The organism is Ensifer sp., from assembly GCF_035999185.1.
In the GTDB taxonomy this organism is placed as follows: Bacteria; Pseudomonadota; Alphaproteobacteria; order Rhizobiales; family Rhizobiaceae; genus Ensifer.
This window is the reverse complement of record NZ_DASYHB010000197.1, coordinates 1-56,054: the sequence shown is the minus strand read 5'-3', so window position 1 is coordinate 56,054 and position 56,054 is coordinate 1. Positions and strand designations below refer to the sequence as shown.

At 62.5% G+C, this 56,054-nt stretch carries 56 protein-coding genes and 1 pseudogene (1 of these 57 running past the window's edge); 15 read left to right on the top strand and 42 right to left on the bottom strand.

Features of this window, described 5'->3' with window-relative positions:
• The 9 genes from apnL to VGO04_RS26675 all read right to left on the bottom strand — a co-directional run.
• Positions 1-174: the 5' end (the start) of a D-apionate lactonase gene (apnL, locus tag VGO04_RS26715; RefSeq protein WP_327498986.1), read on the bottom strand. 1,698 nt of this gene lie to the left of the window's left edge; the window shows 174 of its 1,872 coding nt (coding positions 1-174); it begins with the start codon at positions 172-174; the stop codon falls past the left edge of the window.
• Positions 171-1,205: a Gfo/Idh/MocA family oxidoreductase gene (locus VGO04_RS26710; RefSeq protein WP_327498985.1), complete on the bottom strand. Its 1,035-nt coding sequence runs from the start codon at positions 1,203-1,205 to the stop codon at positions 171-173. Before VGO04_RS26710 ends, apnL begins: the two co-directional genes overlap by 4 nt.
• A gap of 2 nt (positions 1,206-1,207) precedes the next feature.
• Positions 1,208-2,272 carry an ABC transporter permease gene (locus tag VGO04_RS26705; protein WP_327498984.1) on the bottom strand — a complete coding sequence of 355 codons (1,065 nt, stop codon included), beginning with the start codon at positions 2,270-2,272 and terminating at the stop codon, positions 1,208-1,210.
• On the bottom strand, positions 2,272-3,816 hold the full coding sequence (locus VGO04_RS26700; RefSeq protein WP_327498983.1) for a sugar ABC transporter ATP-binding protein: 1,545 nt from the start codon (positions 3,814-3,816) through the stop codon (positions 2,272-2,274). Before VGO04_RS26700 ends, VGO04_RS26705 begins: the two co-directional genes overlap by 1 nt.
• A 2-nt stretch (positions 3,817-3,818) precedes the next feature.
• Positions 3,819-4,457, bottom strand: a complete 639-nt coding sequence (locus VGO04_RS26695; RefSeq protein WP_327498982.1) for a DUF2291 family protein — start codon at positions 4,455-4,457, stop codon at positions 3,819-3,821.
• 66 nt (positions 4,458-4,523) lie between these two features.
• Positions 4,524-5,465, bottom strand: coding sequence for a D-ribose ABC transporter substrate-binding protein (locus VGO04_RS26690; RefSeq protein WP_327498980.1), 942 nt, complete (start codon positions 5,463-5,465; stop codon positions 4,524-4,526).
• A 123-nt stretch (positions 5,466-5,588) separates the two neighbouring features.
• Positions 5,589-6,416 (bottom strand): phosphogluconate dehydrogenase C-terminal domain-containing protein, encoded by an 828-nt coding sequence (locus tag VGO04_RS26685; protein ID WP_327498979.1) that lies wholly within the window; start codon positions 6,414-6,416, stop codon positions 5,589-5,591.
• Positions 6,417-6,723: 307 nt separating this feature from the next.
• Positions 6,724-7,554, bottom strand: coding sequence for a DUF1365 domain-containing protein (locus VGO04_RS26680; RefSeq protein WP_327498978.1), 831 nt, complete (start codon positions 7,552-7,554; stop codon positions 6,724-6,726).
• Positions 7,555-7,574: 20 nt separating this feature from the next.
• Positions 7,575-7,955: a DUF2147 domain-containing protein gene (locus VGO04_RS26675; RefSeq protein ID WP_327498977.1), complete on the bottom strand. Its 381-nt coding sequence runs from the start codon at positions 7,953-7,955 to the stop codon at positions 7,575-7,577.
• A 121-nt stretch (positions 7,956-8,076) separates the two neighbouring features.
• Here VGO04_RS26675 and VGO04_RS26670 point away from each other — a divergent pair, with 121 nt between their 5' ends.
• Positions 8,077-8,478 carry a DUF2177 family protein gene (locus VGO04_RS26670; protein ID WP_327498976.1) on the top strand — a complete coding sequence of 134 codons (402 nt, stop codon included), beginning with the start codon at positions 8,077-8,079 and terminating at the stop codon, positions 8,476-8,478.
• On the opposite strand, the gene VGO04_RS26665 is transcribed toward VGO04_RS26670, so the two are convergent.
• Genes VGO04_RS26665 through VGO04_RS26645 form a run of 5 tightly spaced genes read right to left on the bottom strand, consistent with a single transcriptional unit; the run spans position 8,443 to position 12,153 of the window.
• A complete protein-coding gene (locus VGO04_RS26665) occupies positions 8,443-9,009 on the bottom strand; it encodes a hypothetical protein (protein ID WP_327498975.1) in 567 nt (188 codons plus the stop codon). The two genes, VGO04_RS26670 and VGO04_RS26665, sit on opposite strands and share 36 nt — an antisense overlap.
• A 29-nt stretch (positions 9,010-9,038) precedes the next feature.
• Positions 9,039-10,073, bottom strand: coding sequence for a cyclopropane-fatty-acyl-phospholipid synthase family protein (locus VGO04_RS26660; RefSeq protein WP_327498974.1), 1,035 nt, complete (start codon positions 10,071-10,073; stop codon positions 9,039-9,041).
• Complete coding sequence (locus VGO04_RS26655) at positions 10,070-10,900, bottom strand: DUF1295 domain-containing protein (RefSeq protein WP_327498973.1); 831 nt, start codon at positions 10,898-10,900, stop codon at positions 10,070-10,072. The genes VGO04_RS26660 and VGO04_RS26655 overlap by 4 nt, the downstream gene beginning before the upstream one ends.
• Positions 10,901-10,903: 3 nt before the next feature.
• Positions 10,904-11,557, bottom strand: a complete 654-nt coding sequence (locus VGO04_RS26650) for a ChrR family anti-sigma-E factor (RefSeq protein WP_327498972.1) — start codon at positions 11,555-11,557, stop codon at positions 10,904-10,906.
• A complete protein-coding gene (locus tag VGO04_RS26645; RefSeq protein WP_327498971.1) occupies positions 11,554-12,153 on the bottom strand; it encodes a sigma-70 family RNA polymerase sigma factor in 600 nt (199 codons plus the stop codon). Before VGO04_RS26645 ends, VGO04_RS26650 begins: the two co-directional genes overlap by 4 nt.
• A gap of 170 nt (positions 12,154-12,323) precedes the next feature.
• Between VGO04_RS26645 and VGO04_RS26640 the strand changes: the two genes are divergently transcribed.
• The gene (locus VGO04_RS26640) at positions 12,324-13,655 is read left to right on the top strand and encodes an NAD(P)/FAD-dependent oxidoreductase (RefSeq protein WP_327498970.1); all 1,332 of its coding nucleotides are present in this window, start codon (positions 12,324-12,326) and stop codon (positions 13,653-13,655) included.
• A 126-nt stretch (positions 13,656-13,781) separates the two neighbouring features.
• Here the strand turns inward: VGO04_RS26640 and VGO04_RS26635 are convergent, their stop codons facing one another.
• Positions 13,782-14,756: a LysR family transcriptional regulator gene (locus tag VGO04_RS26635; protein WP_327498969.1), complete on the bottom strand. Its 975-nt coding sequence runs from the start codon at positions 14,754-14,756 to the stop codon at positions 13,782-13,784.
• Positions 14,757-14,841: 85 nt separating this feature from the next.
• Here VGO04_RS26635 and VGO04_RS26630 point away from each other — a divergent pair, with 85 nt between their 5' ends.
• Positions 14,842-15,966: an alkene reductase gene (locus VGO04_RS26630; protein ID WP_327498968.1), complete on the top strand. Its 1,125-nt coding sequence runs from the start codon at positions 14,842-14,844 to the stop codon at positions 15,964-15,966.
• Positions 15,967-16,104: 138 nt separating this feature from the next.
• On the opposite strand, the gene VGO04_RS26625 is transcribed toward VGO04_RS26630, so the two are convergent.
• Entirely contained in the window at positions 16,105-16,860 is a 756-nt protein-coding gene (locus tag VGO04_RS26625) for a hypothetical protein (protein WP_327498967.1), read from the bottom strand.
• 467 nt (positions 16,861-17,327) lie between these two features.
• Between VGO04_RS26625 and VGO04_RS26620 the strand changes: the two genes are divergently transcribed.
• Both VGO04_RS26620 and VGO04_RS26615 read left to right on the top strand, forming a co-directional pair.
• The gene (locus tag VGO04_RS26620; protein ID WP_327498966.1) at positions 17,328-19,082 is read left to right on the top strand and encodes a lysozyme; all 1,755 of its coding nucleotides are present in this window, start codon (positions 17,328-17,330) and stop codon (positions 19,080-19,082) included.
• Between the two features lie 64 nt (positions 19,083-19,146).
• Positions 19,147-20,328 carry a DUF2235 domain-containing protein gene (locus tag VGO04_RS26615; protein WP_327498965.1) on the top strand — a complete coding sequence of 394 codons (1,182 nt, stop codon included), beginning with the start codon at positions 19,147-19,149 and terminating at the stop codon, positions 20,326-20,328.
• A 464-nt stretch (positions 20,329-20,792) separates the two neighbouring features.
• On the opposite strand, the gene VGO04_RS26610 is transcribed toward VGO04_RS26615, so the two are convergent.
• The 6 genes from VGO04_RS26610 to VGO04_RS26585 all read right to left on the bottom strand — a co-directional run bounded on the left by VGO04_RS26610 (position 20,793) and on the right by VGO04_RS26585 (position 28,360).
• Positions 20,793-21,911 (bottom strand): transporter substrate-binding domain-containing protein, encoded by a 1,119-nt coding sequence (locus tag VGO04_RS26610; protein ID WP_327498964.1) that lies wholly within the window; start codon positions 21,909-21,911, stop codon positions 20,793-20,795.
• A 111-nt stretch (positions 21,912-22,022) separates the two neighbouring features.
• Positions 22,023-23,963 (bottom strand): hypothetical protein, encoded by a 1,941-nt coding sequence (locus VGO04_RS26605; RefSeq protein WP_327498963.1) that lies wholly within the window; start codon positions 23,961-23,963, stop codon positions 22,023-22,025.
• A gap of 471 nt (positions 23,964-24,434) precedes the next feature.
• Positions 24,435-25,217: a FadR/GntR family transcriptional regulator gene (locus tag VGO04_RS26600; RefSeq protein ID WP_327498962.1), complete on the bottom strand. Its 783-nt coding sequence runs from the start codon at positions 25,215-25,217 to the stop codon at positions 24,435-24,437.
• A gap of 45 nt (positions 25,218-25,262) precedes the next feature.
• On the bottom strand, positions 25,263-26,156 hold the full coding sequence (locus VGO04_RS26595; RefSeq protein WP_327498961.1) for an NAD(P)-dependent oxidoreductase: 894 nt from the start codon (positions 26,154-26,156) through the stop codon (positions 25,263-25,265).
• 182 nt (positions 26,157-26,338) lie between these two features.
• On the bottom strand, positions 26,339-27,331 hold the full coding sequence (locus VGO04_RS26590; protein ID WP_327498960.1) for a sugar-binding protein: 993 nt from the start codon (positions 27,329-27,331) through the stop codon (positions 26,339-26,341).
• Positions 27,332-27,379: 48 nt separating this feature from the next.
• Entirely contained in the window at positions 27,380-28,360 is a 981-nt protein-coding gene (locus tag VGO04_RS26585; protein ID WP_327498959.1) for an NAD(P)-dependent oxidoreductase, read from the bottom strand.
• A gap of 157 nt (positions 28,361-28,517) precedes the next feature.
• On the opposite strand from VGO04_RS26585, the gene VGO04_RS26580 reads away from it, so the two are divergent.
• Both VGO04_RS26580 and VGO04_RS26575 read left to right on the top strand, forming a co-directional pair.
• Positions 28,518-29,300, top strand: coding sequence for an ATP-binding cassette domain-containing protein (locus tag VGO04_RS26580; RefSeq protein ID WP_327498958.1), 783 nt, complete (start codon positions 28,518-28,520; stop codon positions 29,298-29,300).
• 45 nt (positions 29,301-29,345) lie between these two features.
• Positions 29,346-30,341: an ABC transporter permease gene (locus VGO04_RS26575; protein ID WP_327498957.1), complete on the top strand. Its 996-nt coding sequence runs from the start codon at positions 29,346-29,348 to the stop codon at positions 30,339-30,341.
• A gap of 36 nt (positions 30,342-30,377) precedes the next feature.
• On the opposite strand, the gene VGO04_RS26570 is transcribed toward VGO04_RS26575, so the two are convergent.
• Positions 30,378-30,641, bottom strand: coding sequence for a hypothetical protein (locus VGO04_RS26570; protein WP_327498956.1), 264 nt, complete (start codon positions 30,639-30,641; stop codon positions 30,378-30,380).
• Between the two features lie 64 nt (positions 30,642-30,705).
• A complete protein-coding gene (locus VGO04_RS26565; RefSeq protein WP_327498994.1) occupies positions 30,706-30,891 on the bottom strand; it encodes a hypothetical protein in 186 nt (61 codons plus the stop codon).
• Between the two features lie 326 nt (positions 30,892-31,217).
• Between VGO04_RS26565 and minC the strand changes: the two genes are divergently transcribed.
• The 3 genes from minC (at position 31,218) to minE (ending at position 33,152) form a co-directional block, all read left to right on the top strand.
• Positions 31,218-31,964, top strand: a complete 747-nt coding sequence (gene minC / locus VGO04_RS26560; protein WP_327498955.1) for a septum site-determining protein MinC — start codon at positions 31,218-31,220, stop codon at positions 31,962-31,964.
• A gap of 115 nt (positions 31,965-32,079) precedes the next feature.
• Entirely contained in the window at positions 32,080-32,895 is an 816-nt protein-coding gene (gene minD / locus VGO04_RS26555; protein ID WP_065778264.1) for a septum site-determining protein MinD, read from the top strand.
• A complete protein-coding gene (minE, locus tag VGO04_RS26550; protein ID WP_327498954.1) occupies positions 32,892-33,152 on the top strand; it encodes a cell division topological specificity factor MinE in 261 nt (86 codons plus the stop codon). The genes minD and minE overlap by 4 nt, the downstream gene beginning before the upstream one ends.
• Before the next feature lie 90 nt (positions 33,153-33,242).
• Here minE and VGO04_RS26545 read toward each other — a convergent pair whose 3' ends face one another.
• Genes VGO04_RS26545 through VGO04_RS26500 form a run of 10 tightly spaced genes read right to left on the bottom strand, consistent with a single transcriptional unit; the run spans position 33,243 to position 42,618 of the window.
• Positions 33,243-34,094 carry a cupin domain-containing protein gene (locus VGO04_RS26545; RefSeq protein WP_327498953.1) on the bottom strand — a complete coding sequence of 284 codons (852 nt, stop codon included), beginning with the start codon at positions 34,092-34,094 and terminating at the stop codon, positions 33,243-33,245.
• 57 nt (positions 34,095-34,151) lie between these two features.
• Positions 34,152-34,718 carry a TetR/AcrR family transcriptional regulator gene (locus tag VGO04_RS26540; protein WP_327498952.1) on the bottom strand — a complete coding sequence of 189 codons (567 nt, stop codon included), beginning with the start codon at positions 34,716-34,718 and terminating at the stop codon, positions 34,152-34,154.
• A 34-nt stretch (positions 34,719-34,752) separates the two neighbouring features.
• Positions 34,753-35,838 carry a Gfo/Idh/MocA family oxidoreductase gene (locus tag VGO04_RS26535; RefSeq protein WP_327498951.1) on the bottom strand — a complete coding sequence of 362 codons (1,086 nt, stop codon included), beginning with the start codon at positions 35,836-35,838 and terminating at the stop codon, positions 34,753-34,755.
• A 34-nt stretch (positions 35,839-35,872) separates the two neighbouring features.
• On the bottom strand, positions 35,873-36,712 hold the full coding sequence (locus VGO04_RS26530; protein WP_327498950.1) for a carbohydrate ABC transporter permease: 840 nt from the start codon (positions 36,710-36,712) through the stop codon (positions 35,873-35,875).
• Between the two features lies 1 nt (position 36,713).
• A complete protein-coding gene (locus tag VGO04_RS26525) occupies positions 36,714-37,619 on the bottom strand; it encodes a sugar ABC transporter permease (RefSeq protein ID WP_327498949.1) in 906 nt (301 codons plus the stop codon).
• 7 nt (positions 37,620-37,626) lie between these two features.
• Complete coding sequence (locus VGO04_RS26520; RefSeq protein WP_327498948.1) at positions 37,627-38,700, bottom strand: sn-glycerol-3-phosphate ABC transporter ATP-binding protein UgpC; 1,074 nt, start codon at positions 38,698-38,700, stop codon at positions 37,627-37,629.
• Entirely contained in the window at positions 38,697-39,623 is a 927-nt protein-coding gene (locus VGO04_RS26515; RefSeq protein ID WP_327498947.1) for an ROK family protein, read from the bottom strand. Before VGO04_RS26515 ends, VGO04_RS26520 begins: the two co-directional genes overlap by 4 nt.
• Positions 39,623-40,420, bottom strand: a complete 798-nt coding sequence (locus VGO04_RS26510) for a hypothetical protein (RefSeq protein ID WP_327498946.1) — start codon at positions 40,418-40,420, stop codon at positions 39,623-39,625. The genes VGO04_RS26515 and VGO04_RS26510 overlap by 1 nt, the downstream gene beginning before the upstream one ends.
• The gene (locus tag VGO04_RS26505) at positions 40,417-41,289 is read right to left on the bottom strand and encodes a sugar phosphate isomerase/epimerase (protein ID WP_327498945.1); all 873 of its coding nucleotides are present in this window, start codon (positions 41,287-41,289) and stop codon (positions 40,417-40,419) included. Before VGO04_RS26505 ends, VGO04_RS26510 begins: the two co-directional genes overlap by 4 nt.
• A gap of 60 nt (positions 41,290-41,349) precedes the next feature.
• Positions 41,350-42,618 carry an ABC transporter substrate-binding protein gene (locus tag VGO04_RS26500; RefSeq protein ID WP_327498944.1) on the bottom strand — a complete coding sequence of 423 codons (1,269 nt, stop codon included), beginning with the start codon at positions 42,616-42,618 and terminating at the stop codon, positions 41,350-41,352.
• A gap of 356 nt (positions 42,619-42,974) precedes the next feature.
• Between VGO04_RS26500 and VGO04_RS26495 the strand changes: the two genes are divergently transcribed.
• On the top strand, positions 42,975-43,136 hold the full coding sequence (locus VGO04_RS26495) for a hypothetical protein (protein WP_327498993.1): 162 nt from the start codon (positions 42,975-42,977) through the stop codon (positions 43,134-43,136).
• 21 nt (positions 43,137-43,157) lie between these two features.
• On the opposite strand, the gene VGO04_RS26490 is transcribed toward VGO04_RS26495, so the two are convergent.
• Positions 43,158-44,249, bottom strand: a complete 1,092-nt coding sequence (locus VGO04_RS26490; protein WP_327498992.1) for a citrate synthase/methylcitrate synthase — start codon at positions 44,247-44,249, stop codon at positions 43,158-43,160.
• A 75-nt stretch (positions 44,250-44,324) separates the two neighbouring features.
• On the opposite strand from VGO04_RS26490, the gene VGO04_RS26485 reads away from it, so the two are divergent.
• The 3 genes and pseudogenes from VGO04_RS26485 to VGO04_RS26475 all read left to right on the top strand — a co-directional run.
• Positions 44,325-45,455 (top strand): citrate synthase, encoded by a 1,131-nt coding sequence (locus VGO04_RS26485; RefSeq protein WP_327498943.1) that lies wholly within the window; start codon positions 44,325-44,327, stop codon positions 45,453-45,455.
• 269 nt (positions 45,456-45,724) lie between these two features.
• Complete coding sequence (locus VGO04_RS26480; protein WP_327498942.1) at positions 45,725-46,165, top strand: hypothetical protein; 441 nt, start codon at positions 45,725-45,727, stop codon at positions 46,163-46,165.
• A 162-nt stretch (positions 46,166-46,327) separates the two neighbouring features.
• A pseudogene (locus tag VGO04_RS26475) lies at positions 46,328-47,509 on the top strand (Do family serine endopeptidase); the annotation flags it as partial.
• A gap of 88 nt (positions 47,510-47,597) precedes the next feature.
• Here VGO04_RS26475 and VGO04_RS26470 read toward each other — a convergent pair.
• On the bottom strand, positions 47,598-48,629 hold the full coding sequence (locus VGO04_RS26470; RefSeq protein WP_327498941.1) for an AraC family transcriptional regulator: 1,032 nt from the start codon (positions 48,627-48,629) through the stop codon (positions 47,598-47,600).
• Positions 48,630-48,790: 161 nt separating this feature from the next.
• On the opposite strand from VGO04_RS26470, the gene VGO04_RS26465 reads away from it, so the two are divergent.
• Positions 48,791-49,852, top strand: a complete 1,062-nt coding sequence (locus tag VGO04_RS26465; protein WP_327498940.1) for an alpha/beta hydrolase family protein — start codon at positions 48,791-48,793, stop codon at positions 49,850-49,852.
• 94 nt (positions 49,853-49,946) lie between these two features.
• On the opposite strand, the gene pcaD is transcribed toward VGO04_RS26465, so the two are convergent.
• The 6 genes from pcaD to VGO04_RS26435 form a co-directional block, all read right to left on the bottom strand.
• The gene (gene pcaD / locus VGO04_RS26460; protein ID WP_327498939.1) at positions 49,947-50,732 is read right to left on the bottom strand and encodes a 3-oxoadipate enol-lactonase; all 786 of its coding nucleotides are present in this window, start codon (positions 50,730-50,732) and stop codon (positions 49,947-49,949) included.
• Between the two features lie 163 nt (positions 50,733-50,895).
• On the bottom strand, positions 50,896-52,230 hold the full coding sequence (locus VGO04_RS26455) for an MFS transporter (protein WP_327498938.1): 1,335 nt from the start codon (positions 52,228-52,230) through the stop codon (positions 50,896-50,898).
• Positions 52,231-52,268: 38 nt separating this feature from the next.
• A complete protein-coding gene (gene benD / locus VGO04_RS26450; protein WP_327498937.1) occupies positions 52,269-53,057 on the bottom strand; it encodes a benzoate diol dehydrogenase BenD in 789 nt (262 codons plus the stop codon).
• On the bottom strand, positions 53,054-54,076 hold the full coding sequence (gene benC / locus VGO04_RS26445; protein WP_327498936.1) for a benzoate 1,2-dioxygenase electron transfer component BenC: 1,023 nt from the start codon (positions 54,074-54,076) through the stop codon (positions 53,054-53,056). The genes benD and benC overlap by 4 nt, the downstream gene beginning before the upstream one ends.
• A gap of 52 nt (positions 54,077-54,128) precedes the next feature.
• A complete protein-coding gene (benB, locus tag VGO04_RS26440; protein WP_327498935.1) occupies positions 54,129-54,617 on the bottom strand; it encodes a benzoate 1,2-dioxygenase small subunit in 489 nt (162 codons plus the stop codon).
• Entirely contained in the window at positions 54,614-55,972 is a 1,359-nt protein-coding gene (locus VGO04_RS26435) for a Rieske 2Fe-2S domain-containing protein (RefSeq protein WP_327498934.1), read from the bottom strand. The genes benB and VGO04_RS26435 overlap by 4 nt, the downstream gene beginning before the upstream one ends.
• Positions 55,973-56,054: the final 82 nt, after the last annotated feature.

The window sequence follows — 56,054 nt, the reverse complement described above, 5'->3', positions numbered from 1 at the left end:
CCAGTCCTTGTCACGGACGAGGAAAGCGATCCCACGCAGCACCTCATGACCCCGAAAACGCACGGCGCGCAGGTTGCCGTTCTGTAACTCCACGCTCACATCGCCGGCAGCGAGCGGGCGAATTTCCGGCTCTCGCTCCGCCGTTCCGTATAGCTGGAACGTCGCTTCGCTCATGCCAGAAGCTCTCCGACGGCAACAGTCTCGCCGCGCTCCGCACTGAGATAGGCGGCCTCGACCAGCGCAAAGGTCTTCAGGTTGTCCCGCCCCGAGGTATCCGGTTCCTTGCCTGACGCCATCCGCTCGATCCAATGCTGCTGAATGAGCGCAACGCTTTCCTGGATGTTGTGCCAGGGGCGCGATGCCCAGGGCAGCAGGTTGGGCGCAACGACGCTTTCCTTCGTACCCTCCTCGCTGTGGACGGTAAGCCTGTAATCCTTGCCGAGGCGCAGCGTGCCCTTGCTGCCGTCGATTTCGACGAAGGTTTCGGGAAACGGCTCCTCCGGCAATTTGGTGGCATAGCTGACGTCGACGATCGACGTGATGCCGCTGTCGTGGTCGAGCAGCATGGTCGCAACGTCCTCGCCGACAAGGGCCGGGTTGATGCGCGCCGTGCGGGCGGTCATGCGGCTCACATCGCCGAACAGAAAGCGGGCGATATCGAGCGAATGGATGCCGAGATCCTCGATGATGAAGCGCTTGCCCTTGGCGAGATACGGCTGACCGGAAAAGACGTCGAAGCCCGAGCGAAACGAAATGCGCCCCCAGAACGGCACGCCGATCGCGCCGCTCTCAAGTGCCGCCTTCACCGCAAGGATCGGCGTCTGCCAGCGGAAATTCTCATGGATCATCAGAGGGATGCCAGCCTCTTCGGCCGCCCCGACCATGGCTTTGGCGTCTTCAAGCGTCGGCGCGAACGGTTTCTGGCAGATCGCCGGGATCTTGTGGGAGGCCGCAAGCTCGACCAGCGACCGGTGACTGCCGACGGTGGTGGCGATGTCGACGAAGTCGAAACCGCCGTCGGCAAACATCGCTTCCGCCGATGCGTAGCGCCGCGTCACCGCAAACTGGTCCCCGACGATCGTGAGCCGCTCCGGATCGCGATCGCAGATCGCGACGATCTCGACATCGGCCAGGTCCTGCCAGCCGTGCATCTGGTTGACGGCAAAGAAGCCGCAGCCGATCAGCGCACCCTTGATCTTCGCCATGCTCAACCCGCCTTTGCCATCTGCATGAGGGTGACGCGTTGCTGAAGGCGCCGTTGGGCTTGGTCCACCACCACGGCGACGATGATCACCAGTCCCTTGATCACCATCTGCCAGAACGAACTGACACCCATCATCACCAACCCGTCCGAGAGAATACCGATCACGAAGGCGCCGATGATCGTTCCACCGATCGTGCCGCGCCCACCCGACATGGATGTACCACCAAGGACGGCTGCCGCAATGGCGTTGAGTTCGAGATTGGTGCCGGTCGCTGGGTGCGAGGCCATGAGTTCCGACGAGATGACCAGCCCGACGATGGCCGCACAGAAGCCGGAGAACATGTAGACGAACATTTTGACGCGGTTGACGCGAATACCCGACATGCGCGACGCACGCTCGTTGCCGCCGACCGCAAAGATATGCCGGCCGAGCGGCACGAAGCGCGCAAAGTAGCCCGCCGCAAGCGCGACGACGACGAGGATCCATACGGAGACGGGCAGGCCGAGGATCGTGCCGGAACCGAGATAGCTGAAACCCTGGTTGCCAAGATCCTCACGGCCCGTGAGATTGGGCAATGTCTGGCCGTCCGAATAGAGCAGCGCCATACCGCGCGCGACATAAAGCGTGCCCAGTGTCGCGATAAAGGGAGCGACGTTCAGCCGGGTGATCAGGAGGCCGTTGATCGCGCCGATCAGGATGCCGACGACGGCCACGATAAGCGCCACCTCGATGACGTTGAAGTACATGGTGTAGCCGAGCGGCAGGACCACGCCATACATGATCAGCCCGCCGGCGATCATCCCGCAGAGGCCGACGATCGAGCCGACCGACAGATCGATGCCGCCGGTGATGATGACGAAGGTCATCCCGATTGCAAGGAACGCGTTCTGCGTCGCATGCTTCGTCATCAGGATCATGTTCGCGGTCGAAAGGAAGTTCGGCGCCGCGATCGAGAAGAAGATGATCACCGCGAAGAGCGCGATAAATGTCCTCAGCTTCATGAGCGTGAGCAGTGCCGACCCGCTGGAAAAGCTGTCGGCAGCGGCAGTTTGCGTTGCTGTCGTCATCACGCATGCATCCTTTTGGTTTTATGTCCCTCCGCGGAGGCCGAAACGATCAACTCGTCCGTCGCGTGCCTGCGGTCGACGACAGTGACGAGCCGACCGTTGCTCATGACCGCGATGCGGTCGGAAAGGGCCATGACCTCCTCGAGGTCGGAGGTGGAGAAGAGAATGGCGAGGCCCTCGCCCGCCAGCCGTCGCATGGTCAGAAAGACGTCGGCCTTTGCGCCAACATCGATGCCGCGGCTCGGCTCGTCCATCAACAGCACCTTCGGACCGGTCATCAGCGCCTTGCCGATCACCACCTTTTGCTGATTGCCGCCCGACATCGACGTCACGTCGAATTCCGGGTTCTTCGCCTTGATCGAAAGATTGCGGATCGCGTCCTTGATCGCCCTTGCTTCGCGCGCGACGTCGATGTGGAAGCCTGCTTTCAAGAACTGGCCAAGGCTCGCCATCGTCAGATTGTCGGCGATCGACATGGTTTGCACCAGGCCTTCGCGCTGGCGGTCCTCAGGGATGAGCGCCAACCCCTGACGAATGCGGCGCGTCGGATCGCGGCCCTTGAGTTCCTGATCCTCGATAAAGATCTTGCCGGTGGAGTGTTCGTGGCATCCCATGATGCATTCGAAAAGCTCCGAGCGACCGGCGCCCATCAAACCGTAGATGCCGAGGATTTCGCCTCTGCGCACGCCGATCGAAACATGGTCGACGGCAAACCCGCCTTGCGCCCGCGGCAGGCAGATGTTTTCGGCGCGAAAGACCTCTTCGCCCGGCTCGTGGTCGACCTCCTTGGCGAAATCCTTGGCGTCGGAGCCGATCATCGAGCGCACGATCCAGCGCGTGTCGATGTCCTTGACCATGGCATGGCCGGTGATCTGGCCATCCTTCAGCACGGTGATGTAGTCACCGATGCGCATCAATTCCTCCAGGCGATGCGAGATATAGACGATCGCGACACCGCGGGCCTTCAGATCGGAGATCACCCGGAAGAGGACATCGACCTCGGCAGCGCTTAGCGCCGACGTCGGTTCGTCCATGATCAGGATGCGGGTGTCGAGCGATACGGCGCGCGCGATCTCGACGAGCTGCTGCTGCCCGATCGGCAGGTCCTCGGCAAGCGTGTCGGCCGAGATCCCCGCCTCCAGGCGGTTGAGGAATTCGTTGGCCTTCTCGACCTGCGCACGGTGATCGATGCCGCGCACGCCGCGGGTAATCTCGCGTGTCGCAAAGATGTTTTCGGCAACAGAGAGATTGCCGAACAGGTTCAGTTCCTGAAAGACGATGCCGATACCGTGACGCACGGCATCAGCGGGGCTTTCGAGATGGATGCGCTCGCCGTCAAGCCGGATTTCCCCGAGCGTCGGCCGCTCGACACCGGCGATGATGCGCATCATCGTCGACTTGCCGGCACCGTTTTCGCCGACAAGTACGTTGACGGCCCCGCGCCGGAGCTTGAGGTCTGCCTTCTTCAGCGCCACGATGCCGGAATAGGCCTTGGTGATGTCCTTAAGTTCAAGGATGACGTCCCCGTCTTCAATGCCGCTCATGGTCAGCCTCCAACGGTGATGGTGGCCGGCACCAGCTGCGGCAGTTGGCCCTTGGCCGGCAGCGGATAGGCGCCGGTTGCCTTGATCGTCTTGCCGGTCAGGCCCTCACGCGGCAGCTTTTCCAGCAGGGCGCCGTTCACATGGGTGTTGAACGACTTGCCGTATTGGGCCCATTCGATCTGGTTCTTGAATTCGTTGAAGTTGACGAAGGCGAGGCTGTCGCGCAGCGCCGTGCCGCGGATGGCCGGACCTATCGAGACGCGCACATCCGCCTTGCCGTCACCGTCGACATCCACGTCGACATAGGCCGCGCGCGACTTCGTTTCTTCCGCCACGATGACGCCGTCGATCTTGGCGGCAAAGGTCCAGGGCGCATTGCCCTGCTTTTCCTTATGTCCGTATTTTTCCGCAGCGGCATCGAGGTTGCTCGCGGTCAACGCCGCGACGTCCTGGATCGCGCCGGCGCGACCATCGAGATAGGGCACGACCTTGGCATCCCAGATGTCGGCGACCAGCTTGTCAGGATTGAACGCACCTGCAGCCGCCTGCCTTTGCTCGTCTTCCGTTTTGACGAGCTTGCAGCCCCCAAGCGCAAGCGCGCCGGCAAGCATGAGTGTGCATGCAGCCTGAACCTTAAGCATTCCCGTTCTCCGTCATGACTATAGAACGCAAGGCGGGCTCAGCCGCCTTGCGCTATCGCGGGAAAGTTATTCGGAGAGCGCGAACGTCTCGAGCTTGTCGGCGTTGGCTGCCGTAATCAGCACGCAGTCCATCAGCTGCTTTTCTTCGGCTGGCGCCTTGCCGGTCGTGATGTACTCATGCGCCTGGGTGACGGCGAGCTGGGCCTGCGCGTAAGCGGGCTGCATGACCGTCGCCTTGATGCCACCTGAATTGATCGAGTCGCGCACGTCGTTGGAGCCGTCGAAGCCGACGACGATGACGTCCTTGCGACCGGCCGCCTGAAGTGCGGCGATCGCGCCCATGGCCATTGTGTCATTGCCGGCAATCACGCCCTGGATATCCGGGTTGGCCTGAAGGATCGTCTCCATCTTGGAGTAGCCCTCTGTCTGGCTCCAGTTGGCCGACTGCTGGGCGACCATCTTCATCTCGGGATATTCGTCCATGACATCGTGGTAGCCCTTCGAGCGGATGCCCGCATTGAGGTCCGCTTCACGGCCGAGCAGTTCGACGTAGTTACCCTTCTCGCCCATCAGCCTCACGAACTCTTCGGCGCCAAGCTGCGCGCCCTGATAATTGTTCGAAACGATCTGCGAGACCGCAATGCCGGTCGCGTTGATTTCGCGGTCGATCAGGAACGAGGGAACGCCTGCGTCCTTGGCTTTCTTGACGGCGGCAATCGAGGCTTCGGAGCCGGCGTTGTCGAGGATGATGGCCTTGGCGCCACGGCCGATCGCCGTGTCGATCAGCTGCGACTGCTTGTTGGCGTCGTCATCGTGTACAAGCACCAGCGTTTCGTAGCCGAGTTCTTTCGCCTTGGCCTCGGCGCCGACCGCTTCGGCCTTGAAGAAGGGGTTGTCGTGGCTCGGTGTAATGATGGCGATAAGGTCCGCGGCGAAGGCCGGCATCGCGGCGCTTGCGGCCATGACGGCGACGAAACCGACGGTGATCAATCTACGGGTAACGTTCATATTTTCCTCCCAGTTAGGCACAGGACTTCCTCGACCACCCCTCCATTGAAAGTGGCCCCCGGTGCGATCGCTTCATTTGGGCGCCGTAAGCGCGCCAAGGTGGCGGGCTGCGCCCGCCGCATGTCAGGTGATGCGTTGAATGCTGGCCGCGATTTCCGCCGGCTCGAACACCCGCCTCCAGTCGTCTCTCATCAGCACCGGCTTGCCGAATTCGATCGCCTTGTTGCAGGCATCCGAGAACACGCCCGGTGTCTCATCGAAAATCACGGCTCCAAGCACATTCATGTGGCCGAGCAGGAAATCGCGTGCCGCTTCCTTCGGAACGCCGCGGCGGACGCACTCGTCCATCGCCTCGCGCATGACGACGAGCAAGGACGCGCAGACCGTTTCTGAAAGGCCCGGTTCCAGCAGCGCCATCTGCTCCACCGTCACGCGATGGGAGCGCATGACCGGCGCCCAGATCACCCGGGCGATTTCCTCGCCAAGGGCATAGGCACTCTCGGGCCCCTGCATCAGCGCAGAAACGATGTGCTGCTTGGCGGCGATGCCACCGAAAAAATCACGCTTCGCGGCCGGATCCGTTTCGTCATTGAAAATTGGCGGGTGGCAGGGATGGGTGACGAAGTAGGTAAGGTCTGCGCGCTGCGGCAGATGGCCGGCAAAAGGGGCAGCAGCGTCGAGGGCAACGACCATCGTGCCCGGCTCCAGGCGATCGACGATACCGGATGCGACCTTGCCGATCGCCGTATCGGGAACGGCGAGAATGACGACATCCGCACCTTTGAGCGCCACCTCGGCCGGGACACAGGCAAGGCCGAGGTCCTTTTCCAGACGCGCCTTGCCGACATCACTCACTTCAACGTGCCGCACGTCGAAGCGCGAACCCTTGAGGTTCGAAGCGAGCCGATAGCCCATTTTGCCACCAGCACCGAAAAGCGCGATCGACGTCATCGAAATCTCCTTCATCGCCGAACCCTGACCATGACGGAGGGTTTCGATCTCAGCGCCTATCCTTCGGCGCCAGAGGAATATTTCCCAACTGGTATGACATGTCAATAACTACCCTTGATAATATGTTGATGCAGCCCTCACGGTCGCCGCGCCGAAGCGCTGGTACTGGGCGCGCAGGGTTATCGGCGCGTCGTTATCGGCGCTCTGTGAGGGGCTGGTCAGTCATTCCGGGAAGAGATGGCGTACGGCGCGGCGTCGCCTTGAGGTCGCTACCGCGAACCGCGGCTCCTCTCCAGGCCTGGGGACGTCAATGGACGTTGGCGTCGCCGAAACTGGCCGTCGGTGGCGGTGGTGGGCTTCGGCGAAACCGAGCGCCCTTCGCCCAGAGCTTCAGCGCTTCCCAATGAATGCCGGCGATAACCTTCACTGTCATCAACGGAAAACGCACCAGGCATCTTGCAAGCGTCCCACTGGTGACTGTCGCCGCATGTCCGGTGAACGTTGCGGCCAGAAGGGCGGCATCGCCCGACGTTTCGTGAATGCGCAACCGCACGGTCTTGCCGGGCGGCAGGACGCGGAAGTGGTACCGCAGGTCCATGTCCATGAAGGGCGAGACGTGAAGGATTTTCGCGCGGCTCTGGCGGATGCCGGCGGGACTTGTTTCTTCCGGCAACACGGGCGCGACATAGCTGTGTCGTTCGCCGAAAGTGTTGCGCACGGCATAGATGATGGCGATCAGGCTGCCGCTGGCATCATAGGCAAAATAGGTGGAAATCGGATTGAAGGCGTAGCCGAACATCCGGGGATAGGCGAGGAGCAGAACCCGGGACGCCGGCTCTGCCAGTCCTGCACGCGCCAGAAGCCTGTCGGCGAACTGGCGCAGCGTTTCGCTCTCGTCCTCGCTGTGATCCCGTTCCCAGAACGACAGAGGTCCGGGCCGGTTGACCGAAAGCAGCCAGGACAGGCGATCAAGTACCGCCAGTTGGTCAACGTCGACCAGCAGCGAGAACACGGAATAGCTGAAGCGGTGACCGAACGGGCTCAAACGCTGGTGCATGACCTTGCCCGGATAGAGCGTTGCGGCGGCTGCAGGCGGCGGGCCGTTTTCAGCCATGCTCGTGATGCGGTCGTCCTTCATCGCATGTCCCGTTCAACCATTCAGCGGGCCGGTTTCCAGTGAACGTCCCGGCACAGAACGCCACCAAGTATGCAGCCGCGCGTGACGAGGGCGTGATCGGACACCTTGACAGTGATCGAGTAGGTTCTGTCGCGCTTCTCGTCGTAGGCGGTTCCCGACAGTGTATCGGCGGCGTCGGCCTTTAGCGACATCACCAGCCGGTCGCCCGCCGCTTCGCCCTTGCTCGTATCGCCGATCCAGAGATTGGTGGCGCAGATTTTGTCACCGCAAGGCGCGATCTCGACGCGCGCGTTGCCGTCATCACGCAGCCAGACGCCGCTTGGATCAGCGGACTGCTGCGCCAGCGCAACCGAGGAAAGAAGCGGCAGAATGGCCGCTGCGGCCAGCACAGTCGTCTTCATCGCATCCTCCTCGGCGATCCGGCGATCTTCTCTGATACGGGCCGGTGGGCCGATCGGTTCACTTTGGTGATCCATCCGGTCGCGGCAGGCGTAAAACGATGGTCCAACGGGAGACGCCGGGATGAAGACAGTCGTCATCGCCTACCTTGCGGCTGGCATCGCATTCCTGATCGTCGATGCGATCTGGCTGACGGCGATGGCCGACACGCTCTATCGCCCGCTTCTCGGCGACAAGCTCGAAACGCCGTTCAATCTGGCGCCGGCCATCTGCTTTTATCTCATCTACATCGCCGGGATCGTCTATTTTGCGGTGCTGCCGGCCATTGAGGATGGTCGGCTCGCAAAGGCGGCGCTCAATGGCGCCGTGCTCGGCATCGTCGCCTATGCCACCTATGATCTGACAAATCAGGCGACGCTGAGGGACTGGCCTTTGGCTGTGACGCTTGCCGACATTCCGTGGGGCGCCTTCGTCACGGCCGTTGGCGCGTCAGCCGGATTTCTTGTCGCCAACCGTTTTGCTTGAGCCCTCGGCCTCGGCCAGCGCATTGGAAAAGACGAGAGCGACAAAGCCGGTGAGCATGCTGGCGCTGAGCGCGTTGAGGCGGGCAAGTGCGGCATATTCGTCAGCACTGTAAGCGACCATGGGCGTTCCATATCTGCCATTGAAGAGAAAGTAGGCGCCGAAAGCCATGCCGGCCAGAACGAGGCCGAAAAGACGCTCGTGCGGGCGGAACACCAGAAGCGCGATCACCGCGCAGGGTATGTAGAAGACTTCGACCGCCGACTGCGAGCCGAACAGCCAGGCGCAAAGAACCGTGTTGCCGATCCCCGCAAGCGGCAGAAGCGCGCGACCCGCAACCGTCTGTCTCCTCGCCAGTGCCGGCACGGCAAGAAAAAACGGCGTCGAGAAAAAGGTGAAGAGCGCAGGCGTCACCTCGTCGCTGACAAGCCAATAGAGGTAGAGCGGGTAGAACGGCTGGTTGGACGCAACTACGAGGGAAATGACGTTCGCCGCCTGCACACGCGGGTCCGGGTGGCTTGCATAACGCCGCAACGCACCGACAATCCTGCCGAAGGGCAACATCACCCTTGAACGCCGACGGGACGAAGGAGGTAGTGGCTGACACCCCATTCGTCGCCGTCCGCATGCCCGAAAAGCCCTGCTGTCGCCAGGAAGAACAGACGCCAACGCCGCATCCAGAGGGCCGTATCGCGGCCGTAGACTGGCGCGAGGATCGCACGGATCTCCGTTCGGTTGGCGTCGAAATTCTTCAGCCAGTCGCGCGCTGTGCGCTGATAGTGGGTTCCGTCCCAGCGCCAGTCCTTCTCCGTGACGAAACTCTCGCCGAACTCTCTGACCAGGCCATGGCTCGGCATCACGCCGCCGGTGAAGAAATGCCGGGCAATCCAGTCGGCCTTGTCGGTATGGTCGAAACGATAGGCGCTGCGCCGATGCGAGAAGACGTGAAGAAACACCCGCCCGTCGGGCCTGATCCATCCGCGCATCCGGTCAAACAGGGCGCGCCAATTGGACATGTGTTCGAACATCTCGACAGAGACGATGCGATCGAAGGCACCGATGGGAGCAAAGCCGTTCATATCGGCGGTGACGACAGTCAGATTGCCGAGCCCGCGCCGCTCGATTTCCGCCTCGATGAAGCGTCGCTGTGACGCCGAATTCGAAACGGCGACGATGCGCGACCCCGGATAGCGCTCCGCCATGAAAAGAGACAGCGAACCCCAGCCGCAGCCGAGTTCGAGAATATCTTGCCCGTCCGCAAGCGCCGCGTGCGCGCAGGTCTCCTCGAGTGCCGCGATTTCGGCCTCGGCAAGAGTGGTTTCTGGAGTGCGGTAGAGGCAGCAGGAATACTTGCGCTGGGGCCCAAGTGCCAGCGCGAAGAACTCTGCAGGTACCTCGTAGTGCTGGGCATTGGCATTTGTGGTGTGGGTGGCGATCGGCCAGTCGTTCATGGTCTCGGCAAAGGTGGCATCCGCCGCGCCGCCGCCGGCGAGGACCCGGCGCGTGCGGCCCACAAGCCGGTCTATGCCGAACCGCAGCGCGACATCGGGAAGCGGCAGACGCTCGGCAGCCGCAATGGCCGTAACGGCAAATCTCATGTCTGCCTCTCCTTCTGTGGCAGGTCGGTGCGTGGCAGACCTGGCCAGAACGCGTTGACGCGCCTGGCGTAGGCGGCGAATGCAATGCCGCGGGACCGCTTCATATGGGCTTCGAGCGGCGGAATGCCCGAGACATGCACGAGGAGCCAGTACATGAAAGCCGGACCGACAAGGGCCGCCCATCCCCATGACCATGCACCGGCAGGGCCGATCGCGATGACGGCATATCCAGCCCATCCGAGCCATTGGAAAAAATAGTTCGGATGGCGGGAGAGGCTCCACAGCCCGATATCGCAGACCTTGTCCTTGTTGGCGCTGTCGTCACGGAAACGCGACAGTTCAGCGTCCGCCAGCCCTTCTCCACAGACGGCGAAAAAGAGGACGGCGACACCGGCGAGATCGCTCCATTGAAGCCCCTGCCCGGGGTTGCGGGCAGCAAGGAACACCGTGCTTGAAAGCAGCAGCGCGGCGGCCGCCTGGATCTGGAGAAAGAACCAGAGGCAGTATTTCCAAGCGTCGCCCCATTCCTGCCGGAGATTCGCATAGCGTGGATCCTCGCCGCCTCTTCGCGTGCGTATCAGGATGTGGAGACCGAGACGGAAGGACCAGAGCCCGGCGATCACGGCAACGATGAGGCGCCTCTGAGGATTGCCTTCAAATCCGGATATCGGGACGAGGGCTGCGGCGATGCCGGCCAGGCCGACCATGAAGGACCAAGTCGCGTCCACCCAGCCAGACTTTTCGCCGCGCACGACGAAAAGCCAGGCCAATGTCATGGCAAGGGAGAGGACTGCGGCAAGGGTAGCGAACAGTTCCGCCGCAGCCATGGCTCAGATCCCGAAAATCGGCTGCAGCATCCGGGCGATGGCGCTCTTGAAGCGCATCTTGCCCTCCATCGCTGCAAGGCAGATGCAATCGCCGTCACTGTCGACGATCGGTTGATGTTCGACATCCTCGTCCATTTCGGCCAGATCCCCTGGCTTGAAGGTGCCGAAGGTGTCGGAAAACGATCCGGAGACGATGTACGTAAACTCCGCGCCGACATGCCCGTGATCGGGCAGCGCCCTGCCGCGACCGACCTTCAGCAGGATGAGATTGGCATCGGGATCGTGCGGGACGCCGACGCGGCTCATCCGCATGCCGGGGCCGATCCAGCGCCAGCGTCCGATAGCACAACCGCGCAGCGCATCGGGCAGCCGCACGCCCTCAATTTCGGGCGGCGTCGTCGCCATGGCCACCGGAGCGGCGGCAGGTCCTTCGGCGTCGATCAGCGCAAGCACGTCGTCCAGCGCCGTTGCCGGCAAGGGCGACGGATCAAGCGCGTCGAGCAGCGCGCCACCCAGCGCCTCATACTGACCGACACGGGCGCGGCAGGCCGCACAGCCTGCAAGGTGTGCGGCGACGACGATGGCGGGACCCGCGGCGAGCGTGCCGGCGGCAAAACGCATCAACGTCTCGTCCTTGGCGTGGTGTGTGGTATTCATCTTTCGTCTTCCAGCAGCGCTCGCAGACGGTTGATCGCGAGGCGTATTCTAGATTTCACGGTGCCGAGCGGGATCTGGAGTTCGTCGGCGATTTCGGTCTGCGATTTCTCGCTGAAGTAGGACAGGCGGATGATCGTCTGCTGGTCCGTCGACAGGGCGACCAGCGCGTCGCGCACCCGCGCATCCCGCTCCGCTCCCACCAGCAGATCCTCGACCGAGGCCGGGGGCTCTTCGGGGTCGACCGGAAGTGCCGATGGATCGCGCTGGCGGCGCAGATAGTCGATGCGCACGTTCCTGGCGATCGTGAAAATCCAGGTCGCCACGCCGGCGCGCTCAGGATCGAAATAGGATGCCCTGCGCCAGACGTTCAGCATCGCCTCCTGCACGAGGTCGTCCGCAACGCCGGATGAGACCGTCCAGCGCATGAAGTACGACTTCAGGCGCGGGCCGAAGTGCCGGAACAGCGCGGCGAAAGCGTGCCGGTCCCGGTCGTTGGCAACGGCCGCCAGGAGGCCGACCTGTTCATCGGCCGTCGGTGCCTGCGGTTCCTCGGTCGCACTCACCACGGCAAGCCGCCGGGCCGGTGGCGAGCCCAAGTGAGGATCCATCTCGATGGGGCACGAAGCTTCATGCATACATCCTTTTACGCGATAGGATGAAAGGTGGATCACCGGCGCGCAAATTCGAGGCCGGGTGATCCGTAGCGGGGCTTTCTTCGTACACATAAAAAAGTCTCGCCGAGAGCGCCAGCCGCAGAAGGACCTCGATGCGCCACGTTCCCCAGTCCGAGCGATCCCTGAAGATTGCCGTCGTCGGCACAGGTATTGCCGGCCTCTCGGCTGCCTGGCTGTTGTCGGCGCGTCACGAGGTAACCGTTTTCGAAGCGGATACCCGCATCGGCGGCCACTGTCACACGGTGGCCGCGGGCAACGGTGCGGTTGATACCGGTTTCATCGTCTACAACGAAATGACATATCCCAACCTGACGGCGCTTTTTGGCCATCTCGACGTCGCGACGAAGGCGTCGGATATGTCCTTTGCCGTTTCCATGGATGATGGCCTTCTCGAATATGCTGGCACAAGCCTTGCGGGCCTGTTTGCTCAGCGCCGCAACCTTGCAAGTCCGCGCTTCTGGTCGATGCTGCGCGATCTCGTGCGCTTTTATCGGGAGGCGCCGAATGGGGTGCGTCATCTCGATCCGTCGGCAAGCCTCGACGAGTATCTCAATGGCGCCGGCTTCGGCACGGCGTTCCGCGAGGATCATCTGTATCCGATGGCTGCCGCGATCTGGTCGACGCCCGCGCTCGAGATCGGCAACTATCCGGCGGTTTCGTTCGTCCGCTTCTGCGAGAACCACGGCCTTCTCAAATTCCTCGGCAGGCCGATCTGGCGCACCGTCGACGGCGGCAGCCGCCGCTATGTGGAAAAGCTCATAGAACCCTTTCGCGATCGCATCCGTACCAATGCGCCTGTCACCTCGATCCGTCGGGTCAACGGGGCAGTGGAAATCCGAACGCCCGGGGCCGAGCCAGAATGGTTCGACCACGTGGTGATCGGCGCCCATGCCGATCAGGCGCTCTCGCTGCTTGCTGATCCCTCAGAGCGAGAAGCGGAACTTCTCGGCGCCTTCTCCTATGGCGTGAACGAAACCGTCCTGCACAGCGACGAAAGCCTGATGCCACGCCGCCGCCGGGTCTGGGCGAGCTGGAACTATCTTGCCCGGTCAAGCCGTGGCGGCGTCGAGCGGCGCAAACCTTGCGTCACCTACTGGATGAACCGCCTGCAAGGCATCAGGCAGACCCAGCCGTTGTTTGTAACCTTGAGCCCGCTGCACCAGCCCGCGCAGGACAAGGTGATCTGGAGCGGGTATTACCAGCATCCTCTTTTCAATGCGGCAACGCTTGCCGCACAGGAGCAGCTCTGGTCCCTGCAGGGGACCTCGAACACCTGGTTCTGTGGGTCCTATTTCGGATCGGGCTTTCACGAGGATGCCATCCAGGCGGGACTCGCGGTCGGTGAAAGCTTGGGCGGCGCGAAGAGGCCCTGGGCGGTAGCCGGCGAATCTGACCGAATTTTCCGACGCCTGCCGCAGGCATGACGGTTCCCAAAGACCGCGTCGGTCTAGCGCGTTTTTTCCAAGCGCGGAGTCCATTGACTTGATGTGGGCCTTGGCTGGTCGCCGGGCCGGATGGACCTTTCCGCGCTCCGGCCGGCAAACAGGCGTCTATTCGGCCGCGACCAGAAGGTCCGATGCGGTTTTCGCCTCGACAACACTCGCGCGAACCGGTTCAAGTGCGGTGAGGATCTGTTGGCGCAGCCAGGTATGGCCGGTGTTACGGTCGGACGAGCTGTGCCACGCAAGCGAGATGTCATAGGGCGGGACGTCCACCGGACCCGGGCTGATGGCCAGACCGAAGACCGGCGCCCAGGCCCGGGCGAAACTTGCCGGCACGGGCGCGATCATGTTCGCGTCCCGAACGAGGATCGGCAACGTGAAAAGGTGCGGCGTGGTGACGGTCGCAAGTCTTTTCAGTCCGCTTTCGGCCAGTATCTCGTCGACGAGGCGGCAGCGGCCGTCCTTGCTGACGAGTACCGCCTGTGGGGTGGACAGGAAGGTGTCGAGGTCAATCACGCCGGATGGTCCGATCTTCTCCGGAAGAGCGAGCACGACGTAACGCTCGGACCAGAGCTTGCGGCGCTTGTGCAGTTCGTTGCCGGTTTCCACCTTGCCGATCGCAATGTCGATCTCGCCAGTGTCCAGCAGGTCGGCTGGATAGTCCTGGTCGATGGGCCGGACGACGAAATTGACGCGCGGAGCCTTGTCGCGAACGGTTGCGAGAAGCGACGGCATCAACAGGCTCTCAAGATAATCCGTCAACCCGAGCGTGAAGGTTCTCTCGTCCGTCGCCGGGTCGAATTGTTCCGGCTCGATCAGCCGCGACTGGATCGTGCAGAGGAGGTTGCTCACTGTTTCGGCCAGTTCCTGCGCCCGCGGCGTCGGCTCGATGCCGCGGGCCGAGCGGACGAACAACTCATCGGACAGAAGTGTGCGCAGGCGCCCCAGATTGTGGCTGAGCGCGGATTGCGAAATGCCGATCCGTTGCGCCGCGCGTGTCACGTTGCGCTCGCTCATCAATGCATCGAAAGCCACCAGCAGGTTGAGGTCGAACTTCAATATATGAGCGTGATCGATCGTCATCATGAACTCCATGAATTGGATTTATGGATCCCCGACAGATATCTATCTCATCGATGATAATCAACCACCTTGAGGAATAACAGTCATGAAGTCACTGTTTGAAACCTATGACATGAACGGTCAAAAGCTGAGAAACCGGATCGTCATGGCACCGATGACCCGGGCAAGAGCGAACGACGGTGTCGCCGACGCCGGCACAGCCCTCTACTACAGCCAGCGCGCCACCGCCGGTCTCATCGTCTCCGAGGGTACGCCGATTTCTCAGGAGGGAACCGGCTTTGCCTTCATCCCCGGCATCTGGTCAGAGGATCAGGTCCACGGTTGGCAGGGCGTGACCGAGGCAGTCCACGCGCAAGGCGGGACGATCTTTGCGCAGATCTGGCACGTCGGCCGCATGTCGCATACGTCGCTGCAGCCGGCCGGCGGGCACCCCGTCAGCGCCAGCGCTATCCCGGCCCGTGACGCCCAGAGCAAGGCCTTTGCCTTCGACGAGAGCGGCATGGCAGGCTTTGTCGACGCCAGCGCGCCACGGGCGCTTGAGACCGAGGAGATTGCACGGGTCGTCGAGGACTTTGCGCGGGCAGCAGTCAATGCCGTTGCTGCCGGGTTTGACGGCGTCGAGATCCATGGCGCCAATGGCTACCTGATCGAGCAGTTCCTCAATCCGCGTGTCAACGACCGTAGCGACCGTTATGGCGCCGGCAATGTCGAGGACAGGACCCGCTTCGTTCTCGAGGTCGTGGACGCGGTGGTTGCACGCATCGGCGCCGACAAGGTCGGCATCCGCCTCTCGCCCTTCGGCAAGCTCTTCGACATGCCGCATCACGCCTTGATCGAGGAAACCTATCTGCACCTGGCACGATCGCTCGCGGCGCGTTCGCTGGCCTATGTGCACCTGAAGGATCAGGGGCCGGCAAGTGCTCCGGCGCTTTCGGAAGACTTCCTGCGCGCCTTCCGTAAGGCCTATCCCGGCACGCTCATCCTCGCGGGTTCGCTCGACAAGGGCCGCGCCGAACGGTTCCTGCAGGACGGCCTGATCGATCTTGCCGCCTTCGGTCAGCCTTTCATTGCGAATCCTGACCTGGTGGAGCGGCTGCGGCGCGACCTTCCCTTGGCAAAGCCCAATCGCGAGACCTACTACGGCGGGGACGCGCGAGGCTACACCGACTACCCGGCCTACGAGGAAAGCATCGAGCCCAAGGCCGCCTGAGGGGCTGCTTTCCGGCCGTCGCTTCATCCGCGCCGGTTCGTCTCTGCGGTCCCCGGAAAATGTCCGGGACCGCAGATATCACGTCGGATCCGACGACGCGGAAGACCCGCCCGCGATTGCAGTGGCGTCGCTGCGTCCTCAGGGCGCCTTGGCAGTGTCGGAGGTCAATTGAACCAAGAGATAGGTGACGATCGCATCGCGCTTGGCCAGCCCCTTCGGACGACCTTCGGCATCCAGGGCAACCAGGGTTCTGCGCGCCAGCTGGTCCATTTTTGTCAACGCTTCGGCGTTCGTGGCGTTCGCAGCGATGGCCTCGCTGGTAAAGCCCGGCAGTTGCAGAAGCCGGCTCGCATCGGGCGCATCGAGGGCTTCTCGGAACCGCGACTGCGCTTCGAAATCGTTCTGGCCCGTCAGAAAACTCATCACGGCGCGCCCGTCGGCGGCGGCCGCGAACTTTCCGCCTGCGTCTGTGACCACCAGCGTCAGTTCCGGATCAAAGCTCGACAGGGCCTGTAGATAGAGGACGACTGCGGAAGGGACGTAGTATCCCGGCCGGCCAAGATGGAGGACAAGGGCTACCGGCCGCCCCGGCGTCAGCGTGCTCGTCAACCCCTCGATCGCCGACACGCCGCCCTTTTCTATCGATTGGAAATCCTGGACGACATCCGTAAGAGGCAGCAATTTGACTTCGGATTTGGCTGCCTCGCGAAATTTCAGCGCGACACCGCCTGCGGAAAACTCGCTGACCGTGCCTGATGCTATGCCCCAGACCCCGAGCGGAAGCAGGAGCAGAGCGATGAAGGTCGTGCTCTCGCCAATGCTCAGGCGCTTGAGGACCAGGGCGAGCAACACGGCGATGGGAATGCTTGCGATGGCATAAGCTACGGCGGTCATGGATGCCCCCGGCTCGTTGGTCGAGCTACGCATGCTCCCTCATCATAGCGAGCACACCCGACATCAGATGTTACATTTGGAACAGTTTCGTTGCTGATTTTGACGTAATATGCTGATCGCTAACTGCATACGTGCAGTTAAATATTGATAACCCATAATATATGGCAAGGATTTTCGCCCGAAAATCCGGCGGATATCTTTGTCTCGACGTTGCGTTGAGCATCGCTCGTTCGATTTCGACGAGCTGAGTCTTTTTCCTTGGCGTTGCATTCAGGACCCGACCACCCTCTGCGGCTCTCACTCGATACGAGGAAGCGCCCGGCAGCGATTGGATTTGCCCCGGCCTCGGACCGGGCGGTTGGCAGGTTGCGCTGGCGCGCACGTGCCAGTTTGTGGGCACAGCAGATCGACCATCGGCTGCGGGAGGGATAGCGGGCGGCAGCGTGCAAAAATGATGGGAGGCTGACGTGAAGACAAGTCTACGCGGCATATGCGCGATGCTCGCCGAGGAGGCGATTGTCCTATCGGCTTACAATGACGGCACGGGAACCATGACGGTCGGCGCCGGACATACCGCGGCGGCCGGTCCACCCGTTCCCCGCTCCGGCCTGACGATCACCCTGACGGAGGCGATCAACATCTTCCGCACCGACCTTGCCAAGTTCGAGGCGCAGGTTCAGGCAGCCGTCAGGATCCCGCTGGTGCAGCATCAGTTCGATGCCCTTGTGTCGTGGCACTTCAATACGGGCGCGATTTTGAAGGCAGGCTTGACACAGAAGCTCAATGCCGGAGACGCCAATGGCGCGGCCGCCGAATTCGCGCGCTGGAACAAGAGCAACGGCAAGGTGCTCGACGGCTTGGTCGCGCGTCGCGAACGTGAAGCAGCCATGTTTTCAAAGGGAGAGTATGGCAGCCCGAAGATCCGTGTCCTGGAGAGCAGGGGCGGCCCGGAAGAAATCTTCACCGCCGACCAGATCGAGACGCTGCTTGGGGGTGCCCCGAACTCGGAAGAAGAACAGACCACCGAAGAACTGCTGGCCAATCCGATCTCGCAGCTTCTCCCGCTCAACCGGCCCAAGCAATCCGCCGCGCTCACGAACACCGTGCTTCAGCAGTTTAGCAACCTCATCCCGGAAGAGGCGCGTGATGACGCCGTGACGTTGGTCGCCGTGCGCGGCTACTACCTCAACTCGATGGGCAAGGAGAGCGCAAACGACCGCGGCGTCTACGACGACGCGATCTTCATCGTCGAGCCGAGCGGCGTCCACAACTTCAACGCCAATACGGATCCCAGCCGTTTCGGTCGCGGTATTGCTCGGCTGAAGTCACGCCAGGCGATCCGGTACAGACCCGGTCTACACGGCTTTCGGCACAAGAACGGACCTTATCCCGCCTTCCGGCAGGATAGCGACTGCACGGTCATCCGTGATGAAACCGGTGAGGATACGGATTCGCCGGCAAACCGCTTCTGCATCAATCTCCACCGCGGCGGTCTCACGTCCACCTCCAGCCTCGGCTGCCAGACGGTTCCGCCGCACCAGTGGAACGAATTCAAGACCCTCGTAGACGGCCTGCTGAAGAAGCATGGACAGGAGACTTTCTACTACTTGCTCGTCGATCAGGACGATGTCCCACAGGAGGAAACGACCATGCCCGTTATCACGCAGCCGGCACCGGCTCCGGCGACGACCGAGGCGAACCCCGCACAATTGCTGCAACAGATCCTCGCTTTCGCTGCGATGTCGCGCGGACACCAGCCCGCGAGCCAGGGCGACATGACCTGGCTGATGGACGTCTTGCGGGCCCTTGTCACCCAACCGACGATCAATGGCGTCGTTCTGAATGGCGCGAAGCCGGACCCACTTGCATCCGCCAGCGACCCTTCGCTGACACCGGTCAACGGCGCGCTCGGCAAGACGCTCGGGAATGCGCTCGACGGTCGTAAGACCGCGATCGGTGTCGTCGGCATGCTGGCCACAACACTTCTGCCGATCTTCTTCCCACAGCTCGCACCCGTCGCGGCGGTCGCGGCACCCTTGATCGAGGGCGCGGCGAACGCGGGCGCCACAGCCGCAGCGACTCACGCTGGTGGAGGGCTCGGCAGCGAGTTGGTAACGGCCGCCTTCCCCGTCTTTGCCGCGGTCAGCGGATGGGGCGTGATGGGCAAGGTTGAAAAATGGGTCCGCGCCCTCCGGGGCGGACTTGAAGCGCCAGCCGCGTGAGAACCGGGGCTGCTGACGCCAAGACACAGGGAAACGCACATCAAGGCCATAAAGGAAAAAAGAGATGAAACGCTTGGTTGTTTGTTTCGACGGAACCTGGAACGACGCCGATAGCGCCCGTTCCGAAACGAATGTCGCGCGGATCGCGCGGGCCATTCGCGCCTGCCAGGAGACGGATAGCATTCCGCAGTCGGTCCTGTACCTCCGTGGCGTGGGGTCGTCCGGTCTGCAAATTCAGCGCATTTTGGACGGCGCGATCGGCACCGGCGTGGATGAGAACATCCGCTCTGGATACATGTTCCTGGCCCAGAACTACGTTCCCGGCGACGAGATTTATCTGTTCGGCTTCTCGCGCGGGGCCTTCTCTGCACGAAGCCTTGCAGGGCTGATCGCCTCATGCGGACTTCTCAGACGACAGCGGCTCGGGGATCTGCGCAACGCCTGGCACTATTACAGAGAATATGAAAATCGGTCGCCGGAAGATTTCGTCGACAGGTTCAAGACTGAGGCACATCTCAATGTCGAAGTCATGATGCTCGGGGTCTGGGACACGGTCGGCGCGCTCGGCGTGCCCAGCAACATTTTCAATGGTTTCAACAATCGGGAATATGGATTCCACAACACCACGGCATCGAAGATAACGCGCCACGCCTATCACGCGATGGCGATCGATGAGACGAGAGACGAATTCGTGCCGACGCTGTGGACGGGCAAGGCCCCGGACAATTGCACGATCGAACAGGTCTGGTTCGCGGGCAGCCATAGTGACGTTGGCGGAGGGTATGTCGACCGTTCTCTGGCCGATATCCCGCTGGTCTGGATGGCAGAGAAAGCGCAGGCCTGCGGGCTTGTCATCGACTGGACGGTGCTTCCGAACGAGCTCGACGTCAGCGCTCCCCATCACGACTCGCGCGCTGGCTGGTCGCTGAAGGACCGGTTGACGCCGACGTTCCGGCAAGTCTGCGAGAAGCCGTTCAGAGTGAATTACTACGAAACGCTCTACCGGCCGCGCGACGGACAAGGCATTGCCCAGCGCACGATCAACGAATCCCTTCATGCAAGCGTGATCGAACGTTATGGGCGGACAGTTTCCTTTTCTCCGGACGACGATCCCTCGGCGCGCGCGCAGCAAGTCTATAAGCCCAGAAATCTGGCTCCGCTTTTCAATGTCCCGATCCGGGGACAGCGCCCATTGGCGCCCAACATGATCGCGACCGCTCAGGCTGCCCAGGTCGCGGCCGTTTGAAACCATCCGTCCTCTTCGGTTCATGGGGCTGGACGGGAAAATGCACGGCAAGACGAGGAGGTCTTGCCGTGCATTTTCGTCTGGCCGCTCCTGACGTCAAAGCTGGAATAGTTTGCTTGCGCCCGAGCCCGACTGGAAGCCGACACCGCATTGCATCTTTATCGGTGTTGTGGAGCCGGACGTCCGTGCCGCAGCGGTTTGTGCCGCGCAGCTTTCAGGCGGGCCTCGTCTGATGGCCCACCCACGAATACGCCGCAACAAGGAGATCGCCAGGGAGTGCCCGTGAAGGGCTGCCATGGCCTAAACCGCTTCACGCGTCCAAACGGGCCAGCATCGTCAGTAATCGTGCTCGCTGGCGGTCACACTCCTGAGGGGAAATAGAGTATCGACGGTCAATCCCAGTGACCATGGCGCCGGTCGCCTCGCGCGCGGCCCACACGTGGCGTCGCCCGCGCTGGCGCGGGCTAGCGGTCCGTCTTGGGAATGCTTTGGGAAACCTCGGGCAAATGCACCGGCTCTTGCTGCGCACCGGCAGCAGACCCAGGCTTCTCAGTCATGTCGATACCCGCCGGAATGCTGTTGATGCGGAACAGGGTGCCGAGATGTTGGGACTTTTGCGTCCCGGGAAAATGCCCCGAGAACAGCCGCTCGACGGTTCCGTCCTCGAACATTCCGTAAAGCGCAAGCGTGATGCGCTCGGGGAAATCGGGGAAACGGCGAGATGAGACCACGAGGGCGTAGGGCTCGTAGGTGCCTTCCGTGGTCGGCGTGGTGTCGGCAGCACAACGGGTGCCGCTACGTTCGCCATAGTCGGCAAGTGCGGCCTTGATGATATCGACATCTCCGAAATAGCGGGCCAGGCGACCGTTACAAAATTCCTCCGCCGCCTCGGAATGCGAGTCGATTTCTCGCGGGCAGATCATCCAGTTGTCCTGCGTCAGGTGCGCGGCATTGGTTTTCAGCGTGTCGCCGATCGTCGATCCCTTGACGTAACCCCAGATCTCGAAGGTTCTCTTCTTTTCGTTGTTTTCCTTTGAGGGCTGCTGGAGCGTGAAATCGAACTTCTGTTCCAGCCAGCCGAGAAGACCGTTTCCGGTGGTTGCTGCGGGCTGGGTCGTTTTGGTCGGGGTGGTTTGGTTCGCGGGCACCGACGACCATCTTCTCGTCTTCGGATCTTCGCCCTTTGCCTGTTTCAGCCAGTTGAACACGTCCGAGCAGGTTGGTTTTGGCGGTGCGTCTTTGGGAAGGTCTCCGGCTGCCTCCGACGAACGTGGATCGAGATGCGCCTTGACGTATGAGCCGTTCGCCACGAAGACGATGGGCGAGAATGCAAGATAGGGTGCCTGCCCGTTGTAGGCGAAGTTCTGCATCCGCTTGAGCGTGATTGTCGTCGGATCGCAAAGCAGGTCGTAGTCGCCTTCGCCTGTTTTCAGGAACGCGGCTCGCTTCTTTGCGTCCACGCCCTCTTCGCTAAAATGATATCCTGCACGCTGGACGGCCTCGGTGCAGATATCCCAGAAGAAGCCGAGATATCCTTTTGTGTCCGGGTCCCGCCAGATGAAGGGTCGCGCATCTTCGCGCACCCCGATCCTAATCTCGCCGCTGTCAAGCGTCTCGGCACGCGCGGCGTAAGTGAAGACATGCGCTGGGACGAGTGCGGCGACAACGAACTTGGCGAGCAGTGGGCGCATCGGCTACTCCGCGGGTGTTGGTCTTGGCGCAACACGTGCAGGCGTCTTTCCTGAACGGATGCGCTCGCTGCCGCGCTGGTTGAGAAGAGCAGACGTCACGCAAAACACGACGGCGAAGCCGATGAACGCCGAGAACATCGCCGAGTAGACGACGAGACCTCTGTCGATTGCGTCGAGGCTCAGAGTGGTTGCGGGCTTTGTTGCCCATGATGTCAGGTAACGGGTCGCCCCTCCGCAGAAGGCCATGACAACGGCTGCGCCGGCAGCCCAGATCAGGCTCGAGAGATAAGACGGCTGCAGGGAGAGTGACAGCGCCCGGGCCAGCCATGCATCGAGCAGGAACGCCACGATCAGGGCGAGCACGGCGCCACGAACGGCCGTCGGCGCATTGTATTCGAATGAAAGCTGCAGGAACAGCGAGAGGCCTTGATCGCCGGCGGCCCAACCTGTGTCGAGGCCGGTTTTCCAGAGCTGTAGCCCCATGACGAATACGGCGGCAACGGCCCAGGACACGAACAGGACAAGCACGGCCTGCGGCAACCATGAGGTCCAATGCGCCTCGCGCATGTTCCGCCAACGACGCGACTGCATGCCTGCGTCGCGAAGCGCGAGCGTCACGATCATCGGGATGCAGTAGTTGTTGAACGCGTAGAAGATGTAGGTGAGCGTGCGTGAATAGACATTGACGGGGCTACCCCATACGAGCTCGGTTTCAAACCGACCGGGTAGCAAACTCCACAAGAGGCTGACGAAGAGCACGGTGCCGAGGGCCCAGAGCGCAGTCAGCGTCGCGTAGGATCTGCGATAGCCAGCGCTTAAATGGGGGTGCAACAGGGCGCCGAGGAACTGCTCGAGCTTTTTCCGGGCAACGACTTGCTGATGGGCCGCCGCCTCGTCTGCCGACGCCGGCGAGACGACGATGATCTCGTGCTCGACATAGAGCGCGAGCAGGATGCAAAGATCGTCGGCAAGGTCGTCGGCATCCGACGCCAGTCGCTCCCAGGTCGCGCGTTTCCGCTCGCCGAGGCTTGCATCGGCGGCGCCGTTGCCCACAGGCGCTTCCTTCGCCCCGCCTGACCCGTAGCCCGACCTCTCGTCCAGCTCCACGACCAACTGATCCCGTCGTTTGCTGAGCTCCTCCTCAAGTTTTTGAAAACGCTCCCGCACCGGGGCGTTGGCGAGCTTCAGCTTGCGGTCGAGGATCCAGGCAGAAACGGAGAAGATCAGTTCCAGATCGAAACGAAAGTCCTCGGGTTCGCTCAGCTGCTCCTTCGCAGCCGCCTGATAATGATCAATACGTTCCCAATTGCTCCGCGGAATGAGGAGGGTGTTCTTTTCGAGGGATGACCCACCGTCGGCCGAGATCGCGAGGTCCTTCCGGCGCAGATCTTCACTGGCGCCGATGACGCGGGTGGGAATACCCGCCAGGCGGTGGGCAGCACTTCGCATCCAGTCCTCGAAGCTTCCCAGAAGCGGGAAACTGGGTGCCAGACCGACCATGATCAGCGCTATGGCAAGCGAGACCGATGCGTCGATGCCGATGTCGAAGTCCCGCACAACCGACGGAACGACGATGCTGGACAGAGGCTGCATCCAGGTGATTGCAGCACTGCTGCTGCCCGGGGTGAAGCCTGTGGTGATCGCTACCGGGGCATCGACGGAAGGAACGGGAAGCTTGCTCGCACCGATCGAGAGATCCGGGCCACCGAGCATTGGCAGGAGTTCGGCGTAGGCGCACAGGAAGAAGTAGATGAACAGAAGTATGAGCGCGTAGCATGCGTAGGCATGCATGACGATGCGCCGCGCCCGAAGCTTGTCGGGCGACAACAGGTTGACAAGCCGCTCCATCTGCCGCCCGCCCTCGTAGGTGACACGGTTGAAGCGCCCGTAAGAGTAAAACAGGACGATCGCCGCTCCGAAGAGCAGCGCGACAAGGTTCGGCATGGTGATGGTTCACAGTCTGGGGCAGTGCCTCAGCGGCACTGCTGTACCGCCGGGTTGCATTGTGCGACTGCAGTCGCAGGTACAAAAGACGTCAGGGCAATGAGTACCAGCAACAGCTTCATCATGGCATCCTCCATTGCGAATTTTGCTTTTCGATAAAAGAAGCAATCAGTCGACAGTGTTTCCTGTCGAAACGCATAGGTGCGAAGAAACCGAATATTCGAAAACTGCTTTCCCAGTTTCACACTTTATCAAACGGATCACTAAATGAGTGTTCCGTTAGTAACACCTCGGTTGCTTGGGATCGGGTAGTCTAAGCTGGTCTTTGTGTGCGTCCGACGAAGGAAACAGCGGCCACCGCATTCCCCCGATCTACCCGACAACCGGTTCGGCCGAGGCTGCCTACTGACGTCCCCGCATGGCGCGCGCGACGAATTGTGCACGCTCTCGCAGGACCTGAGGCGGCGACCATCAATCGCTGCGCTCCGACTGCGCTATCAGTTCATCGGTGTTGGCCAGAAGGCGACGCACGGCATTGCGCGCGGCGTTTGCACGGCGCAGGCGAATGCCCTTCTCGATGTCCTGGTGGAGCGTCAGCGCGTGGACGGAACTGCTGTCGTCACGGGTCACCAGCACGAAAAGATGGTTGAGCGCCGACTCGATCATCGCGCCCAGCGGCACCATCAGATCGTTGCCGGACGCGCGCAGGATCGCCAGATGAAAGCGCGTGTCGGCCTCGGTGCGCAGCTCGAGCGTCGTCGCCCTCTCCATGCCCCGCAACGCCGCGCTGATTTCGGCCATCTGCTCGTCGCTTCGGCGGGTGGCCGCAAGCGCCGTTGCCTCCGGCTCTATGATGTGGCGAAATTCCTGCACGGTCTTGAGGAACTGCAGCCGATCCGGCGACACGGCGTACCAGCTCAGGACGTCGCGATCGAGCAGGTTCCAGCGTTCCTTCGGCTCAACCCAGCTCCCGATTTTCGGACGCGAGGCGAGCAGACCCTTTGCCATCAATATCTTGATTGCCTCTCGAACCGCCGTGCGGCTGACGTCGAAGATCTCTGTCCATTGCGCCTCGTTTGGCAGGATCGATCCGGGTGGATAGTCGCCGCGCACGATCCGCAGCCCGATGTCGTCGGCGAGCGACATGTGGACACTGGGCGCCGATATGCGCGGCGCATCAAGGCGCCTTGTCGCGCGTGTTGCCTCTGCCGCAACCGTTCCGGCGGAGGCTCTTCCTGGTCGTCTGTCAGCCATGTCGTCTGTTTTCTCTATTTTTGGTTCACCCGTCGGCAGCCGTCATCAGACGCCAACATAGTTCCGCCAGCTGTGTTGCGGATGAAAGCCGAGCATCGCGCGCGCCTTGCGGTTTGACAGCAGCGTCTCGTATTCCCCGAGCTGCCCTTTGATCGGGACGCCGGGATAGAACCGGTCGATCAGCTCCCGTGTCGGAATGTCTGAGGAGGTCTCGTCGTTCGCTGCATTGAAGACCTGGTAGCCGAGGCCGTCCGTTTCGATGGCTCTCAGCGTGATCTGGCCAAGGTCACGTGCGTCGATGTAGCTCCAGGCAATCCGCTTGCGAAAACCTGGATCGGCAAACCAGCCCGGAAAGAGGCGATACTCGCTGGGTTCGATGACATTGCCGATGCGCAGCGCGTAAATATCGGTGCCGCTCCTGAGCGCAAAGGCCCGCGCCGTCTTCTCGTTGACGACTTTGGACAGCGCATAGCTGTCCATCGGATCGACGTCATAGTCCTCGTCGAGCGGGAAATACTGCGGATTTCGCGGCTCGTTTGCAAAGACGAGGCCGTAGGTCGTCTCGCTCGAGGCGATGACGATCTTGCGGATGCCGAGTTTCACTGCGGCTTCTATGACATTGTAGGTGCCCATCGCATTGACGCGGAAAAGTTCGTTGTCGGGGGCGATCAGGATGCGTGGGATCGCCGCGAAATGAACGACGGCATCGATCGGCTGGGCTGCCAGCGACGGGTCGAACTCGTGCAGGCCGGTGTAGCTAGACAGCGCGTTGAACACCTGGCCGCTGTCGGTGATGTCGGTGATCAGCGTGCGCACCTTCGGGTTGTCGAGGGACTTGGTGTCGAGGTTGAGCACCTGGTGGCCGTGTTCGACCAGGTATTGCACGACATGGCGACCGGCCTTGCCGCTGCCGCCGGTAAAGATGATCCGTTTGGTCATTGTGGTCTCCAGGTCATGCAAGAGGGTTGGATGATCCCCCTGACGATCGGTGATCGGAGAGATCTTCCAAGCGGCATCGCCGCAGCTTGCCGCGGCCAACCGGCAAGTTGCACGGTGACCGCGGCTATCGCGGATATGACAAAGATTGCGGCACGCGTCAAAGGGGTGCCGTATCCGTCAGCTTACTTCTGGATGCAGGTGTCCGCCGTGTCCTTCGTGCATTCGTCAAGGCCCGTGAAAACTGGATCCTCCACCGGTTTGCCGGCGATCAAGTCCAGCATGACCGACGGAGCCTTGTAACCCATTTCGAACGGGCGCTGGCCGACGAGCGCGGTGACGAGACCTTCCTTGGCGATCGCCACTTCGTCGCCGATCGTGTCGGCGGCGCCGATGACGAATTCGTTCTTTGCGATCTTGTCAGCCATCGGTTTGAACAGGTCGCGATAGGGTTGCGGGGCCCCGAAGAGCGGCCAGCCGCCCATGATGCCGAAGGCGTCGAGATCAGGATTAGCGGCCAGGATATCCGTCATCGCCTGCACGCCCTTGGCGCCGTCGTCATTGGTAAAGACCGGGCAGCCTGCGACCTCCGTCCAGCCGCCTTCGCCCTTAAGCTCGGCCAGCCCCTCCTTGCCGGTCAGCACATCACGCATGCCCTGGGCACGCCTGAGGATGTTGTCGGCGCCGGGGTTGCCCTCGATCGTGCAGATCTTGCCGCCGTTCGGCTTGGCCTTCTTGATGTAGTCGGCGATCCGCGCGCCCATCGTGTAGTTGTCGGTGCCGAGATAGGTCTTGCGCAGGCCGGCATCTTCCTTGGCAAGGTCGGCGTCGAGCGTCATGACCGGGACGGACGGGTTGGCCGTCTTCAGCGTCTGGGCAATCAGTTTGGCGTTCGATGGCGAAATGGCGATCGCAGCCGTGCTGGGCTTGCCAAGCATGTCCTGGACGATCTGCGCCTCGCCGGCTTCGTCCGAGGTCGACGCCGGGCCGGTGTAGAAGCACTCATACTCCGAGCTTGTGTTTTCCTTGTTCCACTTCTGGCATCCCTGGTTGATCGCCTCGAAGAACGGATTGTCGAGGCCTTTGACGACGATGACGAGCTGCTTCTTCGTCTGGGCGTCGGCCGAACCGGCGGCCAGCGCGAGCGCTGCGACTGCAAGCACCAATGCTTTCCTCATTCTATCCTCCCGTTGAAACAAGCGGACACCCTCTGTCCGCGGCACAAATCAACCCGGATACCAGACGATGCGAGGGTCGTTCGATGGACGCTCGTATTGCCAGGCCTGGTCGATAAGCTTTTCGAGATCGTATTCCGGCTGCCAGTCCAGCAGGTACTTGGCCTTGCTGTTGTCCAGCCAGTTCGAGTGGAAATCACTCGCAACGTCGACGTATGGCAGCCCGCGCGTGCGCTTCAGGTAGCTTGCGACCTCGCCGTAGTCGACCGGGCGATCCATGGCGATGTTGAAGCGCTGGTGTTCTGCGCGCGGGTTATCTATAGCGCTCAGAACCGCCGACACGAGGTCGCTGACGTGGACGAAGTTGCGCTTGAGCGGCTTACCGTCGGCAGCGCGCAGTAACGGTACCGTTCCGGCTTCCGCGTAGCGCCTGGCTTCGTCAGGCGAAAAGAACGTTTTCCAATCAGGCCCGCCAAATACGTCATCGCCAAAGGAGAGCGAGTGCTTGAAGTCGTCCTTTTCCATGATCCAGGGCGCCCTGAGGCAACAGACGTTCATCCCGTATTGGATGGCGTATTGCTCGACCATCACCTCTTCGAGCACTTTCGAGAGCGCGTAGCAGCCGGGATAGGCGCGGTGCGGTGTCGCCTCGGTAATAGGGCCGTCATGAGAATAGAAGAAGTGGCCGACGGCAGCGTCGCCGCCGATCAGGATGAACTGCCGGGCTGTCGGGCTCGCCCTGAACGCCTCGAGCAGCCAGAAGAGCCCCTTGACGGTCACATCCATGACGTCGGCGGGTGTCTCCTTGCAGGTCGCCAGATGCACGACGTGGGTAACGCCGGCGATCGCATCTTCTGCGATCGCTCGATCGGCGATCGAGCCTCTGATAACGTCCAGCCGGTCGGTCGCGTCGAGCACACGGTTGTGGCAGAGCGCGTGAATGCGCGCTTTCGAAAAACGTGGTTGGTCAAGCAGCGCTGATATGAGGTGCCGCCCGACCTTGCCCGTTGCCCCGGTGACAAGGATAAGCATGCTCATCTCCCAGCAATAGCTAATATATAATTGACCTCGTTCGTCAATCTAATTGTCATACAAAACAGGTTTATCCGGTGAGGGATCATTGACGCGTTCGCGGCGATTTGCGTAAATAAGCAGTCGCTAACGCGCGAGGCGGCAGGCACTCGGCGACGTGCCTCGCACAATCGGCGCGGGTCGGAGAGTCTGGAAGGCTGTCGTGCTGCTTGAACTCAGCAATATCTCCAAGCACTTCGGGGCCATCCAGGCCGTGAACGACATTTCCTTGTCGTTGGAAGCTGGGCAGGTCGTCGGCCTGATGGGTGACAACGGCGCCGGCAAGTCGACGCTGGTCAAGATGATTGCCGGCAACTACCGCCCGAGCCACGGCACCATGCGGCTCAACGGCAGCGATATCGTCCTGCATCGGCCCGTCGAGGCGCGACAGTTCGGCATCGAGATCGTGCACCAGGATCTGGCCCTTTGCGACAATCTCTCGGCGGCCGCGAACGTCTTCCTTGGCCGCGAACTGAGGCGCGGCATCGGCCCCTTGCGCGTGCTCGACTACAAGGCCATGTACCTGCGCGCGGGGGAAATCTTCAGGGAGCTGCGCTCGGAGACCCGGGCACGCGACCTCGTCAAACAGATGTCGGGCGGGCAGCGACAAGCCGTGGCGATTGCCCGCACCATGATCTCCGAGGCGAAGATCGTGCTGATGGACGAACCGACGGCGGCGATTTCCGTGCGCCAGGTGGCCGAAGTGCTGCATCTGATCCGGCAATTGCGCGATCGCGGTATCCTGGTTGTGCTCATCAGTCACCGCATGCCCGATGTCTTCGATGTCGCCGATCGCGTCGTCGTCATGCGCCGGGGCCGCAAGGTGGCGGACAAGCCGATTTCAGACACCACGCCGGAGGAGGTGACGGGGCTGATAACCGGCGCGATCGAGGGTGGATAACGGCACGCGAGTTCAATCTTCTGCATCGGAGGAATGCGAGAAACCATGGCAACGACGCTGGATCAGACGATCGCCCGCAGGCAGCGCACGCTCGGAGGAGCGGTCCTGGCCAGCCAGACCTTCTGGGTGCTGATCGCCGTCATTCTCGCCTGCATTTTCCTGTCGTTTGCCACTGACAGCTTCGCCACGGCAAAAAATCTCTACAACATCACCCGCAACGTCACCTTCGTCGCCATCATCGCGCTCGGCATGACGCTCGTCATCATCACCGGCGGGATCGATCTCTCGGTGGGCTCGGTGCTCTGCCTGTGCAGCATGGTGCTCGCCGTTACGATGCATGCCGGATATGGCATCGAGACGGGCATTGCGGTTTCGGTCGCGACGGCGTTGGTGATCGGCGCGTTCAACGGCATCCTTATTGCCTACCTCGGATTTCCGCCCTTCGTCGTGACGCTCGGCATGCTCTCTGTCGCCCGCAGCCTGGCGATGGTCGCATCCAACAACACCGTGGTCTTCGAGTTCGGCCCCGATCACGACAAGCTGCTGGCGCTCGGCGGTGGTTCGATGTTCGGCATCGCCAACCCGGTGATCTACATGATCGTGCTGGCGCTGCTGACCGGTTTCGTGCTGCGCTGGACGCGCATCGGCCGTTACATTTATGCAATCGGCGGCAATGAGAAGGCGGCCATTGCAACGGGTCTGCCGGTGCGCCCCATCAAGGTCTGCGTCTACATGATCTCGGCGCTCTCGGCCGGCGTCGCCGGCATCATCCAGACCGGTTGGCTCGGCGCGGTGACCACCAATATCGGCGCGGGCATGGAGTTGCAGGTCATCGCCGCAGCCGTGATCGGCGGCGGTAATCTCGCCGGCGGCGCCGGCACGGCCTTCGGCGCGATCGTCGGCGCCGCCCTGATAGAGGTGATCCGCAACAGCCTCGGGCTCCTCGGTATCAACGCCTTCTGGCAGGGCACCTTCATCGGCAGCGCGACGATCCTCGCGGTCCTCTTCGATCGCATCCGCAACTTCCGCCAAAGCGAATAGCGTCTGGTCTTTCGAACCTTTGCAGCCCAGCCAGCGTTAGTCCCGTGGCAGCCGGCCGAGAAGCAGCTTGTTGCCGTCCCTGTTTTGGCAGCGCGAGCATTTCAGTATCCGCGGAACGCGTGCCAGCGGCACGTCGGTTCCATAGGTCCGGGCGATCAGTCTGCGGTCTACCTGCGCCTGATGTCGGCACTTTCCGCAATGTGCCACAAGCACGTACCATTCCGGCAGCCGGTCCAGGGTCGAGCCGTAGTCACCGGCGTCTTCGCGCGGCATCAGATCGATGCTTCGACGATGCCTCATGATCCGTCCTCTTGAAGCCTCGTCTCCGCGGCCGGTTCGCAGCAACTGGCCCCCGAGGCGACGTTCAGCGTGCCGAACCGTCTAGCCTGAGCGAAAGCTGCACGCCGCCGCGTTTCAGGCGCGGCAGAGGCGGCTTCACGTCGATGCGCCCGAAGGTGCGCTTGCGCCATTCCGCCTCACGTTCACGCTTCAGGCGCGCGGCTGCGACAGCAGCCATGGCACGTTCAATCACCTCTTCCGTATGGGTCATGGTTTCTGTCCTGTGCATGGGAAACCTCCATTTGTTCACGTTATGTTCTTATTTTAGCGCACCAATGTCAACACCCCACTCGACCGGCGAATCGCCATCCCCTGATCGGCGCCGCAAACCTCCGCCAACAGCCCATAAGCAGCCGTTTCGGCTGTTGCCGCAGCGCCACAGACCGGAAGATCGGTATTGGCCACCAACGGATTTTCCCTTGTTTTCCAGCGCCGGCAGCGCGGCCGGACAGGTCGCCTCATTAACCTTCGCATTGCCGAATTAACCATTTGTTAACCATTTCCTCGATACACCGAAGCAACGGAAAATTTACCAAGATGAACGATGTGTTAACCGAATCCCGGCCGATCCGCCTCAAGGGGCGTTCCTTCCTTGCGCTCGCACTGACGCCAGAATTGCCCTTCGAGGACTGGCTTCAGCGACTGGACGATCTTGCCTCACGTTCCGCCGGCTTCTTCCTGCGGCGCCCGGTCGTGCTCGACGTCAACGATCTCGACATCGATCGCCAGCAGTTGCGCGATCTCGTCAGTCAGCTCACCACGCGCAATGTCCGCATCATGGGCATCGAAGGCGCTCGCCAGTCGCTGCTCGGCGCCGACCTGCCGCCGGCGATGAACGACGGGCGCCCGGCGGCCGACTTCGAAGCCAAGATGGCAGAACAGGCCGAAAAGGCCGACAGCCCGGAAGCAGACGTCGAAGCGGTCATCGCGACCGATCCGGTTGCGGCCAAGGTGACACCCTCGATCGTCGTCACCCAGCCGGTGCGCTCCGGGCAGTCGCTGTTCTTCCCCGAGGGCGACGTGACGGTCATCGGTTCGGTTGCCTCGGGCGCCGAAGTCGTTGCCGGCGGATCGATCCACATCTACGGGGCGCTTCGCGGCCGGGCGATGGCGGGCACGACGGGCAATGCCTCTGCGCGGATTTTCTGCCGCAAGCTCGAGGCGGAACTGATTGCGATCGACGGCTTTTACAAGACCGCCGACGACATGGAGCAGAACTTGCGCGGCAAGTCCGTGCAGATCTGGCTCGACGGCGAAGCGCTCAAGGCGGGCACGCTCGGCTAGGGCGACACAAGGAAGAGAGCGGATGGTTGTCGTCCGCATCAGGTGATTCGGGCCGATCCGGCCGGGGTCATAAGGACGTAGGCGAAGGCGAATTCCTAGATACTTGGAGAGACGTATGGGCAAGGTAGTGGTAGTTACATCGGGCAAGGGCGGCGTCGGCAAGACGACGTCCAGCGCCGCATTGGGTGCAGCACTTGCGCAAAATGGCGACAAGGTTGTCGTCGTGGATTTTGACGTCGGTCTGCGCAATCTCGACCTCGTCATGGGCGCGGAACGTCGCGTCGTCTATGATCTGGTCAACGTGATCCAGGGCGAAGCGAAGCTGTCGCAGGCGCTGATCCGCGACAAGCGCGTGGAGACGCTTTACCTGCTGCCGGCCTCGCAGACCCGCGACAAGGACAACCTGACGCCGGAAGGCGTCGAGAAGGTCATCGCCGCCCTGCAGAGCGCCTTCGACTGGGTCATCTGCGACAGCCCTGCGGGCATCGAACGCGGCGCGACGCTCGCCATGCGCCACGCGGATATCGCCATCGTCGTGACCAACCCGGAAGTCTCTTCCGTGCGCGATTCCGATCGCATCATCGGCCTGCTCGATTCCAAGACGCTGAAGGCCGAGAACGGCGAGCGCATGGAAAAGCACCTGCTGCTCACCCGCTACGACCCGGTGCGTGCCGAACGCGGCGACATGCTGAAGGTCGACGACGTCTTGGAAATCCTGTCGATCCCGTTGATGGGCATCATTCCGGAAAGCGCCGACGTGCTGCGGGCTTCCAACGTCGGTTCACCGGTCACACTGGCGGACGGCCGCTGCGCCCCGGCGCTCGCCTATTTCGACGCGGCGCGCCGGCTGAAAGGCGAAACCCTGCCGATCACCGTTCCCGGTGAAAAGCGCAGTTTCCTCGGCAAGATTTTCGGAAGGAAGGCGGCATGAACCCGTTCCGTTTCTTTTCCCGCTCCCAGTCAGCGCCAGCCGCCCGCGAGCGGCTGCAGGTGTTGCTGGCCCATGAGCGCGCATCCGCAGGCGATTCCGATCTCGTCACCAAGCTGCGCGACGAAATTCTGAAGGCGATCTCCAAGCACATGCAGATCGACGACGACAAGGTCCGCGTCACGATGGAGCGCGGCCCCCAGGTCTCTACGCTCGCTGTCGATATCGAGATCCCCTTCGACGCAAAGAAGGCGGCCTGAGAGCCGCCAGCAACGTCATAGCCGACGTTCTTCAACCTGCTCAGCCGGACGATATCTTTGCGGATCTCGTCCGGCTTTTTCGTTGGAACATCAAAACTCCGGCGCGACGCCGAAGACCAATTCCACCTTTTCACCCGTCATGTTGAAATACTGATGGTCGAAGCCCGCCGGGATGTAGAAGCCATCACGCGGATTGAGCTCGAACCAGACCTGGCCCTCGGCATCGGGTACGTGAATGTTGAGCGTGCCGGAGACGACGTAGAGGCATTCGTCGCCCTTGTGGCGCTCGATGCCGCTGCGTTTGCCCGCAATCAGCGTCGTCTTGCCGACGGTCAGCTGGTCGGTCGCGCAGTAGAGGCCGGTATAGGCGCCCTGTGTCTGCTGATCGAGGCTAAAGAGCAGATCGGCATCGCGCATCGGATGGATCGTTCTCGCCTTGCGCTGCTCCTCCGCCGCCATCGGCCAGCGGCCGATGAACTCGCTCTGGCCATACCGCGACTGCTCGATCTCGAGATAGGGCTTGGTGCGCGCATAGGGACCGGACGTGCCCTTGGCCGGCGGCGGCGCGAAGAACTCCAGCACCCGAACCTGATCGTTGCCAAGGTTGAAGCCGTGGTGCCAGGTGTCCTTGCGGAAGAACAGCACCTCGCCTTCGCGCGCGACGCAGAATTCGCCGGTCTGAGGATTGGCAAGGCCGAGCGTGCCGCTCAGCACATAGAGAACCTCATCCGCACCGAAGATCGTACGGAAGGCTTCTGTGTGTTTGAAGCAGCCGCCGGGCTGCATGCCGAAGACGATCTGGTGGATGCTTTCCGTCGAGGCATAGATCCAGTCGTCGACGAGGCCGGCATTCTCCTCGCCCCAGAGGTGCCGCGTGACGCTGCCATAGGGGATGTGCGTGGGACGATCGAAGACGGGACGGGGAGACGGTTTGTAGCCCATCGGAAAACTCCTTGGTTTTGCGCGTCAGGCGCGCTTAGGGGATGTGCGCGAAGCGCACTATTTCGGGGATGGCGGCGCGTGCGTGCGCTCCAGCAGGCGTGCGGTGACGGCGCGCTTCATCTCGGGGTCGAGGTGCATGACGTTGAAGACCTCCGCCAGCCACATGCCCTCGACCGCCAGTCGCGTGATCGTCGCCTCGACCGGGTCGAGGCCGTCGTTCTCGACGGCCGCCTGGCAGCGGATGTTCTGCTGTCGCACGATTTCCAGAAGGTCGGGAAAATTCGAAAGCGCGGCGGTGATGCTGGCGCCCAGGCGGTCATACTGATCGCCGGTGCTTGTGGCCTCGCCGAGCGTCGCACGCACATAGGCGCGGGTGTAGCGGCCATGCGGGTCTTCGTCCTCGGTTTCGAGCCCGGAGAGACCGGTCTCGAACCGAAAGACGAAACGCTCGACCATCGCCCTTACCAGCGCATCCTTGCTGGCGAAGTGGTAGAGGATGCCGCCCTTGCTGAGGCCAGTTTGCTCCGCCACTTCGTCGAAGGTCAGGGAGGATACGCCCTTGCCGACGACGATCGCCTCGGCGGCGGTCAGGATGCGGTCACGTGCGGTTTCGCGTTTTGTCATGTCAGTACAACCCGGTGTTGAAGATGTCGCCCTGCTATAGCCGTGAACTTTCCTTGAGGCGACCGACGATCTCAGCCATCAGGGCAAGGTCTTCGCGCGAGTCGGCAAGCGTCGTCTTCGGTCTCGTGCCGTTGGTAAGGTGGTCATGGAACGCGCGCAGCTCGACTGCGAAGGGATCGGTGTAATCGGGGCCGAAGGTGCGCGTTTCGGTTTCGGTATCGGTGCTGTCGATCACTTCGAGTGACGTCGGCAGGTTGCGGATATAGGGCGTGTCGTAGCTGACGCGCAGTTGGCGGCGATCCGACAGCACCTCGATGCGCGCGTCGAAACGGGCGACGTTGTCGATCATCGCTTCGTAGATCGCGGTAAAGTGGCCGTAGTCGAAAAGCGCGACGATGGATTCGCCGTTGCATTTGTGATGGGCGGCAATCACCCGCTTCGGCAGGCCGATCAGTTCGCGCATCGCCGAAAGGCTGTGCGACGATAGCCCGGTCAGCACCTGATAGGCCCGCATCAGATCGGCAGGCGCATCCTCACCGACCACCTGTTTCAGGAGTGCCGTCGTCTCAGCCCGGGATTTGGCAAGGAACGCCTGATCGAGATCCGAGGGATAGAAGATGTTGCGCGTCTGGCGAATGAAGAACGGGCCTTCGCAGATGATGTCGCGGACGCGGACGTAACGCACGTCGCCCTGCGCCGGCATCATCGCCTTGGCCCGCAGGAAGCTTGGTGAGTAGCGCCGCATATAGGCGACGAAGAGCAGCCGGTCGGCCTCCTCGGCCAGCGGCGCGACGGCATCGATCTCGCCGAGCGTGAGGCAGGCGGGCTTTTCCAGGAAGACGTGTTTTTTCGCCTTCAGCGCCATCTGCAGATAGAAGCTGTGGGTCTGATCGGGCGTCAGGATAAAGACCGCGTCGATATCCGGCGAAGAGACGAGCGCCTCCGCGGTTTCGAACTTCTTCGCAACCGGATAGCGCTCCGAGCAATAGGCCGTCAGGCTCGGCGAGACGTCATAGACGCCGGCGATTTCGAACAGATGGCGATGATCGGCGAGAATCGGCAGATGCATGAGCTGGCTGACCTCGCCAAGCCCGATCAAACCAACACGAACGACACCCATGGAAGTACCCTTTCCGCCTCGTAGAGAGGCCATTTCAACCCTTCACCGCGCCCGCCGTCAGGCCGGAGACGATGTGTTTCTGGAAAATCAGCGCAAGAACGATGAGCGGCACCGTGACGATGGTCGAAGCGGCCATGATCGCCCCATAGGGGAATTCGTAGCGGCTCGATCCGGAGATGAGCGCGATCGCCACCGGCACCGTGCGGTTCTCGTCGGTCAGAATGAAGGTCAGCGCGAACATGAACTCGTTCCACGACGCGATGAAGGCGAGCAGCCCGGTCGAGATCAGCGCCGGCCTCATCATCGGCAGGAAGATGCAGCGCACGATGCGCAGCGGCGAGCAACCGTCCATGATCGCCGCCTCCTCGATCTGCTTCGGCAGGTCGCGCATGAAGGTCGTCAGCACCCAGATGTTGAAGGGCAGCGTGAAGATCATATAGGCGAAGATCAAGGACCCGATCGTGTTGTAGAGCCCGAGCCAGCGGATCATTTCGAAGAGGCCGGAGAGCAGTGCGATCTGCGGGAACATCGAGACGCCGAGCACCAGAAGCATGATCGGCGAGCGGCCGCGGAAATCGATGCGGCCGAGCGCGTAGGCCGCCCCGACCGCGAGCAGCAGCGACAGCGCCACGACCGAAAAGGCAACGATCAGCGAATTCAACAGCGAGCGCAGGAAGACACCGTCCGAAAGGATCGCAGCGTAATTGTTGAACTTCAGGTCCGGAAAGAAGGTCACGTCGAAGATCGCCTGGCCCGATTTCAGCGACGACGCGATCATCCAGTAGAAGGGAAACAGCGTGTAGAGCGCCACGATACAAAAGAGGGAGTAGATCGCGATCCTGTGCAGCTGCTTGCCGGTGTTGCTCCTGACCATGTCACACTCCCATGAGGCGGCGATTGAGACGAAACACCGTGACGTAGATGGCGGTCACCAGCGCAATCATCAGGAAGACGGCGGTGCTTGCGGCCGAGCCGACGCCCATGTCCTGGAAATTGACCAGCACCTCACGGGCATAGATCGAGACGGTCTTGGTGTCGTCGCTGTTGGAGGACAGTACGAAGCTGAGGTCGAACATGCGCAGGGCATCGAGCAGGCGGAAGAGCACGGCGACCGCGATGCTCGGCGCCAACAGCGGCAGGGTGAGCGAGGTGAACTGCTTCCATGCCGGCACGCCATCGATCGAGGCTGCCTCGTAGATGCCGCGGGGAAGCATCGACAGACCCGCCAGGATCAGGAGCACCATGAAGGGCGTCGTTATCCAGACGTCGACCGCGATGATCACAGGCATGACCAGCGCCGAGTTGGCGGTCCAGGCAACGCCGGTGTCGATCAAACCCGCCATCTTCAGCACATGGTTCACGATGCCGAACTGGTCATGCAACATCCATTGCCACATGCGGGCGCTGACGACGACCGGGATCGACCAGGGGATGAGGATGATCGCCCGCATCATGCCGCGCCCGGCAATGTGCGAATTGAGAAGCAGCGCGATCGTCAGGCCGAGCACCGTCTCGATCGAGACCGAGATGACGGTGAAGTAGAGCGTGTTGCGGACCGACTGCCACCACAGCGGATCCTCAAACAGCGCCCGGTAATTGTCGAAACCGACATAGCCGTAGAAGTCCGGCTCGGTCAAAAGCGCATCGGTGAAGGAAAACAGGAACGTGCGGCCGAGCGGCCAGAGCGCCACGCCGGTCAGGACCAGAAGGCTTGGGGCGAGAAAGAGCCAGGCGGTGCGAACGCGCGCCTGTCGCAATCCTGTCGATCTTGTACCAGCCATCATCGCCTCACACCCCAGCAGCCGTGAGTGCCGCGTCGTCGGCGCCGAAGATGTGTGCCTTCGACGTCAGCCAGCCGACGGAGATGTCGGCATTCGGCGCGAGATCGGGCCTGCCCTGCACCTTAAGCACAAGCGACTGCCCATTGCCGAGACGCGCATGCACGAGTGCCTCGCCGCCCAGCGGCTCGACAAGCTGCACTGTTGCCGGCAAGCGAATATCGCCACCGTCCAGCATCAAGTCTTCCGGCCGGATGCCGACGCTCACCTTTCCTTCGTAGGCGTAGCGTCCGAGGCCATGTGCGACATTAAGCACGTCGAGGCGGCTCGTTCCCCCGCCATTGACCAGGGCGCCCGGCAAGAAGTTCATGCGCGGGGCACCGATGAAGCCGGCGACGAACTTGTTGGCCGGCCGCTCATAAAGTTCCATCGGCGTGCCGACCTGCGAGATATGGCCGTCTTTCAAGACGACGATCCGATCGGCAAGCGTCATCGCTTCCAACTGGTCGTGTGTCACATAGACGGTGGTGGCTTTGAGCTCGCGATGGATGCGGGCGATCTCAACGCGCATCTCCATACGCAGATCGGCATCGAGGTTTGAGAGTGGCTCGTCGAACAGGAAAAGCTTCTGCGAGCGCACCAGCGCCCTGCCGATGGCGACGCGCTGCTGCTGGCCGCCGGAAAGCTGCGCCGGACGCCGCTCCAGCAGGTGCTCGATCTTCAGGAACCGGGCGACCTTTGCCACCCGCTCCTTGATCTCGCCGGCGGCAAGCCGTGCTGTCTCCAGCGCGAAGCCGAGATTGCGCTCGACGTTCATGTGCGGATAGAGCGCGTAGGACTGGAACACCATGGCAATGCCGCGGCGCGCCGGTGGCGTCTCGTTCATGCGTTCCCCGCCGATCTGCAGCTCGCCGTCGGAGATCTCCTCGAGCCCCGCGATCATCCGCAGCAGCGTCGACTTTCCGCAGCCGGACGGGCCGACGAAAACGACGAACTCGCCCTCTCCGACCGTAAGGTTGACCTTGTCGATTACGGTCAGCGCGCCGAAGCGTTTGACGACATTGGTAAGAGCAATTCCACTCATGGGCGCACCGTTCGGTTGGCAGATCTTTTTGCTAGTGCTGCGACGCCGATGGCACAGGCCGCATCACCCAGGAGGCTTGGGACGATCGGCATGTCGCGTGCTCCCTCGGCCCAAATGAAAGGCCGCGTCAGCGCCGCAAGCCGCGCGTTGACCGCCGGATCGCCGCCGATCCCGCCGCCGAGAATGAGTATCGTCGGGTCGAGCGTGTTGACGAGCTGACCAAGATAGGAGGCAAGCGACGAAAGCGCGTCGGCCACCATGCGAGCGGCCCGCGGGTCGCTGGCCTCCGCTTCGAAAAGTTGCAGAGCGCTTGCGTCCGCACGGCCGATCATTCGGCTGTAGCGCTCGCCCAACGCCTTGCCGCTTGCAAAAAGCTCAAGGTTGTGGCGGACCTCCTGGTCCTGGCTTTCCCCGGCAAAGACAACGAGATCGCTGCCGGAAAAATGGATCGCAAAACCACGGGCGCCGGCATAGGGCGTTCCGCCGATGACCAGCGAATGCGAGAGCCCGGTCGAAATCGTCACATAGACGAAGGGGTCGGCATCCGCACCGGCGCCGATCCAACCCTCGGCGAAGGCCGCGGCGCGCACGTCGCTGTCAATGTGCAGCGGCCCGAACGCGCCGAGGCGCCCGTGATAGTCGAGACCGCGCCAGTCGAAATTCCAGGCGGAGGCCGGCTCGCCGCTGCCTGTGACCAGCTCCGGCAGGCAGACGCCGAGACCGATTGCCTCGACGCCAAGCTCTTCGCCTTTGCGGCAAATGCTTTCCGCGAGCGATGCCACCAGGTCCAGCACGGCGGCACCGCCCTCCTGGCAGGGGGTCGGCTCGGTGCGCTCGGCGATCACGGCACCGTCGCCGAGACGAACAAGGCATGCCTTGGTCTTCGTTCCCCCGACATCGATTCCGATGGCGTGCAGGCTCATCAGCGCGCTCCCCACTCACCGGCTGCATCGGCATCGGCGTAGAGTTCGGCGCTCCGGCATTCGATCGCGATCGTGGCGGGCCAGCTCGGATCATAGGCGCCCGCACGCGTCAGGCGATAGAAAGCATGTCGCTTGCCTTCGCCCCAGACGACCATCGCCACCGCTCTCGATTGCTCGGCGATCGAGCCGACGCCGATGGTCACGCCATGCGAGGGGACGTCGTCGATGCCCGTAAAATCCGGGAACGTCGCGAGATTGTCTCGCCGCGTCTGTTCGGCAAGAGCAACGATGCGCGTGCGGCTGTCGCGGGCAGAGCCCGGCGGATTGAAGGCGATGTGGCCATCGCCGGCGCCAGAGGCGAGCAGGAAGAGATCGATGCCGCCGGCGGCAGCGATGCGCTCATCGTAGCCACCAGGCGCGTCGATGTCAGGCATCCAGAAGTTTTCATCCGGAATGTGAAAGTTGGCCGGCAGCGCCGCATTGATGCGGCCGACGATTTCGCGCTCGCCGAAGCCCCGGCAGGAATAGTGGGCGGCGGCCGGTGGCGGGGAGAAACCGCCACCTTCGGCGGGACGCAGATATTCGTCCATCATGACGATGATCAGCCGGGAACAATCAACAGGCTCTTTTGCCAGAAGACGACCGAGGGCCTGATAGACCGGCAGAGGGCTACGCCCCCCTGGGCAGCCAAGAACATAGTTTCGTCCTTCAGCGCCTGCCGTACGGACCCCGGTAATGATCCGTGCCGCAAGGCGTTCGCCGATGGCGTCAGGCGTGGCGTGGATCTCGACCTTCATGCGCCGGCCCCATTCAGGAGCCGCGAGACGAAGTCAAAATTGCGCCTTGCGATCGTTTCCGGCGTATCGGGATGGTTCAGCGCCAGATCCTGCTCGACGACCAATGGGCCGTCGTAACCGGTCTCACGCAAAGCCGAAACGAACGCGGCGATGTCGACCACGCCGCGATCGAGATCGGTCATGATGCCCTCTTCGAAGGCGCGATCCGAGTGAATGCCCTCGGAGAGCACCCGTTCGCGGAAAGCACCGTCGACATTCTTCAAATGAACGGAGTTGACGCGATCACGATGGCGCCGGAAGAAGGCGATCGGGTCGGCCTTCCAATAGGCATGGTGGCCGGTATCGAGGCAGAGGCCGACGAGATCGGGGTCGGTATCGGCGAGCAGCCGCTCGATCTGGCCCTCGAGCTCGACGCAAGTGCCGACATGCGGATGGAAGCTGAACTGCAGCCCGTGGCTGCGGGCAATGGCGGCGGATTGGTTCGTCTGATCGACAACGGCGCGCCAGCCGGCCTCGTCAACCACACCCATACGGTCCTTCGGGTAGAACTCCGACTCGTCCATCAGGATGAAGTGCGTGCCGCCGGCCGCCGCGAGCAGCTTGCAGATCGCTTGTGTCTTTTCCTCGAGCAACGGCCACGACGCGGCATCGGCAAGCGTGTGCACATGAGCCGCCGCGACGACCGTGAGATCGCGACTTGCGAGTTCGGACGAAAGCACCGCGACGTCGGTCGAAAAGTAGCCATAGGGGCCGAGCTCGGTATGGCGATATCCGGCCCCACGAATGCGGTCGAGATAGTCCGTCCAGGCAAGGTCATTCCCCTGAGGCCAATAGATGCCCCAGCAGCACGGTGCGATCGCAATATTCACGTTGGTTTCCTCGATCGAATGTTGGCAGGCCCGCCTTGGCGGGCCTGTGTAAGTTACGACTTACCAGCCACGCGCCTTCAGGCGTTCCAGGTCGCTGCCGACCTTGGTCAGCGCGTCCTCGGCACTTTCCTTGCCGCTCAGTACGTTGTGCACGCCGTTGAAGATCCGCTGCGAAACGCGATTGTAGGAGGCGCCCGTCACCTGCGAGGGACGCGAGGCGCTTTCGGCATAGGCCTTTTCGGCGAAGGCCAAGGACGGATTAGCGGCGAGAATGTCCTTGTCCTCGTAGAGCGCCTTCAGGGTCGGGCTATAGGCCTGCAGCGCCCGGCGCTTCTGCTCCTTCGCGCCCGTCAGGTAGCGCACCAGGCTGACCGCGGCGTCGACGTCGTCGGCATATTTCGAGACGCCGAGAAGACCCGCGCCATAGCAGCCACTCGATTTTTGCCCTTCCGCACCCACCGGCAGCGCCATGACGCCGATTTTGCCACGGAGCGAGGAGTCCTGCGCCTGGGTGGTTCCCCAGACATAGCTCCAGTTGCGATGGAAGACGGAGTTACCGGCTTCAAAGACACCGCGCGAACCCTCTTCGTCGTAGTTCAGAACGCCTTCGGGACTGATGGTGTTGATCCAGGAATGGGCAAGATCGAGCGCCTTGACGGCTTCCGGATTGTTAGCAGTGATCGTGCCATCGGGCGCGATGAAATTGCCGCCGCCGAAGGAGGCGACCCATTCGAGCGCGTCGCAGGTCAGGCCCTCATAGGCACGTCCCTGCCAGACATAGCCCCACATATCAGGGCTTCCGGCTGCGCGCTCCTTGCCCTGGATAAACTTCGCCGTTTCGGTCAGCTCCTGCCAGGTTTTCGGCTCGGCTTTGCCGTATTTTTCGAGCAGGTCCTTGCGATAGAACATCAGGCCGGCATCGACGAACCAGGGCATGGCCAGCAGCTGGCCGTTGATGGTCGCGTCCGCGAGCGAGGATTCGAAGTGGGCCGAGACTTCCTCGGCCGGCACCTTTTCGCGCAGGTCGACCAGATGCGGCGCCAGTGTCCCGACCCAGATATTGTCGAGCGTCAGCACGTCGACGTCACCGGACTTGCCGGCGAGCAGCTGCTGGTAGAGCGGCAGCGCCTCTCCCCAGTTGGCCGGCATCTTGTTGATCTTGACGGTGTTGCCGGTTTCCTTTGCCCAGGCCTCGGAGGCCGACTGGCAAAGCTCGAGCTCGGCACCTGCCGAGCTGCAGAAAATCGACACTTCCGCCGCAGCTGCGGGCATAGCGGCAAAAACCACACCGGCCATGGCGGCCGCCTTGAAGCACTTCATCCAACGCATTCTCGTCTCCTCCCCAGAAAACGCTTGTTGCGATCAGCGATGATCAAACTACTATACCGTCCAGACGGTACAGTAAAGTGAAAATTCGCGGAACTGCGGTGCCATCGGAGACCTGACCATGTCCGGCCGGTTTCGAGGGATGGCGCCCGCATTTCAGACGCAGGTGGCCGGGGAGGATTGTTGTGGAGACGACCGTCATGTCGACGAGCGATTGGAAAGCAGGCACTCAAACGGACGCAGCGCAAAAGCGCCCGTGCGACATGAGGGAGCTGAAGGGAATGTTCGCGTCGAGAGCGCTCAAGCTTCCAAAGCAACTCGAGCAGATAGCTCTGATAGCGCTGGCAAAGTCGTAGCTCATCGCCTTCGGCAGCGCCCGTTCGATCGCGCGCGCCTGTTCCGTTTCGCCGACGACGGTCGCCCGCTTTGCGACCGTCATCGGCTTCAACGACTTCCGTGACCTGAAGGCGTTCTTTCAACAGCACCTGCGAAACGCGCGGATGGTATCGTCCTCCCAATAGAGGACGCCAACGCGCCGACGCTCAGGCCGCCTGCTGCGGCAGCGGCCCGACATAGAGCGAACGCGGCCGGATAAGGCGACCTTCCAGCGCCTGTTCGCGTGCGTGGGCGATCCAGCCGACGGTTCGGCCGATCGCGAACACGCCGGTGAAGGCTTCGCGCGGGAAGTTCAGCGCGTCGAGCAGCAGGGCCGTGTAGAACTCCACATTGACGTCGAGCGGACGGTCGGGCTTGCGCTTCTTCAGCATGGCGAGCGCCGATTGCTCGACCGCTTCGGCCAATTGAATGCGATCGCGGTTTGCCTGGTCGGCGACGACCAGTTGCTTCAGTGCGCCTTTCAGCGCGTCGGCGCGGGGATCACGGACACGATAGACGCGGTGGCCAAAGCCCATCAGCCGTTCGCCGTGATCGAGCGCTTCAGCAAGCCAGGTTTCCGCATTCTGCGGTGACCCGATCGCATCCAGCATGTCCAGCACCGGTCCGGGCGCGCCGCCATGAAGCGGCCCCTTGAGCGCGCTGATCGCGGCAAGTACCGAGGACGTGAGACCGGCTTTGGTGGAGGCGACCACGCGCGACGCAAAGGTCGAGGCATTGAGACCGTGATCCGAAATCGTCACCAGATAGGCGTCGAGGGCCGTCACCTCTTCCTGGCTTGGCACCTTTGCGCCGAGCATTGCCAGAATATCGGCAGAATGGGAAAGCGCCGGCGTCGGCGCGACTGGGCTCTCGCCCTTCTTCATGCGCAGCGCAGCCGGCAGGAAGACAGCGGGGGCGGCCAGCAAGTGCAGAGCCGTATCGAGATCCTCTCCATCCGGAAGCCGGGCGATCAGCGCACGCATGATGTCGACCGGCGGCAGTGCCAGCAACGCGTCGTCGATCGCGGGGACGTGAGCGAAAACCTCCACTCGCTTTTGCCCGAGGCGCTTCGCCAGCTCGACCCGATCCGGCGTCGGCCCAAGCAACCCCTCGAACAACAGGGCGACGACATCCTCGTAGCGTACGTAATCCACCAGACGATCGAGCGAAACGCCGCGAATGATCAACTGGCCAGCCTCGCCGTTGACATGGGAGAGCTGCGTTTCGGCGGCAACGACATCTTCAAGTCCGTTCTTCATCATCATGTTTCTCCTTTGCGGGAGAAATGATCCGACCTGGTTCTATTGACGTCAATCTTGATGTAATTGATCAATATGAAAACGCTCTGGATCACCGCCGAAGAGGCGCTTGCCCGCCTCGGCAGCAAGCGGCAAACGCTCTATGCCAATGTCAGCCGCGGGCGCATCCGCGCAAAGCCCGACCCGTCCGATCCGCGGCGCAGCCTCTACCAGTCCGATGACGTCAACCGTCTGGCCGAACGCCATGCCGGGCGACGCCAAGCCGCCGTCGTCGCGGCCGAGGCGATCCGTTGGGGAGAGCCGGTGCTCACCACGACGATTTCGAGCATTGCCGGCGGCAAGCTGTTTTATCGCGGGCATGACGCGATCGCGCTCTCTGAAAAGGCATCGCTGGAAGAGACCGCCGCATTCCTTTGGCAAAGCCCTGAGATCATTGCCATTCCCGCCGGTGAAGCTGCCGCCGGCCGGACCCGGCTCGCCACCACATTTGCGCTTCTTGCCGGGCGGATCGACACTGATCTGCCGGCGCTCGGCCGCCGGCCCTTGATCCTCAAGTCGGAGGCCGCCCTTGTGCTGGCAACGGTGGCGGCGGGCCTAGCGCCATCACGTGAGCCTTTGCCGCTGCACGAAAGGCTCGCTGTGGGGTGGGCGAGGCCTGAGGCAGCAGATCCGATCCGCCGATGTCTGGTACTAGCCGCCGAACACGAGCTCAACGTTTCGGCCTTTGCGGCCCGCGTCACCGCCTCTTCGGGCGCTGCCCTATCCGCCGCCACGCTTTCGGGGCTTGCGACACTCACCGGACCGAGACACGGCGGCGCCTGGCTGAGCGTCACGCGACTGGCCGAGCAGGCAGCCTCGGCAGGCGTCCGCGAAGCAATCCGCGACATGCTCTCTTCGGACGGTGTCGTCAGGGCCTTCGGGCACCGGCTCTATCCGGCCGGCGACCCACGCGCCAAGGCGATCATGGCAAGCTTCGACGTGCCGCCGCTCTACATCACGCTTGCCGAAGCCGGCGAGGAACTGCTCGGCGAACCGGCCAATCTCGACTTTTCCCTTGCGGCGCTCGCTGCCGCATTCGATCTCCCTGAGGATGCGCCCCTCGTCATTTTCGCGCTCGCGCGCACCGTCGGCTGGCTCGCCCACGCCATGGAACAGGTGGAGAGCGGCGAATTGATCCGGCCACGGGCGCATTACGCCGGATCTTAGTTCTCCGTCCGGCCCCTCGCCGTGGTGCGCCGAAAGAATATCGGATATTCGCACGCAGATGTACGATTATTAAATAATGTTAATGAAGCAATCATCAGGCGATTTCCGAGGAAATATTACACCTTATTAACATGACCGCCGCGCACGGAAGTATTACTTTGTTCTTGTGGCTGAATATTGCCGGCGACCGCCTCGGCCGTGACGCGACAATAGAAGACAGCCTTGTTTGGAAGCCTCCCAAGCTTCCTTGAATTCAAGGAGATGCAGATATGCGCTCGCTTCTCAAGACCACAACCATCGCAACCCTCACCCTCGTGCTGCTTGGCGGCGGGGCCTTTGCCGCCGACCACCACGACTTTGGTCGCGACAACGACCGGGGCGCCTACAACGGCGACTACTATCAGGGCATTTTCGGCCCGGATGACATGACGAGCCCGGCCGTGCCGATGGTGAGAGTCCACATGGCTTCCACACGGCTCGATCGTGTTCTTGGCGAGCTCAGGGCGGACAACCGCCAGATCAATGCCGACCGCGCCGATGGCAAGTTGACCGCTGCAAGCTACAACAGGCTTGAACGCGAGGACGCAACCGTGCGGGCCCAGGCGATGAAGACCGCTGCCGCTCACAACGGCATGCTGCCTGGTCAGTCCTATGCACGGCTTCAGGGCGAAGTTCGTCATCTCGACCGGGACATTGCCCGGATGGCCTGACCGTCAACTTGGCTCGCCCTCGGTGAGTCCATTTCCGGCGGCCGGCCCTGCCCGGTCGGCCACCGGTTCCCTCAACCAACCAATGCCTCGCACAAACCGGGACGACGGCACCTCGCTGCGGCAGAAGTCGTGCGGTCGCCAGCCATCGAAAGGAACAGGATCATGTCAACCATTCTCAAGGGGTACCGTGCTGCCGCCCTTCTCGGTGCGGCCGTGATCATCGCGCCTCTGTCCGTCGCAGCCTTTGCAACGAACAACGTCGCGGCCGCCGCCGCACCGGCACCGGCACTCGCCACGGCGCCGGGCTCTGCCGGTTCGTTCGCGCCGGTCGTGTCGGCCGACAAGCCCGCCGTCGTCACCATCACCACTGTGATCAAGGCGGAAAATGCCGGTAGCGACGCGGCGGCGCCCTCTGGCGGCGGATCGCCTTTCGACGAGCAGTTTCGCCAGTTCTTCCGCGAACAGGGCATTCCCATGCCGGATCAGGCACCGCAGCAACAGCAATCCCAGCGCGCAGAAGCCCTTGGTTCCGGCTTCGTCGTCAGCGCTGACGGCTATATCGTCACCAACAACCACGTCATCGACAAGGCGCAGCGCATCACCGTGACCCTCGATGACGGAAGCCAGGTGCCCGCCAAGCTCATCGGTGCCGACCCGAAGAATGACCTGGCTGTCATCAAGATCAAGCCGGCGGCGCCGCTTGCCACGGTTTCCTGGGGCGATTCCGACACGTTGCGGGTCGGGGACCAGGTGCTGGCGATCGGCAACCCGTTCGGCATCGGCACGACGGTGACATCCGGCATCGTCTCGGCACGTGGTCGGGATCTGCACAGCGGCCCCTATGACGACTTCATCCAGATCGATGCGCCGATCAATCACGGCAATTCCGGTGGCCCGCTGGTCGACGCCAAGGGCCAGGTGGTCGGCATCAACACGGCGATCTATTCGCCCAATGGCGGCAGCGTCGGGGTCGGCTTTGCCATTCCATCCGACCAGGCGCAAAAGGTCGTCGCCAAGCTGATGAAGGACGGTTCGATCGAACACGGCTTCATCGGCGTGCAGATCCAGCCGGTAACGGCCGATATCGCCGATGCCATCGGCCTCGGCAAGCCCCAGGGCGCGCTCGTCGCCGACGTCAACGGCGGAACGCCTGCCGCGAAGGCGGGCCTCAAGGCTGGCGACGTTATCACAGCCCTTGGCGGCAGCCCGGTCAAGTCACCGCGCGACCTGTCGCGCATGGTAGCCGACCTTTCACCCGGCACAGCACAGAACCTGAGTATCTGGAGAACCGGCAAGAGCAAGAATGTGTCGATCACCATCGGACGCAACACCGGCGATCAACAGTAACGGCCTGTCGGCCAAATCACACCCGACATCCTCCGCCTGCCCGGTCACACCACGACCGGGCAGGGCTTTCTGCCGATCGGCGCGGTCAGGCCGCGAGCGTTTCCATCCGGTTCTGCTCACGCCATGCGACGGGGCTTAAGCCGGTGACGCGGCGGAACTCGCGATTGAAGTTCGACTTCGTCTGGAAACCGGATTCGAGCATCGCCGCAGTGACGGTCATATCGGTCTCGCGCAGCAGCCGGCAGGCCTCGGCGATCCGGAAATCGTTGATGTATTGGGAGACATTCTTGCCCGCGAGCCTGTTGACCGCGGCGGATATCTGGCGAGCGGGCAGACGCGCGCGCCGCGCCAGTCGCGACAGAGTGAGGTTTTCATCGCGCGCCAGTTTCTGGCCGACGAGCAGATCATGGATATGGTCGAGAATTTCGCGGTCCTGCGACAGGTCGGGCGAAGCCTCTGCGACATCGGCGGTTGCTGCCGATTGCACCCGAGCCCGGTCGGCGACCAGCGCAGTCAGTCCGATGAAGAGCAAACCCAAAAGGTTCGCATTGCTGACCATGATGCCGATGTTCTCTCCCTTCGCCCATTCGAAATCGAGCACGATCGCGAGATCAAACAGCGCTGACAGACACAAAGAGACGGCGGCGATGATCAGGGCGCGGTGCGCAGCCTGAGCGCCTTCGAAACGCGCCTCGCCCAACGCATCGACGCCGGGGCGCGCCAGGTTCAGGAGGATCAGCGCGTATCCGACATATTGGGCGATCAGCAGCGCATCGATCGGTCCCTGCCTCAGCACCACCAGCGCCGCGATAACCAGGGGCGGAACTCCGTGTATCCACACTGCACCGAGGGACGCGCGATCATCACCGCCAATCAATCTGTGGAAGCTCGCCAGAACGAGAGGGGGTACCCAGCTTGCCAGGATCGGCAAGACGAAACGCAGTTGTTCGATCTCATAGCCCCAGCGCAGGCCGACGACCACGGACTGGAGGGCACAAAGGGCGACCAGTGCCAGGAACGGCCGGTTGCGCTCGACTGGATCGTCGCCGTGCAGCAGCAGCACGAGCAAAACCAGGAGCATCGCGGCAACGACGAAGGGCAGCGGCAGGAAGATCAAGGCAGGTCCTTTGGCGGGCAAATCACGCAGTCAGATCAGGCACGTCACGGGACCCATCTTCGCCCAGATCGCGATTCGGGACGACCTCAATCACGATCGAGGACGCCGAAAGGCCCGCCGAGCGCGACGATCGGCCGTCCTTTCAACACAGCGAGATGCCCATGCCCCTTCTTCAATTTGTCCCAGTCGCCTTCTTCGTTGCAAGCCTTGCCGCCTCCGCACAGGCAAGCGATGTCGGCGTGCGCGAAATCAAAATCCCTGCGCCCAAACGCGGTACCGAGCTCAACGTCACCGTCTGGTATCCAGCCAAGGCTGGAGGCGAGCCTGTCCTTGTCGGCGACAACCGGATCTTCAAAGGTACGTCCGCTTCGAAGAACGCCCCCTTTCGAGACGGGCGGTATCCGCTGGTGGTCGTGTCGCACGGGTCGGGTGGGCGCATCGACGCGGTGAGCTGGCTCGCGACGGAGCTCGCCGCAGCGGGCTTCATCGTTGCCGGCCCCAATCACCCCGGCTCCACCAGCGGAAATTCGCTGCCTGCCGAGACGCCGAAGCTGTGGCAACGCACGGAGGATCTTTCGGCCGTCATCGACATGTTCACCACCAGCGCCGAATGGAACGCCGCCATCGAAGCCGATCGGATCGGTGTGCTTGGCTTCTCGCTGGGGGGAGCGGCCGCGATGGAGATATCGGGGGCAAGAGCGGACCTCGAGGCCTATGCCCGGTACTGCGACAGCTACAAGAAATGGGATTGCGCCTGGTATACCGGCGGCAGGGGTTATGTCGACGACGCGCCCGTGACTGTCGATAAGGTCGATCTGCGAACGATCGACAAGGTGCGCTTCGAGCAGTCGAACCGCGATCCGCGCATCAAATCGGCGGTGCTGGTCGAACCGGGCCTTGCCCAGGCCTATACGCAGGAAAGCTTGAAGACGCTCGCGATCCCGATGCAATTCATCAACCTCGGGAGCAAGGAGACGATCCCGCTCGCCGTCGCGTCCGAACCGCTGGCGGCACAGACGCCGCAAGGTTCGTACGCCGCAATCGCCGGAGCGGACCATTTCAGCTTCCTGCCGGAGTGCAAGGAAGGTGCGGCCGAGTTGCTCAAGTCCTTCGGCGAAGTCGACCCGATCTGCAACGCTACCGAGCGGCCGCGTGCCGACATCCACGCCGACATCAGTAAGCTGACCCTCGAAGCCCTGAAGAAAACCCTGGCTGATCGATAACGTCTGCCGCACCGATTGCAGGGCGACGACCGCCGCCCTGCAATCGGGCAAATCAGAAGACAAGTGGAGGATCAAGTGGCGGAGCGCGCGGCGCCTACGGCTGGAGAAAATCCAGAAGCGCCGCGTTGAAGGCCGATGCCGACTCGACGTTGACGATATGCCGACCCGGCAACGACACATGCCGCCCGCGCTGCACGCGCGCTGCGATCGCTTCGAGGTCAGAAGGCGGACAGACCGGATCCGCGTCGCCGGAAATGGCGAGCAGTGGATTGGCGATCTCTGCGATGTCCCCGCGCAAGTCCGCACCCGCCAGGGCCGTGCAGCCGCCGATATAGCCATCGACCGAAGTGGCACCGAACCCCTCCAGTACGCGATCGACGGCTTTGGGATGGTTCGCCGCGAATTCAGCACTGAACCAACGCTCCGCCGTCGCCGCCCTCAAGGGCGAAAGGCCATCCGCCCTGACGCTGTCAATGCGGGCGGCCCAGCTTTCGGGCGTGCCGATCCGCGCCGCCGTGGCACAGACGACGATCCTGTCGAGACGCTTGCCGGCGTGAATGCCCAACCATTGTCCGGTCAGGCCGCCGATCGACAGGCCGCAGAAATGGGTGCGCTCGATCTCAAGCGCATCGAGCAGAGAGACCACATCGCTGCCGAGATCGGCGATCGTATAGGGCGGCGGCGGAGCCGAGGAGCGGCCGTGGCCACGACGATCGTAGCGCAGCACGCGGTAATGCGGCGACAGATCTGCGACCTGCGCATCCCACATCGTAAGGTCGGTGCCGAGCGAATTGCAGAAAAGCAGCCAGGGTGTATTGCCGCCTTGATCGCCGTCGATGCGATAGTGAAGCCGGTGCATTGGAAGGTCGAGATAAGCCATGAACAGGAACTCCGATGGAGAAAGCCGCCAGTCATGGCGGCTTCTAAGTTGCTGGCACCGCACCGCGTCTCTGGCGTCAGCGCGCTGCTGTAGGTAGATGCCCGACAGGGCGGGCTCAAGAGGGCGGCCGAAGCTCTCGCGATCCGGCCGCCATCGCCGTTCCCTAGGCCGTCGCCAACCGCGCGACCTCAACGCGGCGGGCGTTGCTGATCGCAAAGACAAGCATGGCGAGTGCCGAAATCGCCGCCGGAATGGCGAAGATCGCGAAATTCTGCTGCAGCGGAAATTCCTGCGCCAGGAGCACGCCGCCGAGTGTAGGGCCGACGATTGCGCCGATGCGGCCGACGCCCGAGGCCCACCCCAGCCCGGTGGAGCGAACGGAAAGATTATAGAGTTGGGCGACGCTGGCGTAGAGCAGGATCTGCGTGCCGATGGTCGTGGCGCCCGCGATAAACACCATCAGGAACAGAAGCGCCGGCGGCAGGCTGAAGCCGATGAGAGCGATCGAGAAGGCGGCTGCCACGAAAAAGCCGACCACCACCTTCGGCAGGCCGAAACGGTCGCCGAGCCAGCCACCGGCGATGGCGCCGACCATGCCGCCGAAATTGAGCGAGAACAGGCTGAGCAGGCTCGCCTTCTCGGCATAACCGGCCTCCTGCAGCACCTTTGGCAGCCAGGACGACAGCAGATAGACAAGCAGCAGGCAACAGAAGAAGGCAACCCAGAGCATGAGCGTGCGAAGCGTGCGCTGGTGGCGGAAGAGTTCCAGAACCGACGCCGAGGCGCCCTTCGTTTCGGAGAAGACCAGCCGGTCCGACGCGCCAAGTTTCGTGCTGGGATCGATCTTCGCATAGATCCGCTTGGCCTCTTCCTGCTTGCCCTGACGGATGAGGAAGCCGAGCGATTCCGGCAGCTTCCAGAGAATGACCGGCAAGAGGAGCAGCGGCACTGCGGCGATAAAGAACATCGGCTTCCAGCCATAGGACGGAATGAGGCCGATACCGAGACCGGCGGCGACCATGCCGCCGACCGAATAGCCGGAGAACATCAGCGCGACCAGAGTGCCGCGCAGGCGCTTCGGCGCATATTCGTTCATCAGCGCCACGGCATTCGGCATCAACCCACCGCAGCCGAGACCGGCAAAGAAGCGGAAGATCTTGAACTGCTCCGGCGAGCTGGCAAGGCCGGTCAAAAGGGTCGAGACGGTGAACAGCACGAAGCTGATGGCGATGCCCTTCTTGCGCCCAATCCGGTCGGCAAGCGGGCCGAAGATCAGCGCCCCGAACATCATGCCGAACAGCGCCCAGGCTTGTAGCGCACCGGCCTGGGGCTTGGTCAGGCCCCATTCCTTGATCAGCGTCGGCAGCACGGTGCCGGCGACGAAGACGTCGTAGCCGTCGACGATCAAAAGCAGCGCGGTCAGCGCCACCACCATCCACTGGAAGCGCCCGAGCGGGCTTCCGTCTATTGCCTCATTCACATCGATAGAGCGCATCATCTCCTCCCCAGGTCGTTGCGCGTTTCAGATAGGAGCCGTCAGCCGAGATCGCCGCCGGCGACCGGCAGCACGTTGCCGGTGATGTAAGAGGCCTCGTCCGAGGCCAGAAACAGAATGGGAGCCGCCTGCTCTTCGATGCTGCCGTAGCGTTTCATGAAGCTCGACTGCTTCACCTGCGCGACCACATCGCCCATCCAACCCTTCTCGGCGGCGCTGTCGCCTTCGGCATTGCGCGGGATGCGGCGCGGCGGCGCTTCGGTGCCGCCGGGCGCGGTGGCGACCACGCGGATGTTGTGGTCGGCAAGCTCCATCGCCAGCGACTGGGTGATGGCGTTGACGCCGCCCTTGGCCGCCGAATAGGGCACGCGGTGAATGCCGCGCGTGGCATTCGACGACACATTGACGATGGTGCCGCCGCCGCGGGCGAAAAGATGCGGCAGCACGGCGTGGCAGCAGTAGAGCGTCGGCATCAGCGAGCGGCGGATTTCCGCGTCGATCTGCGCCGGCTCGAACTCGGCAAAGGGCCGCATGCGGATCGCGCCGCCGACATTGTTGATCAGGATGTCGATGCCGCCGAATGTTTCCGCGGCAAAGTGCATGGCCGCGGCTGCTCCAGCGTGCGTTTCGAGATCCGCGACGAAAGCCGCCGCCCGATCACTGGCCGCCTCGGCAGCCACGTCGGCGACAAACTCGGCGCGATCGACGAACACCACCGTGCCGCCTTCGGCTACCGCCCGCAGCGCGACCGCGCGGCCGATCCCTTGCGCCGCGCCGGTGACGACGAGCACCTTGCCGGCAAAGCGACCGTCGAAGCGAGCCGCGCTCATGCCGCCTCCTTCGCCACAACGTTCGGCGTGAATTTTTCGTAGTGGAAGCTGTTGGGTTTCACGCCGGTGTCGTCGAGATGCTTGCGCACCGCATCGACCATCGGCGGCGGGCCGCAGAGATAGACATCGACATCACCGCCGTTCAGCAGGTCCCCCGGCATATGCTGGGTGACCCAGCCCTTGCGCGGATGACTGGAGGCGGCATCCGCAACGACCGTCGAGAAGGTGAAGTTGGGAAGCCGCTTCGTGTAGGCTTCGATGTGGTCGACCAGCACCAGATCGAGATCGCGGGTGACGCCGTAGATCAGATGCACCTTCTGGTAACGGTTCGTCTGGGCGAGTTGTTCGAGCATCGACAAGAACGGCGCGAGCCCGGTGCCGCCTGCGAGCAACAGCAACGGACGCTGGACCTCCCGCAGGTAGAAACTGCCGAGCGGACCTGTCAGTTCGAGTTTCGTGCCGACGTCGGCGCGCTCCAGCCACGTGCTCATGAGACCGCCCGGGATCTTCTTGATCAGGAAGCCGAGACGCGTCTCGCCCGGCGCTGAACTGAAGGAATAGGAACGGCTCTGGCCGCTGCCGGGCACGTCGATGTTGACGTATTGACCGGGCAGGAAGGCAGGAGCTGCGTCCGTGTCCAGTTCCAGCACGATCGCTGCATCGTTGTGCGGGATGATGCGTGCCACCGTGGCTGAGAACTTCTGCTGCCCGGTCTTGCAGGCGGCCGAGGTCGTCGGCACCGCAATCACGCAGTCGCTCGACGGCTTCATCTGGCAGGTCAGCACCAGTCCGCTCTCCGCCTCGTCCGAGGTCAGGGCATCGTCGATGAAATCGTCGCCGAGATCATAGGTGCCACTTTCGGCGCGGCATTTGCAGGTGCCGCAGACCCCGTCGGAACAGTCCATCGGCAGGTTGATCTTGTTGCGGAAGGCGGCGTCGAGCACCTTCTCGTCGTCCCGGCATTCGACGAAACGGGTCACCCCGTCCTCGAAATTCAAAGCGATCCTGTAGCTGACCATGGTTGTTCCTCCCATTCCTGTCCTGTCTGGCCTGTCCTGTCAGGCGCGGTCATCAGATGTGGTAGACGTCGATGACCTGGCGGATGTAGTCGTTCTTCAGCACGATCTTCTTGTGCGAGATCACCAGACCATCGCCGCTCTTTCGCAGCGTGACGAACATGGTGCCGAAGAAATGGTCGGTGACCTTGTAGCGGTGGTTGAGCGTGTGGAAGTTGTAGCGGACGTCCACTTCCTCGCCGCGATCGGCCACAAGCTCGACATTGCTGACGTTGTGGCTGGTGCGCGGCTCCGGCGTGGAGGCGCCCGAGCGTTCGGTCTTGATGCGGAAGACGCGATCTTCGAGGCCGTCGCGGCTTGGATAATAGATCAGCGAGATCTGCGATTGTGGATCCTCGGTCAGCTGATCGTCGTCGTCCCAGGCCGGCATCCAGTAGGTGACGTCGGGCGCATAGCACGTCAGCCATTCGTCCCATTGCCGGTCGTCGAGCAGGCGCGCTTCACGGTAGAGGAAGGCGCAGGCGGCTTCATAGGAGATGCTCATGCGACCGCTCCTTGTCTTTCGGAGGCAAGGGCTGCGCGCATCACCTTCGCCCAATATTCGTGCTGGCGGACGAACAGGCCCTCATCCTCGCTGCGCTCGCCCGAGAGCAACGGCTGAAGCCCCATGCGTTTGGCGTTCTCATCAGGACCGTCGATCCAGAGCGGCGCGCCGCGCGAAAGATCGTTCCAGAGCGCGGTGATGCCGGCATAGCCCTGTTGGCAGGCGCGGAATTCCTCAAGGTCGTCGGCCGTGCCCATGCCGGACACGTTGAAGAAATCCTCGTACTGGCGGATGCGCAGCGTCCGGTCTGCGGCGCTTTCGCCCTTGGGCGCAAAGCAGAAGATGCTGATCTCGGTCTTGTCGACGCTGATCGGGCGGGTGACGCGGATCTGGGTGCTGAACTGGTCCATCAGGAACACGTTCGGATAGAGGCAGAGGTTGCGGGTCTGGTTGACGATGAAATCCGCCTTCACCTCGCCGACACGCGCCTTGATCTCCTCGCGGGCGTGGAAGACCGGCCGGACCTCGGGGTTCATGGTGGTGGTCCAGAGCAGGATATGGCCATTGTCGAAACCGTAGACGCCGGCAATCGAGCGGCTCCAGCTCGAGGCGTCGACCGCCTTGGTGCCCTCCTCGTGGCGACGGCCCATGGTGGCCGAATAGTTCCAGTGGACGGAGCTGACATGATAACCGTCGCAGCCGTTCTCCATCTGCAGCTTCCAATTGCCGTCATAGATGTAGGAGGAGTTGCCGCGCAGCACTTCGAGGCCATCGGGTGCCTGGTCGACGATCTGGTCGATGATGACCTTGGTTTCGCCGAGGTAGTCTTCGAGCGACGAGACATCCGGGTTCAGGCTGCCGAAGAGGAAGCCGCGATAGCTTTCGAAACGGGCGACACGCTTCAGGTCGTGCGAACCGTCCTTGGCAAATTGCGGCGGATATTGCGTGGTCTTCTCGTCCTTCACCTTCAGAAGCTTGCCGGTATTGGAAAAGGTCCAGCCGTGGAAGGGACAGGTGAAGCTGCCCTTGTTGCCGTGCTTGCGGCGGCAGAGCATGGCGCCGCGATGGGCGCAGGCGTTGATGACCGCGTGCAGTTCGCCCGTTTTGTCGCGGGTGACGACGACGGGCTGCCGGCCGATGGTGGTGGTGTAATAGTCGTTGTTCTCGGGGATCTGGCTCTCATGGGCGAGATAGACCCAGTTGCTCTCGAAGATGTGCTTCATCTCCAGTTCGAAGAGGTCCTCGTTGGTGAAGATGTCGCGGCGGCAGCGGAACGCGCCGGCCTCATGATCGTCCTCGACGGCGGTGGCGAGCAGGTCGTCGAGGGCTTGGGCTTTGTCGATAACTGCGGACATGGTTCTTCTCCCGCAAACGGCTGATCCGTGCTCGGCTCTAGCGATTGCAACAATGTCGGTGGCAAGGGGCGGCGGCTCGGTC

Coding starts and splice junctions, on each gene's coding strand:
- VGO04_RS26710 (WP_327498985.1), bottom strand. CDS start 1,205: ATGGCGAAGATCAAGGGTGCGCTGATCGGCTGCGGCTTCTTTGCCGTC.
- VGO04_RS26705 (WP_327498984.1), bottom strand. CDS start 2,272: ATGACGACAGCAACGCAAACTGCCGCTGCCGACAGCTTTTCCAGCGGG.
- VGO04_RS26700 (WP_327498983.1), bottom strand. CDS start 3,816: ATGAGCGGCATTGAAGACGGGGACGTCATCCTTGAACTTAAGGACATC.
- VGO04_RS26695 (WP_327498982.1), bottom strand. CDS start 4,457: ATGCTTAAGGTTCAGGCTGCATGCACACTCATGCTTGCCGGCGCGCTT.
- VGO04_RS26690 (WP_327498980.1), bottom strand. CDS start 5,465: ATGAACGTTACCCGTAGATTGATCACCGTCGGTTTCGTCGCCGTCATG.
- VGO04_RS26685 (WP_327498979.1), bottom strand. CDS start 6,416: ATGACGTCGATCGCGCTTTTCGGTGCTGGTGGCAAAATGGGCTATCGG.
- VGO04_RS26680 (WP_327498978.1), bottom strand. CDS start 7,554: ATGAAGGACGACCGCATCACGAGCATGGCTGAAAACGGCCCGCCGCCT.
- VGO04_RS26675 (WP_327498977.1), bottom strand. CDS start 7,955: ATGAAGACGACTGTGCTGGCCGCAGCGGCCATTCTGCCGCTTCTTTCC.
- VGO04_RS26670 (WP_327498976.1), top strand. CDS start 8,077: ATGAAGACAGTCGTCATCGCCTACCTTGCGGCTGGCATCGCATTCCTG.
- VGO04_RS26660 (WP_327498974.1), bottom strand. CDS start 10,073: ATGAGATTTGCCGTTACGGCCATTGCGGCTGCCGAGCGTCTGCCGCTT.
- VGO04_RS26655 (WP_327498973.1), bottom strand. CDS start 10,900: ATGGCTGCGGCGGAACTGTTCGCTACCCTTGCCGCAGTCCTCTCCCTT.
- VGO04_RS26650 (WP_327498972.1), bottom strand. CDS start 11,557: ATGAATACCACACACCACGCCAAGGACGAGACGTTGATGCGTTTTGCC.
- VGO04_RS26640 (WP_327498970.1), top strand. CDS start 12,324: ATGCGCCACGTTCCCCAGTCCGAGCGATCCCTGAAGATTGCCGTCGTC.
- VGO04_RS26635 (WP_327498969.1), bottom strand. CDS start 14,756: ATGACGATCGATCACGCTCATATATTGAAGTTCGACCTCAACCTGCTG.
- VGO04_RS26630 (WP_327498968.1), top strand. CDS start 14,842: ATGAAGTCACTGTTTGAAACCTATGACATGAACGGTCAAAAGCTGAGA.
- VGO04_RS26625 (WP_327498967.1), bottom strand. CDS start 16,860: ATGACCGCCGTAGCTTATGCCATCGCAAGCATTCCCATCGCCGTGTTG.
- VGO04_RS26615 (WP_327498965.1), top strand. CDS start 19,147: ATGAAACGCTTGGTTGTTTGTTTCGACGGAACCTGGAACGACGCCGAT.
- VGO04_RS26605 (WP_327498963.1), bottom strand. CDS start 23,963: ATGCCGAACCTTGTCGCGCTGCTCTTCGGAGCGGCGATCGTCCTGTTT.
- VGO04_RS26600 (WP_327498962.1), bottom strand. CDS start 25,217: ATGGCTGACAGACGACCAGGAAGAGCCTCCGCCGGAACGGTTGCGGCA.
- VGO04_RS26595 (WP_327498961.1), bottom strand. CDS start 26,156: ATGACCAAACGGATCATCTTTACCGGCGGCAGCGGCAAGGCCGGTCGC.
- VGO04_RS26590 (WP_327498960.1), bottom strand. CDS start 27,331: ATGAGGAAAGCATTGGTGCTTGCAGTCGCAGCGCTCGCGCTGGCCGCC.
- VGO04_RS26585 (WP_327498959.1), bottom strand. CDS start 28,360: ATGCTTATCCTTGTCACCGGGGCAACGGGCAAGGTCGGGCGGCACCTC.
- VGO04_RS26575 (WP_327498957.1), top strand. CDS start 29,346: ATGGCAACGACGCTGGATCAGACGATCGCCCGCAGGCAGCGCACGCTC.
- VGO04_RS26570 (WP_327498956.1), bottom strand. CDS start 30,641: ATGAGGCATCGTCGAAGCATCGATCTGATGCCGCGCGAAGACGCCGGT.
- VGO04_RS26565 (WP_327498994.1), bottom strand. CDS start 30,891: ATGACCCATACGGAAGAGGTGATTGAACGTGCCATGGCTGCTGTCGCA.
- minC (WP_327498955.1), top strand. CDS start 31,218: ATGAACGATGTGTTAACCGAATCCCGGCCGATCCGCCTCAAGGGGCGT.
- minD (WP_065778264.1), top strand. CDS start 32,080: ATGGGCAAGGTAGTGGTAGTTACATCGGGCAAGGGCGGCGTCGGCAAG.
- minE (WP_327498954.1), top strand. CDS start 32,892: ATGAACCCGTTCCGTTTCTTTTCCCGCTCCCAGTCAGCGCCAGCCGCC.
- VGO04_RS26545 (WP_327498953.1), bottom strand. CDS start 34,094: ATGGGCTACAAACCGTCTCCCCGTCCCGTCTTCGATCGTCCCACGCAC.
- VGO04_RS26540 (WP_327498952.1), bottom strand. CDS start 34,718: ATGACAAAACGCGAAACCGCACGTGACCGCATCCTGACCGCCGCCGAG.
- VGO04_RS26535 (WP_327498951.1), bottom strand. CDS start 35,838: ATGGGTGTCGTTCGTGTTGGTTTGATCGGGCTTGGCGAGGTCAGCCAG.
- VGO04_RS26530 (WP_327498950.1), bottom strand. CDS start 36,712: ATGGTCAGGAGCAACACCGGCAAGCAGCTGCACAGGATCGCGATCTAC.
- VGO04_RS26525 (WP_327498949.1), bottom strand. CDS start 37,619: ATGGCTGGTACAAGATCGACAGGATTGCGACAGGCGCGCGTTCGCACC.
- VGO04_RS26520 (WP_327498948.1), bottom strand. CDS start 38,700: ATGAGTGGAATTGCTCTTACCAATGTCGTCAAACGCTTCGGCGCGCTG.
- VGO04_RS26515 (WP_327498947.1), bottom strand. CDS start 39,623: ATGAGCCTGCACGCCATCGGAATCGATGTCGGGGGAACGAAGACCAAG.
- VGO04_RS26510 (WP_327498946.1), bottom strand. CDS start 40,420: ATGAAGGTCGAGATCCACGCCACGCCTGACGCCATCGGCGAACGCCTT.
- VGO04_RS26500 (WP_327498944.1), bottom strand. CDS start 42,618: ATGCGTTGGATGAAGTGCTTCAAGGCGGCCGCCATGGCCGGTGTGGTT.
- VGO04_RS26490 (WP_327498992.1), bottom strand. CDS start 44,249: ATGAAGAACGGACTTGAAGATGTCGTTGCCGCCGAAACGCAGCTCTCC.
- VGO04_RS26485 (WP_327498943.1), top strand. CDS start 44,325: ATGAAAACGCTCTGGATCACCGCCGAAGAGGCGCTTGCCCGCCTCGGC.
- VGO04_RS26480 (WP_327498942.1), top strand. CDS start 45,725: ATGCGCTCGCTTCTCAAGACCACAACCATCGCAACCCTCACCCTCGTG.
- VGO04_RS26465 (WP_327498940.1), top strand. CDS start 48,791: ATGCCCCTTCTTCAATTTGTCCCAGTCGCCTTCTTCGTTGCAAGCCTT.
- pcaD (WP_327498939.1), bottom strand. CDS start 50,732: ATGGCTTATCTCGACCTTCCAATGCACCGGCTTCACTATCGCATCGAC.
- VGO04_RS26455 (WP_327498938.1), bottom strand. CDS start 52,230: ATGATGCGCTCTATCGATGTGAATGAGGCAATAGACGGAAGCCCGCTC.
- benD (WP_327498937.1), bottom strand. CDS start 53,057: ATGAGCGCGGCTCGCTTCGACGGTCGCTTTGCCGGCAAGGTGCTCGTC.
- benC (WP_327498936.1), bottom strand. CDS start 54,076: ATGGTCAGCTACAGGATCGCTTTGAATTTCGAGGACGGGGTGACCCGT.
- benB (WP_327498935.1), bottom strand. CDS start 54,617: ATGAGCATCTCCTATGAAGCCGCCTGCGCCTTCCTCTACCGTGAAGCG.
- VGO04_RS26435 (WP_327498934.1), bottom strand. CDS start 55,972: ATGTCCGCAGTTATCGACAAAGCCCAAGCCCTCGACGACCTGCTCGCC.